The following is a 57403-nucleotide window of genomic DNA, read 5'->3' on the forward strand; positions in this document are numbered from 1 at the left end:
GCGACGAAGTCGGGCGCCCGCCGCGCCAGGCGCGCGTCGGTGATGCTGCGGGACAGGAAGTGGTAGGCGAACTGCCAGGGCGCGAAGGCGTCGTGGTACTCGCCGAAGTGCTCCCACCAGGCCAGGCTGGGCCGCGCCGAGTCCTGGATCCTCCGCACCGACGGCTGCGCGGCCGCCTCGTACGCGGCCAGCGCGGCGGGCAGGTCGCCGGGGTGCGCGACCAGCGCCGCCGAGAGGGCGACCGCGTCCTCCATCGCCATCTTCGTGCCCGAGCCGACGGAGAAGTGCGCGGTGTGCACGGCGTCGCCGAGCAGCGCGACGGGCCGGGGTTCGAGCGCGTGCCAGCGGCGGGTGCGGCGCGTGCGGAAGTTGCCCCAGCGCGAGTTGTTGACCAGCAGCCGCTTCCCGTCGATCTGGTCGGCGAACAGCGTCTCCAGGTAGTCCCTGGTGACCAGGTCACTGTCCCCGGGCGGCCGGGTGACGTCGAACCCGTCGAGCCCGGCCCGGCGCCAGGACGCCTCGTCGGTCTCGACGATGAACGTGGAGACCTCGTCCGAGATCGGGTAGCCGTGCACGGCGAAGACGCCGTCGGGGCTGCGCTCGTGCACGAACGTCAGGCCGTCGAACAGGTAGTCGGTGCCGAACCAGACGAACTTCGCCGTCGCGGTCTGCACCTCGACGCCCAGATCGGCGTCGAGCTGCTCGCGGATCCGGGAACCGGCCCCGTCCGCGGCCACGACGAGGTCGTAGCCGGCCAGGTCGTCGAGTGCCACCTCCGTCGAGAACCGCAGGTCCGCGCCCACGTCGCGGGCCCGGGCCTGCATCAGCGCGAGCAGGGTCCTGCGCACGACCGCGGCCATGCCGTTGCCGCCGCAGCGGATCCGCTCGCCCTTGAGCCGCACCTCGATCTCGTCCCAGTGCCTGCCGTGCTCGGTGAGCGCCCGGCGCAGCACCGGGTCGGCCTCGTGGATGCCCGCGAGCGTGCGGTCGGAGAAGACCACCCCGAAGCCGAAGGTGTCGTCGGCCCGGTTGCGCTCGAGGACGACGACCTCGGCCGACGGGTCGGCGCGTCTGATCAGGGTCGCGAAGAACAGCCCGCCCGGGCCGCCCCCCACGACGGCGATCCGCACGCTCAGCTCCCCGTCACGAGCGTGTTGCGCAGCTCCCCGACGCCCTCGACGCGGGTGACGAGCTCCGAGCCTTCCGCCAGGTAGCGCGGCGGCGTCCGCGCGTGCCCGACCCCGCCCGGCGTGCCGGTGGCGATGAGGTCGCCGGGCACCAGGGTGATGATCTGCGAGATGTAGGCGACCAGGTCGGCCGGTGGGAACACCAGGTCGGAGGTGTCGGCCTGCTGCACCACGTCGCCGTCGACCGCGCAGGAGATCTCCCCCGGCGTCCCCTCGTCGACGACCAGCCACGGCCCCACCGGGGTGCTGCGCTCGAACGTCTTGCCCTGCAGCCACTCGACCGACCGGTACTGGAAGTCGCGCGCGGTGACGTCGTTGACGACGGTGTACCCGGCGATGGCCGCGGCCGCCTGCTCCGGGGTGGCGTGCCGGATCTCGGCACCGATCACGACGCCGAGCTCGGCCTCCCAGTCGACCTGCTCCGACCCCGCCGGCATCTCGACCGGGTCGTGCGCGCCGACCAGCGCACGGGCGAACTTGGCGAACAGCGCCGGGTACTCCGGCAGGTCGCGGCCCATCTCCAGGATGTGGGTGCGGTAGTTCAGCCCGACGCAGAACACCTTCTCCGGACGCGGGACCGGCGGGGCGTAGTCGAGCCCCGCGAGGTCGTGCCGGGGCCCGTCGGCGACCGCCGCGGCGGCCTTCCAGTCCGGGCCCGCCAAGAACTCGCCGAGGTCGACGGCACCCAGCTCGACGGCGCCCCGATCCGCTCCGTCGTCGTCGATCCGGACGGCGGCGGTCCCGGTGGCGGTGCGGACGGTCGCGAGCTTCACGGACGGTCCTCCCGTGCGGTGCGGGCGAGACCGAGGGCCTCGAGGACCGGGGCGTCGGAGAAGACGAAGGCGTCGAGTCCGTCGGGACCGGGGTCGAGCGCGAGCCCGGCCCAGGACGGCACGCAGAACAGGTCACCCGTGCCGACCTCGTAGCGCTCGTCGCCGACGCTGACCACACCGGACCCGGAGAACACCTGCCACACCGACGATCCGGCGGTGCGGGTCAGCGCCGTCGGGGTCCCCGCGCGCAGGCGGTGCATCTCGCAGCGCATCGTCGACAGGCAGTCCCCCGCCGTGGCCGGATTCGTGAACCGGACGACGGCGTGCCCGGGCTCGACGACGCCCGGGAACCCCTCGTCCTCCAGCTCGAGCTGCGCGGTCAGGGCGGCGTCGGTGTGCTCCCAGCGGTAGGCCATCAGCGGGGACGACCTCGGGGCCGGAGCGCCGACGGGTGTGAGCCCCGGGTGGGCCCACAGCCGCTCGTTGCGCGACACGGGCGGGGTCTCGGTCGTGGACAGCACCTCCGGGCCGAACTCGAAGAAGCCGGCGTCGATGGTGCGGACCAGCGGGATGTCGAGCCCGTCGATCCAGGCCATCGGACGGTCGGTGGTGTTGTGGTGCTCGTGGAAGTGCATGCCCGGGGTGAGCAGCAGGTCACCGCGCCGCATTGCGACCGGGTCCCCCTCCACGTTGGTCCACACGCCCTCCCCCTCGACGACGAACCGGAACGCCGTCTGGGTGTGCCGGTGGGCCGGGGCCTGCTCGCGCGGGCCGAGGTACTGGATCGCCGCCCACAGCGTCGGCGTGGCGTAGGCGGTGCCGGGCAGGCCGGGGTTGGCCAGCGCGATCGCGCGGCGCTCCCCGCCCCGGCCGACGGGGACCAGCTCGCCGGCCCTCTCGGCCAGCGGCAGCAGGGTGGACCAGCGCCACAGGAACGGCACCGAGTCCGGCCGCGGGCTGGTGGGCATCAGCCCGCCGATCTGGGTCCACAGCGGCGTCATGTGGGCGGCGGCGAACGCGGCGTACAGCTCGTCGAGCTGCTCCTGCTCCTGCGCGGAGATCGCGTTGTCCTGGGGCACGGTCGAGGTCATTCCGTCGTCTCCTCCTCCGGTCCGGCGCGCGGTGCCCGACGAAGATACAACAGATTTTCATCGTCCGTCTGCTAGATGACACGGATCGACGGACGCTCAGCCCGCTTCCCGGACCGGCGGCGACACCTGCCCGAGGAGCTCGTCCACACACGCCTCGGCCTGCCCCCGGAGCAGGCCGTGCACCTCGACGAACAGCTGGTGGGCCTCACGACCGGGCCAGCCGACCGGGAGCAGCTCGGGAGGGAGGTCCGGGTCCCGGAACGGGAACCGGCGGTAGTCGTGGACCAGCCGCATCCGCTCGACCAGCGCGTCCGCCCCCCGCAGGTCACCGCTGCGGTAGGCGGCCAGGCGCGGGCGGTACACGGCGAGCAGCTCGGCGTAGGCGTCGTGCAGCTGGCCCAGGTCCCACGCCCGGGCGGCGATGCCCTGGTCCGCGTCGAGCCCCTCCGAACGGGAACGGAACAGGTCCAACCGCACCGAGGGCTCCCCGGCGAAGGCGTCCCGCACCTGACGGACCCGGTCGTGCGGGCTCACCCACACCGACGAGGACAGCGGGCCGAACCCCAGCCACGCCAGCTTCTTGCGCAGCTGCTCGCGCAGCGCCCGCTCGGTCTCCGGGACGGTGTAGAGGATCATGTGCCACTGCCCGTCCCACGGGCCGGTGGCGCGCTGGAAGATCCGCTCCCGGCCCTCGTCGAGCAGCGCCCAGGCCGTGTCGGTGAGCGAGTAGATCGTCTCCCGGCCGTCGCGCCTGCTGACCAGCCAGCCCTCCTTGCGCAGGCGCGTCACCACGACCCGGACGGTCGGCTCCGGCACGTCGAAACACCCCATCAACGACACCAGCGCACGCAGCCGCACCTCACCGCCGCGGTAGCGCAGGTGGTCGCCGAAGAGGTCGAAGACGAGCGACCGGGCCTTCATCGATCTCCTCCCGCCACGGGCCGGGACCGGACCGGTGTGCCGGCACCGCGCAGTGTCTCATCCGGCGTCACCAGCACGGCCACCTCGGCGCGGGCCACGAGACGGGCCGCATCGCGCGCTGATGCGGCGCGGATCCGTCCCGACTCCTTTCCGGCATCCGGAAAGGCTCTTCGTGAGGGCCGCCCCGACGCCTCACGCTGAACCGCCTACGACGGACGACGGAGTACCGCCATGGGCCTGCGCGAGACGATCGACGACGCACCGATGACCCGCTTCCAGTGGAGCGTGGTCGTGGTCTGCGTACTGCTGAACATGATCGACGGGTTCGACGTGCTGGTGATGGCGTTCACGGCGGGCTCGGTCGGCGCGGAGTGGGGGCTGACCGGCGCCCAGACCGGGCTGCTGCTCTCGGCGGGCCTGGTCGGCCTGGCACTCGGGTCGCTGCTCGTGGCCCCGTGGGCCGACCGGATCGGCCGCCGCCCGGTCATCCTCGGCTGCCTGGTGGTGGCGGGCGTCGCGATGCTGGCGTCGTCGGTCAGCCGGGACGCCGTGCAGCTCGGGCTGCTGCGGGTGGTCACCGGCGTCGGCATCGGCGGGATCCTGGCCGGCAGCAACGTCATCGCCTCGGAGTACGCGTCGCGTCGCTGGCGCGGGTTCGCCGTCAGCCTGAACTCCACCGGCTACGCGCTGGGCGCCACGCTCGGCGGCGTCGTCGCCGCGGTGCTCATCGGCGGCGCGGGCTGGCGCGCGGTGTTCGTGTTCGGCGGCGTCGTCACGCTGCTGGCGGTCCCGCTGGTGTTCCTGCGGCTGCCCGAGTCGCTGGACTTCCTCGTCACCCGCCGCCCCGCCGGTGCGCTGGAACGGGTCAACGCGCTCGCCGCGCGCCTGGGCCAGGCCGCACAACCGGGACTCCCCGACGTCGCCGGGGCCCCGGACGGGGTCGGCGCCGGGTTCCGCGAGCTGCTCTCGCCGCGCCTGCGCCGCACCACTCTGGTCCTGTGGGTGGCGTTCTTCGGCGTGATGGCCGGTTTCTACTTCGTCACCAGCTGGACCCCGACACTGCTGGTGGAGTCCGGGCTGACCCCGGGCCAGGGCATCGCGGGCGGCACCCTGCTCAACGTCGGCGGCATCTTCGGCGCCGCCCTGCTCGGCCTGCTCGCCGCCCGGTTCGCGCTGCGCGACGTGCTGATCGCCTACCTGCTCGTCACCGCGGCGCTGCTGGCCGGTTTCCTCACCGCGACGTCGTCACTGGCCCTGGCCTTCGCGCTCGGCGGGGCGATCGGGCTGTTCGTCAACGGCTGCGTCGCCGGTCTCTACGCGCTCACCCCCGGCATCTACGACGCGGGCGTGCGCACCACCGGTGTCGGCACCGCACTGGGTATCGGGCGGGCCGGGGCGATCCTGGCGCCCGCGCTGGCCGGTGTCCTGCTCGACGGCGGCGCGACCCCGCAGGCCCTCTACCTCGCGGTCGGCGCGATCTTCGTGGTCGTCGCCGCCGTCCTCGTGCCGCTGCGGGCCGTCGCGCCCGTCCCCACCACCGCGAAGGAGCTCTCATGATCCCGCAGAACCAGTGGTACGTGGCCGCCTACGGCCGCGAGATCACCACGGGCGAGCTGTTCGGCCGCACGGTCTGCGGCGAGTCGATCCTGTTCTGGCGCACCGGGGCCGGGGAGGTGACGGCGATGTCCGACCGGTGCGTGCACCGGCGCTTCCCCCTGTCCCAGGCACCGACGCGGCTGGAGGGCGACCGGGTGATCTGCGGCTACCACGGCTTCACCTACGGCCCCGACGGCGTGTGCGTCGCCGTCCCGGGCCAGACCCGCGTGCCCCGGACCGCCCGGCTGCGTCCCTACCCCGTGGTCGAGCAGGACTCGTTCGTGTGGGTGTTCATCGGCGACCCCGGGCTCGCCGACCCCACCCGCATCCCGCGCGCGCCGTGGCTGGCCTCGCCCGACTACACGACCGTCTCCGGCATGGAGCCGCTCGCCGCGCGCTTCGAGCTGCTGGTGGACAACCTGCTCGACCTCTCCCACGAGACCTACCTGCACGGCGGCTACATCGGCACCCCGGAGGTGGCGGGCACGCCGATCACCACCCAGGTCGACGACGAGGCGGGCGTCGTCCACGTCTCCCGGCGCATGGCCGACGCCGAGTGCCCGCCGTTCTACTCCCGCTCCACCGGCCTCACCGGGCGGATCTCCCGCTGGCAGGACATCGAGTACACCCCGCCGTGCCTATACCTGCTGCACAGCCGCATCGCCCCCGTCGGGTCCGAACCGCGCCCGGACGGCACCGATCCGGACGCCTTCCACGTCGAGGTGGTCTACGCGATCACGCCGGAGACCGAGCACTCCACGCACGACTTCTGGGCGGTGGCCCGCGACTTCGCCCCCGGCGACGAGGAGGTCTCGGCGTTCCTCGCCGAGCAGAACCGCACCGTCGTGCTGCAGGACGTCGCCGCCCTCGACGTGCTGGAGCGGGTGATCGCCGCCGAGCCGGAGGGCTACCAGGAGCTGTCGATCAACATCGACACCGGTGGGCTCGCCGCGCGCCGGATGCTCGCCCGGCTGGGCGCTGCCACCCCGTCGACCGCGGCGGTCTGAGGTGGGCACGACCCGGACGCCGACCGGCCGGAGCGTGCTGCGGGTGGTGTGGTTGCCCGGCAGCGACCTGCTGGAGGGCACCTGCCACTGCGGCGCGGTGCACGTCGCCGAGGGCCCGGTCGAGGTGTGGCAGTGGCTGCTGGCCCACCCGGTCGGCCACGGCCCGGCCGCCGCGCGGGCCGTCGCGCGGACCCCGGTGCCGGTCGGGGCGCACCCGTGAGCGCCGCCCCGGACGCCGGGCTGCGGCTCGTCGTCGCCCACCGGGGCGAGGCCGCCGACGGCGTGGTGGAGCTGCGGCTGCGCGACCCCTCCGGTGCGGACCTGCCCCCGTGGGAGCCGGGTGCGCACATCGACGTGCTGCTCGGCGACGACCTCGTGCGGCAGTACTCACTGTGCGGCGCCCCGGCCGACCGGTCGACGTGGCGGATCGCGGTGCTCCGCGAGCCCGGCGGGCGCGGCGGCTCGGCGTTCGTCCACGACTCGCTGCGCACCGGCGACGTCGTGCGGGTGCGCGGGCCGCGCAACCACTTCGCGCTGGAACCGTCACCGCGGTACGTGTTCATCGCCGGCGGCATCGGCATCACCCCGATCCTGCCGATGCTCACCGCCGCCACCGCCGCCGGAGCCGGGTGGCGGCTGGTCTACGGGGGACGCACGGCCGCGTCCATGGCCTTCGTCGACGAGCTGCGGGCCGAGCACGGCGACCGCGTCCGGGTGCTGCCGCAGGACGAGCACGGCCTGCTCGACCTCGACGTGTTCGACGACGACACGCTCGTCTACTGCTGCGGCCCGCCCGCCCTGCTGGACGCGATCGAGCGGCGCGGCCGCCCCGGCTCGCTGCGCGTGGAACGCTTCGCCCCCGTGGAGCCGGCCGAGCCGGTCCGCACGGGCTGCTTCGAGGTGGAGCTGGCCCACACCGGCACGGTGCTGACGGTGCCGCCGGACCGCTCGGTGCTCGAGGTGCTGGAGGGGGCCGGGGTGCAGATCCTGTCCTCGTGTCGCGAGGGCACCTGCGGCACCTGCGAGACCGGGGTGCTGGAGGGCACGGTCGACCACCGCGACTCCCTGCTCGACGCGGCGGAGCGGGCCGCGCACGACACGATGTTCGTCTGCGTGTCCCGGGCCGGGTCCCGGCGCCTGCGGCTGGACCTGTAGGTCTGGTCGCAGTACCCGACGAGCGGGAGGTCCCCGATGGCGCAGCACGACGGTCCCGGTCCGGTGCTGGCCCGCGCCCTGCAGATCCTCGGCGCGTTCGACGCCGCCCGCCCGGCGATGACGCTCTCGACGCTGGCGCGCCACGCCGGGCTCCCGGTGTCCACCGCGCACCGGCTGGTCGGCGAGCTGACCGCCTGGGGTGCGCTGGAGCGCGGCGAGGGACGGCTGCTACCGCATCGGACTGCGGTTGTGGGAGGTCGCGGCGCTCGCCCCCCGCGGCCTGGCGCTGCGCGAGCACGCGCTGCCGTTCCTGGAGGATCTCAGCCAGATCACCCGGGAGAACGTGCAGCTCGCGGTGCCCGAGGGGGCCGAGCTCGTGTTCGTCGAACGGATCGCCGGCACCGACGCGGTCCCGGTGCTCACCCGGGTCGGGGGCCGGTTCGCCCTCACCGCCACCGGGGTCGGGCTGGTGCTGCTCGCGCACGCCCCCGCCGAGCTGCAGGAGGAGGTGCTCGCCGGGCCGATCGAGCGCTTCACCCCCCACACCATGACCGACCCGCGGACCCTGCGGGCGGTGCTGGCCGACGTCCGGGCCACCGGCTTCGCCGTCAGCGACCGGCAGGTCACCGAGGACGCGCTGTCGGTCGCGGCACCCGTCCGGGACGGCCGCGGCACGGTCGTCGCGGCCGTGTCGCTCGTCGTGCACCACCCGGGGGCGGCACCGCACGCCCTCGCGCCGCTGGTGCGGACGAGCGCCCGGGCGATCTCCCGGGCGCTCGGCGCCACCGGCGGTGAGACCCTCAGCGGCCGGCCGCCTGTTCCCGGTTCCCCGCCACCGGCCGGATGAGGCCACCTGCGCGCGTCACCTCCAGCGGGACGGGCGCCACCGACCAGGCCTGCCCGGTCGTCCCGTTGCCCGGCCGACCCCGAGCGGTCCGCCCGCCCGGTCAGGCCGAGCGGGACCGTTCCACCGCGGCCAGACCGGCCAGGACCGTCACCGCGACGCCCGGCGCCCAGCGCGGCCCCGGACGCGCGGTCGCCACGACGGCGCATCCGACCGCGACGGGCGCCAGCAGGGCGACCGGGTCGCGGCGGCGCTGCCGGACCCGGCCCACGGCCGCCGGGAGACCGGCGACCAGGTGGGTGCCGACCACCAGGGCGTCGATCGGGCCGGGCCCGGCCCGACGGCCCGCGCGGGCCCAGGCCAGCAGGGCCCAGACGGCCAGGCTGGCGTCGTGCACGACGTCCGCGCGGAACGGGCGCACCGGCTCAGGCCCCCATCGCGGCGGTCGGGCCGACCGCGCCGCCCGCCAGGCCGTCGAGCAGCTCCAGCGCACCCCGGGTCGAGGACCACCGTGGCACCCACCCCAGCTCGTCGCGGGCCCGTGAGGTGTCCATGACCGGGGTGTTCATCGCCACGTCGTACCAGCCCGGCGAGACCGGCACCGCGTGCGCGGCGTGCAGCGCGACGACCGCGGCCCGGACCGAGCCCGGGGGCACCGGTACCGCGCGGGCCCCCAGCAGCGCGGCCAGCTCGTCAACGTCCAGGGCGTCCGCGGCGAGGTTGAACGAACCGACGGCGCGGCGGTCCATGATCCGCACCACCGCGTCCCCGACGTCGTCGGCGTGCACGAACTGCAGCTCCAGGCCGGCCGGCAGCGGCAGCACGGGCAGCGCACCGTTCCGGAGCAGGGCCAACGCCGGACGGGGCACCAGCGGGCCGAGGAACAGCGTGCGGATCTCGGTGGCCGCATCGCGCTGCACCACCAGCGTCGGACGGATCCGGGCCACGGCGACGCCCGGGTTCTCGTGCTCGAAGTGGTCGAGCATCCGCTCGATCACGACCTTCTGCCGGCTGTACACCGAGCTCCGCTGCCCCGAGTCCGGCCAGCTCTCGCTCACCGGCTCCGTCGCACCGGGCGCGTAGACCCCCAACGACGAGGCGTAGACGAGCTGCTCCACCCCTCCGCGGCCATCGCCCGCAACAGCGCACGGGTTCCGTCGATGTTGACGCGGTCGAGGTACGCCTCGTCGCGCACCGGCTGGATCGCCCACCCGAGGTGCACCACCACGTCGGCGCCGCGCAGCACCGGTGCGAGATCCGCCGCCGCCGACGCGGCGCCGAGGTCGACGACCCGCCAGTCCACCCCCGGGTACGCGTCGGCTGGCGGGCGGCGGCACACGCCGATCACGTGCGCGTCCGGATGCTGCGCGGCGAGCGCCCGCAGAACCCCGGTACCCACGTTGCCCGACGCGCCGATGACGACGACCCGTGCGGTCACGCCGACGCCCCCGGCGTGAACAGGGTCTTGACCATTCCGTCCCCCTTGCGCTGGAAGGTCGCGTAGGCGTCCGGGGCCGACTCCAGGGGCATGCGGTGCGTGGCGAACCCGTCGACGCCCAGCGGGTCGTCGTCGGACAGCAGCGGCAGGATGTCGGGCACCCAGCGCAGGACGTTCGCCTGGCCCATCCGCAGCTGGATCTGCTTGTCGAACATGGTCAGCAGCGGCATCGGGTCGGCCGCGCCCCCGTACACCCCGGAGATCGAGATCGTGCCGCCCCGCCGCACCACGTCGATCGCGGCGTACAGGGCCCCGAGCCGGTCCAGCCCGGCGGCCTTCATCATCGGCGCGGCCACGACGTCGGGCAGCCAGCCGATCACCTCGTGCGCCGCCCGGCCCACCGGTGAGCCGTGCGCCTCCATGCCGACGGCGTCGATCACCGCGTCCGCACCGCGCCCCCCGGTCAGGCCGCGCACCACGTCGCCGAGCTCGCGGCCGTGCGCCTTCAGGTCGATCGTGGTGACGCCGCGGGCCCGCGCCCGTTCCAGGCGCTCGGGCACCAGGTCGATCCCGATCACGTCCGGTATCCCGAGGTGCCGGGCGATCCGGGTGCACATGTCCCCGACCGGTCCGAGGCCGAGCACGACCAGGCTTCCCCCGTCCGGCACGTCCGCGTACCGCACCGCCTGCCACGCCGTCGGCAGCACGTCGGACAGGTAGACGAACCGGTCGTCCGGTGGTCCGTCGGGCACCGTGATCGGCAGCGTGTTGCCGAACGGCACCCGCAGGTACTCCGCCTGTCCCCCCGGCACCTGCCCGTAGAGCTTGGTGTAGCCGAACAGCGCCGCGCCGCTGCCCTCACTGCGGACCTGGGTGGTCTCGCACTGGGACTGGAGCCCGCGCGAACACATCCAGCACGTCCCGCACGAGACGTTGAACGGCACGACGACGCGGTCGCCGGGACGCAGGGCGGTGACGCCCGGACCCACCTCCTCGACGATGCCCATCGGCTCGTGGCCGAGGATGTCGCCCTCGTCCATCAACGGCCCGAACAGCTCGTAGAGGTGCAGGTCGGACCCGCACAGCCCGGTCGAGGTGACCCGGACGACGACGTCGGTCGGGTCCTCGATCCGGGGGTCGGGGACGGTGTCGACGCGGACGTCGCGCTTGCCGTGCCAGGTCAGTGCTCGCATGCGTTCCTCCGTTCAGGACCTCCCGGCCGGGAAGTCCGTCACGGACGACTACCCGCGACACGGCGGCCCACACCCGCACCGCTCCGGGCGACGCCGGCGCCCGACGTCCACGACGACCCCGGTCAGCGTCCCGAGGGCGTGACCGTCGGGTCGCCGCCTCAGGCCTCGACGGTGCTGCCGCAGATGCCGCAGGCCTCGAACCGGCGGCGCTTCCACCGGGCCACCGGGATGAAGAAGACGGTGAGCTGCCGGGCCTCCTGCATCCTCGACCACTGCGTCGTGTTGTGGCAGCGCGGGCAGGTGCGGGTCTCCCCCGGGCCGAGGAGCGTCTGCCTGGTGCCGAGGCCGAAGAGGAAGAACACCCGGCTCAGTGTAGGGATCGGGTCTCGCCGCAGGCCGGGCGAGCAGCAGGCACTGCCGTGTCGGCGACCCCGGTACGCCACCGTCGGACCCGCCTCGGTCACGCCGCCTCGCGGCGGTGCCTCGTCGCCGCCTCGTTGGCCGGTCGGGCCCGGCGTGCCGCCTCCGGGCGGCGACGCCGTGGTGGTGGTGCCTGCGAGCCTGCCGGGTTCGCCCGCCCGTGTCGCGGGTACTGCCCGGCCATGCCGAACCGATCCATGTCCGACCGGCCGGGAACCCACGACGACGACACCGGGTCGGAGCCACGGGACCCGCTCCACCTCACCGAGGGCGCCGACCCGCACAGCGAGGTACCCGTCGGGCCGCAGGCCGACGTCCCGCTGTCGCCCGGTCCCTCGGACCGCTCCCCCGCCGGCACCGTCGCCGACGGGGACGACGTCGACCGGACCGCCGCCGGGTAGACCGGACCGTGGGTGTCTTCGACCGGGCACGGGGCCGGATGGCGACCCGCGGTGGCCGTGACCGCGAGGCCCTGGTGCAGGCGGGCAAGGCTGCCCTCGCCGCGGTGCTGGCGCTGCTCCTGTTGCGCTGGGCCGGGCGGGAGGACAGCGATCAGGCGTTCCTCGCCCCCTTCGCCGCGGTCCTCACCGTGACCTGCACCGTACGGCGCGCGTGGTGGGGAGCAGCACGACAGGCCGCGATGGTGCCGGTCGGGGTGTTGCTCGCCTACGCGGCAGGCCGGTGGCTGCCCATCGAGGTCGGTCTGGCGGCGGTGGTCGTCGCCGGCCTGTTGGTCGGCCGCTGGCGGATGCTGGGCGACGACGGCTGGTGGATCGCGATCACCGCCCTGCTGCTCCTGCTCAACGGGGCGGCGTGGCATCCGCTGGAACTGGCCACGTGGGTGCTGTTCAGTGTCGGCGGGTCGGTGCTCGGCGCCGTCGTCAACACGGTCGTGCTGCCGCCGCTGCACCTGCAGGACGCCCGGGTGGCCGTCGACGCCCTCGCGACAGAGATCGCGGCCCGGTTCCGGGAGACGGCCGAGGGGGTGCGCGCCGGCTGGAACGCCGAGGACGCGGCGTCGTGGGCCGCGCAGGCCCGTGGGGTGCGCGTCGCGGTGCACCGCGCGAGCGACGCGGTGTGGATGGGCCGAGAGAGCGTGCGCTGGAACCCGCGGCGCCGCCACATCGGCTCCGTGGACACGCCGCTCGCGGAGCCCACCACCGTCCAGCGGCTCGACCGGGCGGCCGAACGGGCGGTGCACGTCACGGCCCAGCTGGGCGACCTGGCCGAGCCGGACGACCGAGCACCCGATCCGGTACTCGCCGATCAGATCGACCGCCTCGCCGACGCCGTCGACGTGCTGCGCGAACGCAGCACCGGTGACCCGCCCGAGCCGGACACGTACCTCCAGGACGTCCGTGCCGGGCCGGCCGACGAGCCCGCCCACGTCCGCAGCGCCTGTCTGGTCGTCATCGCCGACGCGCTCGGCGATCTCGGCCGCCCGTTGTGAGTCCTGGTCCGACGCACCAGCGCCACCGACCCCACACGCCGCCCTACGATGCGCGAACGATTCCGGACACCGGGCGCCCGTGGCCCGTCAGGGCCTGTGCGTGGCGACTCAGGGCCTGCGCGACCGCCGCACGCGCGGCCCGCGACTCGACCAGGTCGAGGTGCGTCCCTCCCACCTCGATGTTGCGCGCACCGTCGTCGACCGAGGCCCGCCACGGGACGAGCCGGTCCTGCCTGCTGTAGATCGAGGTGAACGGCACCGGCAGCGGATCACGGAGGCGGCTGCGGTAGTCGGCGCAGCAGGATCCGGCCACGCAGCTCGCGGTGGCGAGGTTCGGCAGCCCGAGGGTTCCGGCCGTGAGGACGGCGAGCGCCGGGATGACCGCTGCGAGGCCGACCCGGTACGGGTCGAAAGGGGACCCCAGCGTCACCAGCGACCGGATGCCCGAGTCCGGTTCCGTCGCGAGGATGCGGGCGAACTGCCCGCCCCGGCTGTACCCGACCACGTGCACCCCGGCGCCGCTGTCGTCGTGCCGGGCGGCCTCCCGCACGGTCTCCCGCACCTCCTCGACGCTGCGCGCCCCGCAGCCCATCCCCGTGTTCGCCGTGTGCGTGGACACCTCGTACCCGAGGTCCCCCAGCCACCGGCGCATCGGTTCGAGGACGACATCGGTCGTACAGAAGCCGCCGACCAGCACGACCGGCCCGCCGCCACCGGGGAGGACCCGCGGGCCGGGCTCGGAGCGGTCACGGCCGGCCACGGATGCCACGGCCCGCCGAGCTGTGGCGTAGCCGGCGAGCGACGCACCCGGTAGACCGGTCAGGTTCGCGACGAGGGGAAGCACGCGTGACGGATACCCCCGCTCGGCCCGTGCATGTGGTGACGCGCATCGCCCGGGCATCCGGGACCGCCACCCGCTGCCAGGTTGAATGCCCCCGCCGGTCGCCGGCGCTCCGGGACCGGACGGCTGGGCCGCCGCGTGCCCGTCACCGCCTGCCTCGAGGCCACGGGCGTGGCCGACGCGCTGGAGACCTGTGCCTCACCGCCCGGGGTCTCCACCTCGCCGATCCGCAGGCCGGACCGGCGTCTGCTCCCGCCGACGCCCGCGCGGTCGTCCGGGCCAGGCCGTCGCTGTGCTGACCGGGCCCAGCGGCCGGCCCGTCGTCCGCATCTGCGGTACAGCCGAGTCAGCGGCAGCGCGTCCTCGGAATCCAGGTGTGGAGCGGGACGGGACGGGTACCTCCACTGGTGGCCCGCCGACTGGGGCCACTACGGCCCGTTGTTCATCCGGATGTCGTGGCACGCCGCCGGCACCTACCGCCAGCTCGACGGCCGCGGCGGGGCCGGGGACGGCGCCCAACGCTTCGCCCCGCTCAACAGCTGGCCCGACAACGGCAACCTCGACAAGGCCCGCCGCCTGCTGCTGCCGGTCAAGCAGAAGTACGGCCGCAGTCCGTCCTGGGCCGACCTGCTGGTACTCGCCGGCAACGTCGCCCACGAGGACATGGGCTTCGAGACCTTCGGCTTCGCCTTCGGCCGCGAGGACGTCTGGCAGCCCGAGGAGGTCTTCTGGGGTCCCGAGGACACCTGGCTCGGCGACGAGCGCTACAGCGGCGACTCCCCCCTCGAACTCGAGGGGGACCTCGGCGCCGTCACCATGGGCCTCATCTACGTCAACCCGGAGGGCCCGAAGGGGCAGCCGGACCCGCTTGCGTCGGCCCACGACATCCGCGTGACGTTCGGCCGGATGGCGATGAACGACGAGGAGACCGTCGCGCTCATCGCCGGCGGCCACACCTTCGGCAAGGCGCACGGCAACGGCGACCCCGACCTCGTCGGCCCCGAGCCCGAGGGCTGCCCGGTGCACTCCGGCGGGCTGGGCTGGAAGAACCAGAACGGCACCGGCAAGGGCGCCGACACCGTCACCAGCGGTCTCGAGGGCGCCTGGACCCCGAACCCCACCCAGTGGGACAACGGCTACTGGGACATGCTGTTCGGCTTCGAGTGGGAGCTCACCCGGAGCCCCGCGGGCGCCAACCAGTGGAAGCCCGAGCAGGCCGAGGGCCAGGAGCTCGTGCCCGACGCGCACATCGAGGGCAAGAAGAACCCGCCCATGATGGCGACGAGCGACCTGGCGCTGCTGGCCGACCCGGAGTACCGCAAGATCTCCGAGCGGTTCCGCGACGACCCCGAGGCGTTCGCCGACGCCTACCGCCGCGCCTGGTTCAAGCTGCTGCACCGCGACATGGGGCCGGTCTCGCGCTACGTCGGCCCCTGGGTCCCGCAGGAGGTCCAGCTCTGGCAGGACCCGCTCCCGGCGGCCGAGCACCCCCCTCTGTCGGAGTCCGACGTCGCCGAGCTCAAGCGCCAGGTGCTGGCCTCCGGCCTCACCGTCCCGCAGCTGGTGCACACGGCGTGGTCGGCTGCGGCGTCCTACCGCGGCACCGACAAGCGCGGCGGGGCCAACGGCGCCCGGCTGCGCCTGGAGCCGCAGGCGAGCTGGGCGGTCAACGCCGGGACGCAGGAGGTCGTCGCGAGGCTGGACGAGGTCCGGCAGGCGTTCGGCACGCCCGTCTCGCTCGCCGACACGGTCGTGCTGGCCGGAGCGGCGGCGGTGGAGAAGGCCGCCGCCGACGCGGGCGTCGAGGTCACCGTGCCGTTCGGCCACGGTCGCACCGACGCCTCGCAGGACCAGACCGACCCCGACACGTTCGCCTACCTCGAACCCCGCGCCGACGGGTTCCGCAACTGGATCTCCCCCGGCCAGAAGCTGGACCCGGAGACCCTGCTCGTCGACCGCTCCTACCTGCTCGAGCTCACCCCGAAGGAGATGACCGTCCTGGTCGGCGGCATGCGCGTGCTGGGGGCGAACACCGGTGGCACGCCGCACGGCGTCTTCACCGACCGGCCGGGGGTCCTGTCGCAGGACTTCTTCCGCACCCTGCTCGACCTGGGGGTCGAGTGGAGCACGTCGGTCGAGGACGAGGGCGTCTACGAGGCCCGCGACACCCGGGGGAACGTGGTGCGCACCGCCACCGCGGTCGACCTGGTCTTCGGCTCGAACTCGATCCTGCGCGGCATCGCCGAGGTGTACTCCGCCGACGACGCCGGTGAGTTGTTCGTCCGGGACTTCGTCAGGGCCTGGGACAAGGTCATGAACCTGGACCGCTACGACCTGCGGTAGCAGCTCGTCCGGCGATCGGTCGGAGCAGCCGGCGGCCTCCGGAGGTCGCCGGCTGCTCCGACCCCGTGGTTCGTCGTCGCCGGTCGGGGTACGTACCGGGCATGAACCTCGTCGGCAGCGTCACCGTGATCGTCGGACCGTGCGGCCGTACCGGTCGCGCCATAGCCGCCGGCCGGGTGGTCCGGTCATGACCGAGGTCACCCGGTTCGTCGCCGCGCCACCCGCTGCGGTCTTCGCCACACTCGCGGACGGCTGGAACTACGCGCTGTGGGTGGTCGGGGCCGCGCACATGCGCACGGTCGATCCGGACTTCCCCGCGGTCGGTAGTCGCCTGCACCACAGTGTCGGGGTCTGGCCGCTGCTCCTCGAGGACACCACGGAGGTCCTCGAGGTCGAACCGGACCGCAGGCTCGTGCTGCGTGCGCGGGGCTGGCCGACCGGCGAGGCCCGCGTCGCCATCGAACTCGTCGCGGTCGCGGGCGGGACGCGGGTACGGCTGAGCGAGGAGGCGACCTCCGGCCCCGGCGCGCTGGTGCCCGGGGTGGTGCAGTCGCTGGTGCTGGCTCCCCGCAACCGCGAGGCGCTGGCCCGGCTCGACGCCGTCGTCACCGACCGGGGGGCCTGAACGTGCCCACCCCCGTCGTCGACGCCGTCGTCATCGGCGGCGGTCACCACGGCCTCGTCGCCGCTGCCGTCCTCGCCGACGCCGGGTGGGACGTGTGCGTGCTGGAAGCCCAGGACGAGATCGGCGGCGCGGTCCGCTCCGCCGAGATCCACCCCGGGTTCGTGTCCGACCGGTTCAGCGCGTTCTACCCGCTCGCCGCCGTCTCCCCCGCCCTGCGCTCGCTCGAGCTGGAACGGCACGGCCTGCGCTGGGCCCACGCACCGGCCGTCCTCGCGCATCCGCTGCATCCGGACGGGGACGACGCCGCGGTCCTGCACCGCGACGCCGAACGCACCGCCACCGGTCTGGACGCCCACCACCCCGGTGACGGGGAGGCGTGGTTGCGGCTGTGCCGGCAGTGGCAGGCGATCGAGGAGCCGCTGCTGCGGACGCTGTACACCGCGTTCCCACCGGTCCGTGGGCCGGCCCGGCTGCTGCGCGGCATCGGGACCGCCGAGGCGCTGCGGCTGCTGCGGTTCGCGCTGCTGCCCGCCACCCGCATGGGCGAGGAGCTGTTCGGCGGGGAGGCGGCGCGGCTGCTACTGGCCGGCAACACCGCCCACGCCGACGCGCCCCCGGGCGCACCGGGCAGCGGCGTGTTCGGCTGGCTGCTGGCCATGCTCGGCCAGCACCATGGCTTCCCCGCTCCCGTCGGCGGCGCCGGCCGGCTCGCCGCCGCGCTGGCCGGCCGGGCACGGGCAGCGGGCGCCGAGATCCGCACGTCGACACCCGTCACGGGGATCGTCGTGCGGGGCGGACGCGCGGTCGCGGTCGAGACCGCGGGCGGGGACCGGATCCGGGCGCGGCGGGCCGTCGTCGCCGACGTGTCCGCCCCCGCCCTCTACTCCCGGCTGCTGCCCCCCGACGCGGTACCCGCCCGCCTGCTCGCGGACCTCGACCACTTCGCCTGGGACACCCCGGTCGTCAAGATCGACTGGGCGCTCGCCGAACCCGTCCCGTGGCGGGCGCAGGCGCTGCGCGGGGCCGGCACGGTCCATCTCGGCGCCGACAGCACCGGACTGGTGCGCTGGTCGGCCGACATCGAGACCGGCACCCTCCCGCAGTCCCCGTTCCAGCTGTTCGGCCAGATGACCACGACCGACCCCACCCGCTCTCCCGCCGGCACGGAGTCCGCCTGGGCCTACACCCACCTTCCCCGCGGGGTCGACGACGACGCGGCCGACATCGTCGCCGCGCGGACCGAGGACGTGGTCGAGGCGCACGCACCGGGCTTCCGCGACCGCATTCTGCACCGCAGGGTGCAACGGCCGCGCGACCTGCACGACGCCGACGCCAACCTCGTGCACGGAGCCGTGAACGGGGGCACCGCACAGCTGTTCCAACAGCTGATCTTCCGGCCGGTACCCGGCCTCGGCCGGCCCGAGACGCCCATCGGGAACCTCTACCTCGGCAGTGCCGCGGCGCACCCGGGGGGCGGCGTGCACGGCGTCTGCGGCTTCCTGGCCGCCCGCGCCGCCCTGGGCGAGCACGGCTGGGGCGGGGGTGTGCGCCGGCGCATCACGTCCGCGGCGCTCGACCTCGTACACGGCCGCACTCCGATGTGACGCCCTACGCCGCCGCCGTCCGGATCGCGGCCGCGACGCCCGGTCCCGCCTGAGGGTCGGCGTGGTTCGCGGTGCGCCGACAGGCGCCGGGCCGGCGAGGTCCGACCGCTCGGCCGACGTGCGCCGGGCGCGACTCAGACGTGTCGCCCCAGATTCGACGATGCGGCGACCCTGGCCGGTTCGGTCAGGTCGCGGGCGGCCGGCCGGTGACGGGTTCACCGCGGTCGAGCGCGGTGACGATCTGCGCGGCCTGGTCCGCGGTGAGCGTCTCCCCGAACGGCGCCTCCAGCGTATCCACGACGATCTCCACCCACGCGGGGCCCCGCTCCGGCGTCACCCCGGCTCGCCCCGATGTTTGCGGTACAGGATCCAGACCAGGTCGACCAGCGCGACAGCCCCGACGACCCCCAGGGCCACCGCGAACCAGCCGAGCCCGGCGCGCACGGCGAGCACCGCACCGACCGCGCATACCACCAGCCCGAACACGGCGAGCACGGCTCGCAGCGTCAGCGCGCTGAGCCCGGGGGTGGATCCACCGATGCCCGCGGTGGGATCGTGGTAACCGGGCAGTCCGCGCTCGTACTCGGCGCGGGTGCGGCGGCGGGCGGACATGACGGACCTCCTCCGGCTACGGGCTCGACCTGTGTGGTCTACCCGTCCACCTCTGTCGAAAACGTCGAGTGGATCGGGATCGGCGCTGACCGGAACCGGCGATCCGCGACCGCCGCCGGGGCGCCCGAGCACCGCGGCGTCGGCGGCGCCGGAGAACACCCGCGCCGCGCCGGCGACCCGCAGCGCCCGAGGTCCGGCCACCCGCCGCGCGCGGCGCCGACCCACGGACGAGCCGACACCTGGTCAGCCCGTGCCGACGAACGGGTAGCGCAACAGCGCCGCCACCCCGTCGGAGACCTCGTGCCCCACGAGCCCGGTCCGGCCGCCGCCGAGGGGGTGGAAGGCGGCGTCGCCGCCGACCGCCGCGCGCACCAGCACCGCGTCGGCCGGGGCGGACCCGACCGGCTCGCTGCCGAGCATGCGAAGCTCGTCGACGGTCAGCGCCACGGCAGTGGCCGGGCCGCCGAACCAGACCTCCGTGTCCCGGGCCACGGAGCCGTCGACCAGCAGGGTGTCGACCTGCTCGGCGCGCAGCGCGGCCAGCACCGGCGCCAAACCCGCCACCGCGAAGCCCTCGCCTCGGCCCGCAGCCTCGGCGTACCGGTCGATCACGGCGTGCCGCCGGGCGTCGACGGCGTCGAGTGCCGCCTCCCGCACAGCCGCCGCCAGCGTGTCGACGTCGGTGGGCCCACCGCTGTGCTCGAGGTCGACGGCGATCGCCGCGGCGCGTGCGGAGAGCGCGTCGCGCAGCCGCGAGCGGGACCGCGCATCCCCGGCCAGCACCAACACGGCCGCCCCGGAGGCCGACACGTGGGCGTCGACCCGGGCCGCGACCTCCGCCGTGTTGCGGCGCCAGGTCTCCTCCACCCGTTCCTGCATGTTCAGGTGCGCGGGGCCCCCGGCGGGCACCTTGTGCACCGGATGACCCCGCCCGGGCACCTGCTCGACCGCGGCGGGCGTCTCCTCCGGTCCGGCCAGCAGGATCTCGCCGCCGGTCTCGTCGACCCGGACGACGACCGCACGGGTGGGCTCGGGCAGGGCCAGCAGCAGCGGGAGCAGGTCGGGCAGCGGGCTCCACTGCGCCGACGGCCGCTCCGGCGGGGCACCGGTGACCCGGTCGAGCAGCACCTCGCCGCCCGCCGCAACCAGTACCCGGCCCGCACGGCCCGCCGGCGGCGGGGCGTCCTCGACGGCCCGGTCGAGCGCGGCCAGGGTGGCGACGTCGGCGCCGCGGCCGGCGAGCTCCTCGCGAGCACCCGCCCAGCGCAACGTGTCCTGCCGGGCGGCGTCGGCGGTGTCGCGCGAGGCATCCAGGTAGACCGTGGCGAACGGGCCGGGGTGGTCGGTCAGGTCGGTGAGGAAACGCAGGTCCATACCCTTGGGCCTACCCGCGCCCCCGGGCGGCTACGCACGGACCGCAGCAGCCGGACGGCGACGGAAGGATCCGTGCCCGATGGATACCTGCGGACACGCCGGGTATCCGCGCGACATGACCTCCACCCGGACCCGTCCTCTCGCCCTCGTCACCGGCGCGTCCAGCGGCATCGGCCTGGAGCTGGCCGAGCAGCTGGTCGCCCACGGCTACGACCTCCTGGTCAACGCCGAGGACAACCGGCTGCACCGGGCCGCCGCCGCGCTCGACGCGGGCAGCGACGCCCGGATCACGCCGGTGCGGGCCGACCTGCGCTCCGCCACCGGGGTCAGCGACCTCTACGACGCCGTCCGCGCCGACGGCCGCCCGCTGCAGGCCGCCGCGTTGAACGCCGGCGTCGGCCGGGGCGGGGCGTTCCTGGACATCGACATCGACCACGAGATCGAGATCATCGAGGTGAACATCAGCTCGACCGTCCGCCTGGCCAAGCTCGTGCTCACCGACATGGTGGCGCGCGACGAGGGACGCCTGCTCGTCACCTCCTCGATCGCCTCGACCATGCCGGGCACCTACCAGGCGGTCTACAACGCTTCCAAGTCGTTCCTGCAGTCCTTCACCGAGGCCGTCGCCGAGGAACTCCGTGACTCGGCCGTCACCGTCACCTCGCTGATGCCCGGACCGACCGAGACCGACTTCTTCCACCGCGCCGACATGGACGACACCGCCGTCGGCGCCTCGGACAAGGACGACCCGGCCCAGGTGGCCGCGCAGGGCGTGCGGGCCATGGAGTCCGGGGACGGCAAGGTGGTCGCGGGCTCGGTGTCGACGAAGGCGACGGGAGCCGCGAACGCGGTGCTGCCCGACACGGTGAAGGCGGTGATCCACAAGTTCATGGCCCGGCCCGGCTCGGCGAAGAGCTGAGTATCCGGCGGAGCGGAGGTCATGAGCGAGCTCACGACCCTCGTCGCCGGGATCTCCCGCCGGCGGCGGTGGCCGAATCGGTGACGGGCAGGAGCATCTGCGTGGCCCTGCGCCTACTCGAGCGAGATGACCCGCGCCGTGCCGCACGCCCGGAGGGCCCGGTGGGCACCGGCGTCCGCGTCGTGCTCGACGGCGTCCGGCTGCTGCCGCACCATCAGCGGATCTGGGTCGGCCACCGCCCGGGGACCTCGGGCGAGCTGCTCTCCAGCGGCACGGCGTGGTGCGGGACGAGGCCGAGTTGCACGGTCTGCCGCTGCTGGACGGCGTCGATCGCCCAGTCGGCGGCCGTGCGGACGCGGTTGCCCGGCATCGACAGCAGGTGGTAGCCGCGGGTCACCGCCTTCGCGGGCAGGCCCGACAGCGGCACGCGCAGCGGGTTCGCCGCCGCCTCGCGCCCGCCGAGTTCGACGACGAACCCCAGGTCGTGATGGCGGTAGCGGCGCGACGGGCCACGCCCGAGCGACGCGGACACGTTGCGCCCGGCGAGGCGGCCCTGCCGCACCGCGTGCTGGGCGGTCATCGCCGTCAGCTCGCCCGGCCGGGTGGAGTCGGGCACCGCGGCGGCGTCACCGCAGGCGAACACGTCCGGGTGACCGGGCACCCTCAGATACTCGTCGACGACCAGCCGGCCCTGCCGGGTGGCCAGGCCGAGCCCCTCCACCAGCGGGTCGGGCCGCACGCCGACGCACCACACGATCGTGCGTGTGGGTACCTCCTCCCCGGTGCTCAGGCGCACCCCGTCGGCGTGCGCCTCCTGCACCGACTCCCCGGTGCGCACCTCGACGCCGCGCTCCCGCAGGACCCGGTCGGCGGTGCGCGCGAGGCGCTCGTCGAGGCCGGGCAGCACCCGGTCGGCGACGTCGAGCAGCAGCCAGCGCACGCGCTGCCCCCGCAGCCCCGGCAGCCGGCGGGCGAGCGAGTCGGTGAGCAGCGGACCCAGCGCGGCGACCTCGGTACCGGTGTAGCCGGCGCCGACCACCACGATCGTGCAGCGGGCCGTGCGCTCGTCCGGGTCGTCGCTCGTGGCGGCCATCTCCAGCTGACGGATCACCTGGTCGCGCAGGTGCAGGGCCTCGGGAATGCCACGGAAGCCGTGGGCGTGCTCGGTGACGCCCGGGATCGGCAGCAGCTTGTTCACACTTCCGGCGGCGAGCACGAGCCGGTCGTACCCGATCCCGCCCCGCCCGCCTTCCGGGTCGGCCCACTCGACGCGGCGCCGCTCGAGGTCGACGCCGTCGACCTCGCCGAGCGCCAGTCGCACGCCCGGCAGCGCCGCCGGCAACGACACGGTGATCCTGCGGGGCTCCAGCACCCCCGTCGCCACCTCCGGCAGCAGCGGCAGGTAGAGGAAGTAGTCGGTCGGGTTGACCAGCACCACCTCCGCCGCGTCACCCCACCGCCGCCGCACCGATCCGGCCGCCTGGAACCCCGCGAAGCCCCCGCCGACGACCACTACCCGCGGACGTCGGTTCCCGCTGTCAGATCCGTACTGGGAGAGCGCCATATCGGCCGGGTACCCGACTCCCGCAGCGCTATCCGCCACCGGCGCGACCAGGCCGCGCGAGATGCCCCGGCGTCCGGGCACGCTCCCCTGGTGGTCGGCTCCGCGCGTCCGACTCGACAGTCACCGCTGCGCCCAGGCACGGAGCTGGACGGCGACCAGCACGCCGTAGCCGAGGACACCGAGCATCGTCAGGAGCGCGGCACGGCGCACGGCGCGGCTCACGACGACCCCGCCCGGGTGCCGCCGACCGCGACGGGCCCGGTCCGGACCGCCGACGTACCCCGGCGCCACCCGGCGGCCAGGCGCACGACCACCCCCGGCCGCAGCAACGCGGTCGGCGGTTCGACGAGCCCGGTGACGCGGACGAAGGCCGCAGCGACCGCCGGGTCCCCCGCCGCTCCGGCCTGCACGCGCGCGACGAAGCGCCCGGCCACCCGCATCGCGGCGGTGCGCCGCCCGCCGACCTCGGGGAACGCGAGGTCGGCGCCGGTGGCGAGGTTCCACGCGGGGTGCGCTGCGGCCGAGATCCCTCGCTGCAGGCGACGGGTTCGTCCGGACCACCCGGAGCACACGGCGCGCCGGACCACGAGTGCCTGCAGGGCGGCGACCGTGATGCCCTGACCGTAGACCGGGTTGAACGAGCACGACGCGTCACCGACGACGACCAGCCCGTCGGGCAGCCCGGCGCGCTCGTAGCGGCGGCGGACCGCATACGGGAAGTGGTGGGCGACGGGGTCGGAGAGCGGCTCGGCATCCCGGACCGCCCTCGCGATCTCCGGGGAGCCGAGCGTCCCGGCGAAGGCGATGAACCCGTCCGGGTCGAGGGGCGGGGCGTCGTCGAGCATCCCGAACAGGGTCAACACGTGCCGGTCCCCCTCGACGGCCGCCAGCGCTCCGCCCCGCGGCCGGGCAGGCGTCGGCCCGTGCAGGACCGCCAGATCTCCCTCCAGCCGGCCGCGGGCGAGCCGGAAGGACCGCGTCGCGTAGCGGACGCCGATCCGCACCTGCTCGGCCTCGGGCGGTTCGACCCCGAGATCCGCCAACCAGCGCGGCATCCGGGAGCCGCGTCCCGTCGCATCGACGACCAGGTCGGCGTCGAGCACCTGCCCGGCGCTGCCGTCCGTCGCGCGCAGGATCCTGGCCCCGCACACGCGGCGGCCATCGGGGGTGACGGCGAGCCCGAGTGCGTCGCACCGGGCGACGAGTCGCACACCGGGCCGCTCCCGCACGCGCTTCCTGATCTCCGCCTCCAGCAGGGGCCGGCTCGCCGACACGGCGGTGAGACCCGAGGTGCGCCGGGCGAACAGATGCCCGCCGATGCAGGTGCGGACGTCGGCGAGCAGGTCACCGGTCGGCGCCCCGGCGGCGACGAGTCCGGCGGTGAACCCGGGGAACAGCTCCTCGAGAACCTGCTGACCCCGGGCGAGCAGGGCGTGGATGTGGCGGTCCTGGGGCACTCCGCGGCGCGGGACGGCCGCGTCCGGGAGCTCGTCGCGGTCGACGACCACGACCTCGTCGAAGGCGTCGGCGAGCACGTGCGCGACGAGAAGCCCGGCGATGCTGCCGCCGAGGACGACGGCGCGTCCTCCGGCATGTGCTGTGGTGTTCATGGTCGCGACGGTGCACCGGCCCGGTGTTCGGTTCCCAGACCGTCGGCTGCTCGATCCTGCTCACCCGATTCCGGCAGGCCCCCCGTGGATCTCCCGGTCCCACAGGCGGTCCACCACCCTCCGGGTGCCGCTGACCAGGTGACGCCGGTAGGTGCTGAAGGGCAGACCGAGCATCCTGGCGGCCGCCTCCTGGGTGCTGCAGCGACGCAGGAAGGTCCGGTCGAGCGCCCGGAACAGCTTGTCGTCACCGGCATCGGTCGACAGGGACGCGACCGCTTCGCGCAGCAGCGTGGCCAGCGCCGCGGCGTCCGGCCCCGTCTCGTCCGACGACTCCGCGAGCAGGCGGGTACGCAGCAGCGGGTTGCGGGCCAGCAGATCCGGACGATCGAGGTCGCGCAGGCCTTGCCGGACCGCCGCGGCGAACTCGTCCTCGGCCAGCGGGAGCAGCAGCGGCTCGGCCGGCGGCGGGAACGCGAAGTCCCGCGCCAGCGCCCGTTCGGTGACCAGCTCCAGCCAGGAGTCGACGGGCACCCGGCGGAAGTCGTGGGCGAACAGTCCGAAGCGGAGCCCCTCCAGGGTGAAGTCCGCCCCGACGGCGCGCGGGAGGTCGGCGATGGCGAAGTACTCGTCCCAGCGATCGGGTTCGGCGAGGGTCAGGTAGTCCCACGCCAGTCGCGGTGTCGCGAGGTAGTGCGCGATGGTCAGGACGGGCGCGGCGTTCATCGTCGGTGACGGGCCCTGGTGGACCTCGGCGTCGACCACGAACCTGGTCTGGGTCACCGACTCCCCCGCGCGGACAGGTGCGTGCGCCCGGCAGTGCCGCCATGCGGCGCTCGCGCCGGGATCGGCCGCGAGGTCATCCGGTGACGCCCGCGTGAGGTCGATCCGCACGAGGACCCCCCGCACGGTCGCGTCGGCGCGGCGCACGACGTGGAAGCCGTCCGGCTGTGCCGCCAACCAGCGCCGCGCGACCGCGGCGGCCTCGACACCCTCCGCTGCGCCGATCAACCCGATGGCGCGGGAGTGCTCCTCCGGTCGGATCGGCTGCGGATGGTGCCTGCCCCAGTCCGGCCAGTCGACCGGGGACAGGATTCCGGGCAGGTTGCGGAACAGGAACTTCTCGTCGAACAGCGCGTCCTGCTGCACCCGTCCGCGTTCGGCCCTGGCCTGCGCGTGGACGTGTGCACGGGTGGCCCGGAACGTGCGGCGGTAGCCCTCGCCGTCGCGCCGGCGCAGCTCGACGTCGAGCACCTCGCGGGCGAGCTCGTGGGGTATCAGGCCGTCGGGGTGTCCGTCGACGACGGCCAGGCCGGCCAGCCACCCGAACGCCCGGGCGCCGTCCGACGCACCCAGCACTGCCTGCAGCAGGGGTTCGGTCGTCACGCGTGCCAGGGCACACACCGCGAGGGCGGCACGCTGGGTGGCGTCGGGGACCGTGTCGACCATGCGCCGGACGAGCTCGGCGATCAGGTCAGGGGCGAGCGCCTCCAGCCGGGGCTCGCCACCGCGGGCCACCACGTCGGCCAGCAGTGCCAGCGTGAGGGGGTGGCCGTGAGCGGTGTCCGCGAGCCGTTCGGCCACCGCCCCGCCGATCCCCCGGCCACGCAGGAAGGACCGGCTCTCCTCGCCGGCCCACCCGCGCAGCGACACCACTCGGAGCAGGTCGGTCCAGGCCAGATCGGACCGCCACTCCGGCGCGGGTGCGGCCCGGCCCGCGAGGACGGTGACCGTGTCGCCCGGCAGCCTGGGCAGCAGAGCGTCGCGGAACCACCGGTCCAGCGTCGCGAACCCCTCGTAGGAGTCGACCAGCAGCGTGAACCGGCCCGGACCGGCGATCGGCCCGCCGCGCCGCGGGACGTCGAGATAGGCCGACAACACCTCCAGGACGGCACCGGGCGAGGGGTGCACCTGCCGCGCGTCGATACGGACCGGATGCACACCCGCTGCCCGGGCGAGATCCGCGAACGCGTCCAGCAGCGTGGTCTTGCCGACGCCGCCCGGGCCGTGCACGAACAACGCCGCGAACGGCGGCTCCGCCGCGTCGAGCGCGGACCCGAACAGCTCCCGCTCCGCGGTCCGGCCGACGAACCGGGCCCGGCGCCGCGCGGCCAGCGCATCGTCGATCGTCACGACCGGCCGCCCGGCCGTGGCGGGTCACCGTCCGCAACCCGCGCGCCACCCGGTCGATCGCCGTCGGTGCCCTGGCGCGCACCGGTGAAGACCCGCCGGCCCGACGCCGTCGGCGAGGGACGGGACCGGGTGCGGTCGCCTCCGGTCACCATGTGACCCACCGCCAAGACCAGCACGACCGCGCCGAGGCGCAGGATCCGGCCCGCCCGTTCGCTCGGGCTCTGGGCGAGCAGGCGACGCTCACGTCTCACGGGCTCGGTGCCTTTCGGACAGGTCGGTTCGTCGCGTCGATCGTGGGCCTCCCGGACACCGTCGCACCTGCCGAGTTCCTTGCGCTTCGGTGGTGCCCCCCGCAGCGTGGCCCGCTGGTGCCGAGGCACGGGCAGCTGACGATCTCCCGACGACCGGTACCCGTCCGGTGGCGGCGCGGTCACGACTCCGCGACGTCCTCGACGTCGCGGCGCACCGGCGTTCCGGGACGGTGGTCGTCGACCTCACCGCCGCGGGCTTCGTCGGCTGCCGCGCCGCGGCCCTGATGGTCGAGGCGGGCTCGGCCCTCGGTGATCAGGACCGCGGGCTGGAGCACACGTGGCGCGTATCCGGGGATGCACCGCCTCGTGCGGATCTGCGGACCGGACCTCATCTCCCTCCGGTCCGCGTCTGAGCGGCGCCTGACCGATGTCGGTCCGTGCACCCACTACGGCAGGGCGACCAGCGCGAGCACCGGCCCCGAGGTGATTCCCAGCAGCACGGACGCGACGGCCGCCACATGAGCGCTCACCGTGCTCCAGGTTCCGGCGCCTGCCACAACGGTCCCGCTGTCGCCGGCCTCCCCGCCGGCCGGCCGTCGGCGGAACACCGGCGCGATCCAGCGCAGGTAGTAGAAGACACTCGCCACGGTGTTGACCACGGCGAGCACCGCGAGCCAGGCCAGGCCGGCGTCGACCGCGGCGCCGAACACGACGAGCTTGCCGAAGAACACCGCGGTGGGCGGGGTCCCGACCAGGCCGAACAGGCACACCGCGAGGCTGAGCGCGAGCCACGGGTGCCGGGTGGCGGCGCCGCGGTAGTCGGCCGGGGTGCGCGCATGTGGCAGGGCCGCGGCGACGGCGAACGCACCCAGGTTGGTCACCGCGTAGGCGGCGAGGTAGAGACCCAGCGCCGGCAGCGCGAGCGCCGACCGGCCCGCCGCGGCCACCGCCATCAGCAGGTACCCGACCTGGCTGATCGTGGAGTAGCCGAGCAGCCTGCGGACGTCGTCCTGGAAGAAGGCGCCGAGGTTGCCCAGCGTCATCGTCACGGCCGCGACGACGGCGACGAGCGCCGACCAGTCGACGTCGGAGCCCGGCAGTGCGGTGGTCAGCAGCCGGTGCAGCGCCAGCAGCCCGCCGATCTTGGGGACGGTGGAGACGAACGCCGCGACCGCGGTGGTGGCGCCCTGCACGACGTCGGGCACCCAGAAGTGCAGCGGTACCGCGCCGATCTTGAACAGCAGCCCGGCCAGCAGCGCGACCAGTCCTACGGCGACGGCCGCGCGGGGGGCGCCGGGCAGCGCCGGGGCGAGGTCGGCGTACTGCGTCGAGCCGCCGACGCCGAACAGCACCGTCGCCCCCACCAGCATGGTCACCCCGGACAGCGCGCCCATCAGGTAGTACTTCATCGCCGCCTCGGTGCCGGACCCGGTGCGGGCGATGCCGGTCAGCGCGTAGAGCGGGATGCTGGCCAGCAGGTAGGCGGCGACGAGCAACAGCAGGTCGTTCGCCCCGGCCATGGTGATCGCGCCGAGCCCGCCGAGCAACAGCAGCACGTACAGCTCGGTCTCGCGGGGGCTCCCGGCGAACCCGTCGACCGACAGCCCGATGACGAGCAGGACCGACGCCAGCACCACGATCCGCACGGCACCGAGCCCCGCGTCGACGACGTAGGTGCCGTCGAACACCTCCTGCGCGGGCCGGGTGAGATCGACGGCCGCGGCCACCAGACCGGCGAGACAGGCGGCCACGGCGACCAGCCGCACCACCCACTGCCGGGTGCGGGGCAGCCACGACCCGGCGAGCAGCCCGATGACGGCGCCGAGGACGAGCAGCAGCTCGGGCAGCATCGCCGCCGGGTTCTCGTTCATCTCCACTACCGCGCCACCAGCTCCACCACGGCCCGGGCGGCGGGCTCGACCACCTCGAGCAGGAAGGCCGGGAACACGCCGACGACCAGCGCGAGGAGCAGCAGCGGCACGATCGCCGTCGCCTCCACCGCCGTCACGTCACCGATGTGGCGCCCGGCGGGGACTTCCGTCGCACCGAGGAACACGCGCTGCAGCGCGAGCAGGAACAGCGCCGCGGTGAGCAGGATGCCCAGCAGCGCGATCGCGGTGGCCACCGGCGCCTGGCCGAGCGAGCCGGTGAAGATCTGGAACTCGGCGATGAACCCGGAGAATCCCGGCAGCCCGAGCGAGGCGAACGCGGCCACCGCGAACAGCAGCGCGAACCGCGGGGCGGGGCGGGCCAGCCCGGAGTAGGCGGCCATGTCGTAGGTGCCGCCGCGGGCGTGCAGCACACCGGTGAGCAGGAACAGCGCGCCGGTGATCAGCCCGTGGCTGACCATCTGCGTCACCGCGCCCGTGACGGCGAGCGTCCGCGCCTGCTCCGCTCCACCCGCGACGAGCCCGGCCGCGCCGACCCCGAGGATCACGTAGCCCATGTGGTTCACCGAGGTGTAGGCGATCATCCGCTTGAGGTCGGTCTGCGCCAGCGCGACCAGCGCGCCGTAGACCACCGACACCACCCCGACGATCACGATCACCGACGCGTACTGGCGCCAGCTCTCCGGCAGGATCGGCATGACGATGCGGACGAAACCGTAGGTGCCCATCTTCAGCAGCACCGCGGCCAGCACCGCCGATCCCGCGGCCGGGGCGTCGCCGTGCGCGGGCGGGAGCCAGGTGTGGAACGGCACCGTCGGGGTCTTGATCGCCAGCCCGACGACCAGCGCGAGCAGCACGAGCCCGCCGAGCACACCCTGCCCGGCCAGCGGGTTCGATGCCGCGAGCTCGACGATGTCGAAGGTGCCGCCGGCGAGGTAGAGCCCGATGAAGCCCAGCAGCATCACCAGCGAGCCGAGGAAGGTGTAGAGGAAGAACTGCAGCGCCGAGGCCCGCGCCCGCTCCCCGTGGCCCCACCCGGCGATGACGAAGTACATCGCCACGATCGACACGTCGAAGAAGACGAAGAACAGGATCAGGTCCAGCGCGACGAACAGGCCCAGCGACGCGGTCTGCAGCAGCAGGAACAGCACCACGTAGGGGCGCACCGCCCGGCGCTCGCGCAGCGAGTACACCGCACAGGCGGCGAAGACGACCGCGGTCATCGCCACCAACGGCAGCGACAGCCCGTCGACGCCCACGTGGTACCCCGCCGACACGGTGGGGATCCAGCGCAGGTTCGTCTCGTGGCCGATGCCCGAGACGGGGTCGTAGCCGATCCACAGCGCCACGACCAGGGCGAGGTCGGCGACGCTGACCGCCACCCAGCTCCACAGGACCACCCGGTCGGGCACCCGCGGGACGGCCAGCAGCACCAGCCCCAGTGCCAGCGGCGCGAACACGACGACGGAGAGCAACTCTCACCTCACCAGCAGCAGGAACAGGGCCAGCACGGCCAGGGCGCCCACGGCCTGGGCGTAGTAGTGGTGCAGCTGCCCGGTCTGCGGGCGCCGCGCGAGGCGGCCGAGGGCGCGCGCCGCGGCGCCGACCCACCGGACGCCGCCGACGATCACGGTCTCGACGCGGAACCCGGCGACCCCTGTCGCCAGCCGCCCGGTGGTGGTCGAGATCCGCACCGCACCGGACACGACGCGGTCGTCCACGACGGCGGCCCCCCTCGCCGAGGCCCGGACCCCCGCGCCCAGCCGGGCGACCCCCGCGGCGGCCCGGTCGTCGGCCGTCGCGAGCAGCTGCGCCAGCGCCATGGTCGGCGCCGCGACACCGCGCCGGGCGAGCCGTTCGAGCCCGAGCCGGTTGCGCAGCGGCGCGACCCGGACGCCGCTACGCAGGAGCGCGGGCAGCTCGGGGAGCACCGCGTCGCCCCGCAACCCGGCGCGGGCCGGCACCAGCACGGCCAGCACCACGGCGACCGACAGCGCCCCGGACAGCAGCGCCTCGGCGAGCGACGGCGACGGCTCGCCGGACGCGCCCAGCGCGGCCCGTACGGGCTCGGCGGCGGCGCCGAGGGCCGCGGACGCGACGGCGAGCGGCACCAGCGGGAGCCGGGCCGCCCACGGCACCTCGCCCGTGCCCGGCCGCTCGACGGCCCGGGCCGCGTCGTCGGGGGCTGGGTCGTCGGGGGCTGGGTCGTCGGGGGCTGGGTCGTCGGGGGCCCGGCCGAGCACCGCCGCCAGCGCGGCCGCGGCGTAGGCCGCGCTGACGAGCACCCCGGCGAGCCCGGCGGCGTACAGCGCGGACGACGCCTCCGCGGCGGCGGCGAGCACGGCGTCCTTGCCGAAGAAGACCGACAGCGGCGGCACCCCGGCCAGGCTCAGCGTGCCCACCGCGAAGAGGACCCCGACCAGCGGCCACCGCCAGGCCGCACCCCGCAGCGCGGGGAGCTGCCGGGTGCCCAGGGCCGTCAGCCACGCGCCCGCGACGAGGAACAGCAGCGCCTTGGTCGCCGCGTGCGCCAGCAGTTGCAGCGTGCCGCCCGCGGTGCCGCCGACCCCGGCGGCGAGCACGACGAACCCGATCTGCGAGCAGGTCGACGCCGCGAGGAGCTGCTTGAGGTCGGTCTGGGCGAGTGCGACCAGCCCCAGCAGCACCACCGTCGCCGCCCCCGTCCAGGCCACCACCGGCCCGGCCCACGACGAGGCGGCCAGCAGCGGCTGGACCCGCAGCAGCAGGTATCCGCCCGCGGCGACCATCGTGGCGGAGTGCAGCAGCGCCGAGACCGCGCTCGGGCCGTCCATCGCCCGGGCGAGCCAGAAGCTGAACGGGAGCTGGGCGGACTTGCCCAGCGCGGCCACCACGAGCCCGGCGGTGAGCAGGTCGCGCCAGCCGGCGGCCGCCCCCGGCAGGTCGGCCAGGGCGAGCGTGCCCGCACCACCTGCCAGCGCCGCTCCGGCGGCGAGGTAGAGGCCGACGTCCGCGGTGCGGGTGACCAGGAACGCCGTCGTGCCCGACACGGGGGGCCGCGGAGCCGTCCAGTGGTGCGCGATGAGCGCGAACGACGTCGCACCCATGACCTCCCACGCCGCGAGCAGCGTGACCAGGTTCGTCGCGGTGACGGTCGCCAGCATCGCCCCGACGAACACCAGCAGCAGTCCGAAGAACCGGTGCCGCGCGTCCACCTCCGCGGCGGCGAACACCCCGACCGCCGGCGCCACCGCGGCTACCAGCAGCACCAACACCGCCGAGAGCCCGTCGACGGCCAGCCCTGCGTCGATTCCCGCCGGCAACGGCAGCTCCACCGCCGGTCGCGCCACCGCCACGAGCACCGCGAGACCCAGCACGACGGCGAGCACCGCGATCGCCACCGCCGCGGCGACCCGGGCGACCGGGCGCCCGGCGACCAGCAGCGCGAGGCCGGCCGCCACCGGCAGCCCCACCAGCGCGACGAGCGCGAGATCCACCGGCTCAGTCCCTCAGCTCGGCGGCCATGTCGGTCATGTCGATCTCGCCGGACCGGAAGATCGCGATGGCGACCGCGAACCCCATCGCCATCTCCACCGCCATCAGCGTGACCGCGACCAGCACGACCACCTGGCCGTCGGGCTGCGCCGGGGACACGAAGAACCAGAACGCCGCACCCGCGACGATGACGGCGTTCACCATCAGCTCCAGCCCCATCATGATCATCACGATGGACTGCTGGGACAGCGCGCCGTAGAGGCCCACGGCCAGCAGCGCGACCGCGAGCAGGAGGAAGGCCTGCAACGTCATCGGCCCACACCGCCCCGGATCGGGTCGTCGGCCGGGCGGCCGCGCAGGTCGTCGCCGAAGCGGTCGTAGCGCCCGCGCGGGTGCGCGAGCACCACCGCGGAGACGATCGTGGCGAACAGGCCCAGCCCGATCACCAGCATCACCAGCATGTGCGAGCCCATCAACGCCTCGCCGAGCGCGAACGTCACGTCCTCGGGTGGCGTGCCCGCCCGCTGCGGCCAGTCGACGAGCAGCACCCCCGCGCCGAGCACGACGAACGTGCCGACCGCGATCGCCAGCGAGCCGCGCCGGTTGTGCACCATCGACATCGGCATCAACCCGGCCGGATTCATCATCAGCATGATCATGAAGATCGCCATGACGACCATCTCCATGATCATCATGAGGATGACCAGGACCCCGAGGTAGGACAGGCCGAGCAGCAGCAGCGGCGTGGCGGCGAACACGAAGGACGCGAGCAGGGCGAACGTCGCCCGCGCCATCGAGTCCACGCGGAACACCGCGACGCCGGTGGCCACGGCACCGGCGGCGCACACCCAGAAGATCACGGCCTCGGCCATACCCCACACCTCCTCACCGGAGCACCACGACGGCGACGACCAGGGCCTGCAGGAGCGTCAGCGGGATGAGCACCATCCAGCCCACTTCGACGAAGCGGTCCATCCGCAGCGTCGCGGTGCGACTGCGTAGCCACACCAGCAGCCCCAGTACCGCGGCGCTCTTGAGCACCGTCCACAGCCATGTCGGCAGAAGCGGCCCGGAACCGCCGCCGAGGAACAGCGCCACCGCCATCGCCGCGGCGGCGGCCAGCAGCAGCCAGCGCCCGGCCAGCAGCAGCAACCGGTCCACCCCGGAGTGCTCGGCGAGCACACCCCCGGCGACGTCGCGCCCGGTCGCGGTGTCGAACGGGCCGGCGAACGACAGCGCGAGCGCCGAGATCAGGAACGCCGCGAACGCCACCGGCATCCACACCACGAACCACAACCCGTCCTGCGCCGCCACCACATCGGACACCCGCAGCGACCCTGCCCCGGTCGCCACCGTGATCAGCGCGAACATGTGCGGCAGCTCGTAGGACAGGCCCTGCACGACGAACCGGTACCCGCCGACCAGCCCCCATACGGAGTTGGTGCCCCAGCCGGCCATCCACAGCGCGGCCCACGTCACGACCTCCATCGCGTTGAACCACACGATGCCCACCGACAGATCGCTCGCGGCCACGTTCCCCCACGGCACCACCAGCGCCGCGAGCACCGCCGCCACCGGCACCAGCACGACGCCGGTACGCGCCAGGAGCCGGTCCGAGGCGACCACCGCCCGCCGCTGCTGCACCAGCAGCCGGCCGGTCGCGGACAGCGGCGCCGCCAGCACCGCCCCGGTCACGCGCCGCCCGTCGGCCCGGGCGTCGAGCACCCGCGCGAACGACGCCCCGCCCAGCGCGAGCCCGCCGAGCAGGATCGGCACCAGCAGCACCGTCCACACCGCCCCCTGCCCGACGGGGGTCACGACGTCGCCCCCGTCCCGCTCGACTCCAGGTCCGGATCGAGCGAGGCCACCACGACCCGCACGGTCGCTAGCTCCTGCCCCTCCAGCAGCCCCGGCAACGCGGTGAGGACCGCCGCGGTCCGGTCCTCACCCGGGACCGGCGGCGAGCCCGCGACGACGTCCAGCCAGCGCCGACAGCGCTGGGTGGCGTCGCCGGTGAGGTCGCCGTGGCGCCCGTCGAGCCGGCCGACGCCGTCGGTCGCCCAGCGCAGCGTCCACGACCGACGCAGCCGCCGGGCGAATCGGTTCAGCGCGGCCGGGTCGGCCGACCCGGCGAGCACCTCGTCGCGCAGCCGTCGCGCCCGGCGTGTCGCCGTCGCGGCCCCGCACACCGAGAGCAGGCGCGCCAGGCTGTCCAGCGCGGCGGCCGCGGGCGGGCCGTCCCAGCGACCGCCCGGCTCTCCCCACACCTCGACCGCGGCGGTCTGCACGACGTCGCCCTGCACCGCGAGCCGCACGACCAGGCCCGCCGGCCAGTCCGGCAGGACCGGACCGAGGGTGAGGTGCAGCCGGTCGAGGGTGAGGCCGTCCCGGTCGGGCGCCCGCTCGGCCATCGGCAACCCGGCCACATCGCCGTCGTGGTCCGTACGCGTGTCGTCGTCGCTGTCGTCGGGGCGGTCACCGGGTGCGGGCCGTCGTCGCCCGGAAGTTCGGCCCGACGGACGGCCGGGTCGGTCGCCGAGTTCGGCACGCGCACGGTCGAGCCGCTCGGCGACCCCGTGCCGCACCGGTATGTCGGCCCGCGCCCGGGGCGACCCGAGGAGGTTCCAGACCCGGTCGACGGCTGCGCCGGTGTCCGCGTCCGGTGTGCCGCACACGACCAGCAGGTCCGCGTCCGCCGGGGACGCCGCCGACTCCCAGCCCCGCTCCCTCATCAGCCGCTCGACGTCGAGGCGAACGGCCCGCCCGGCCCGCACCGGCACGACCAGCACCCGGGGCGTGGACCACCGCATCAGGTCCATCGGAACGTGCCCTCACGCCAGGCGTAGACCACGCCCACCATCAGGACGGCGAGGAACCCGAACATCTCGACGACGGCCTTCGGCCCGACCTGCGCCACGACGACGGCCCACGGGTACATGAAGACCATCTCCATGTCGAATGCCAGGAAGACCATCGTGACCGTGTACCACCGCACGTGGTGCCGCGACACGGCGTGCTCCTCCGGCGCCATACCGGAGGAGAACGGATCGACGACCAGCACGCCCGGCGCCCACCGCACGAGCGCCGCCACGCCGTATGTCGCCGCCACTGCGGCGACGGTGGCCACCAGGAGCAGCAGAACCGGCGCGAACTCGGATTGCATCAGGTCCCGTCCTCCACGGCGGCGGACAGGCCCACGGCGTCGGCCGACCGCTCACGTGGGCCGGCGGGCGGGTCGTCGATCGTGACCACCGCCGTCATCTCCACCACGGATGACGCAGGCCGAGCACCCGGTTGAGTGCGACCGAGACGACGGTGAGCAGGAGGACCCCGCTCGCGATCGCGAGAAGCTCGGGCCATGAGGTCAGCAGCCCCAGCGACACGATCAGCGTCGTCGCCCCGGCGGGTGGATGCGGCGCGTCGAGGAGCTTCAGGACCAGCGCGGTCAGCGCGACGGAGACCGAGGCCGCGCCGATCCGGGCCAGGGTGATGCCCTGCTGCAGGACCGGTGGCGCGGCGAGGAGCCCGAACAGCAGCAGGCTCAGCCAGCCGGCTCCGATCGCGACGGCGTGGCCGGACAGCGTGTTGCGCGGGGCGGCCGCGGCCTGCAGCGGCCGCTCGAAGAACAGCATCGCGGTCGGACCGAGACTGGGGAACAGCAGCGGCTGGCGGACCAGCAGACCCACCAGCCCGATGAGGGCCAGTGACAGCAGGCACAGGAGGAAGGCGTAAGCCCCGCCGCCCGCCCGTCCCGCACGTTCCTCCGCCGCGGCGAGCACGCCCCGATCACCGTCGCGCGCGCTCATCGGGCCGCGATCAGCGCCTGCGGCGCCGCCTGCTTGATCCGCGTGCGCAGCCAGCGCAGCTGGACCGCCGTCTCCCGCTCACAGGTACCGACGACGTCGAGGAGCTCGCGGTCGGCCAGTCCCTGCCCGGCCTGCCCCACGACGGTCCAGGTGATGTCGACGAACGAGGCGAGGGTGTAGAGGTCCTGCAGATCACGGAGCAGGCCCACCCCGCCACTGCGGGTCTCGCCGAGCCCGGCCGTGAGCAGCCGCTCGGGCTCGGTCTCGCGCCGCTCGTCGTGGCGCTCGACGACCGGGACGAGCGCGTCGGTGTGCCGGTCGCACTGCCGAGCGAGGACTTCGCAGAGGTGGAACACGTCGGGCTCGGCCGCGTGCCCGTCCCCGACCCGGCGGAACGCCTCGGCGAGTGTGTGCTCGGCGTGGTGCAGCAGGCCGAGGTAGGTGGCGAGATGCATGTCAGCTCCGGTCCGTGGCCTCGTGGCGGGGGACGCCCGGGGTGTGCTCCGGGGTGGGCGGTGCGGGCGGCGGCGCGGACTCGCCGACCCGCTCCTGCGTGGCCGCCCCCGGGCCACCGACGGTGCCGGCGACGGCGCCGGGCCGCGCGGGTGCGGACGCGGTCGTCGTCGGCGCGGCCGCGGGCCCCGTCCCGTCCGCGACCCGCACGACCCGGGCCGCGGCGACCTTGAACAGGGGCTGCTTGGACACCGGGTCCCATTCGGTCAGCGTCAGCTCGTTGGCCGCGTGCGGGTCGTCACCGGGGGCCCGCCCGGCCGGAGTGTCCCAGTAGCCGTAATGGAACGGCACGAACACCACCCCGTCGCGTCCGCGGCCGATCCGGGCCGGGGCCTGGACCGACCCGCGCGGGGACTCCACGCACAGCACGTCGCCCTCGGCGACCCCGAGTCGGGCCGCGTCGGCGACCGACAGCTCGACCCAGGGTTCCGGCGCCGCCCGCCGCAACTGCCGGGACCGCCCGGTCTTGGTGCGGGTGTGGAACTGGTAGGCGGTGCGCCCACTGATCACCGCGAAGGGGTACTCGTCGTCGGGCGCCTCGGGCGCGGCGGTGTACGGCGACCCCTTCAGCAGTGCCCGGCCCCGCACGTCCAGGGCCCGGTAGGTCCGCTCGTCGAGCGAACCGCCGGTGAGCAGGTCGTGGCCGTAGCTCTCGCACACCCCGGGGTCGGTGGGGAACACCCCGTCGGCGTAGAGCCGGTCGGTGCCCTCGGGGTGCTCGTCGTTGCACGGCCACGGGATGCCGCTGCCGCCGCGCAGCTTCTCGTAGGACAGCCCGGTGTAGTCGCACAGCCGCCCCCGCGTGCACTCCCGCCACGCCGCGAACGCACCCTCCGGGTCGGTCCAGGCGATCAGGGGTGCGCCGTCCCGGTCGCGCAGGTCCATCCGCCGGGCGTAGTCCAGGAAGATGTCGAGATCGCTGCGCGCCTCGCCGGGCGGGTCGACGGCCCGGTCCGACAAGTGCACCGTGCGGTTGACGTTGGTGAAGGTGCCCTGCTTCTCCCCCCACATCGCCGCGGGCAGCACCACGTCGGCGTACTGGGCGGTCTCGGTGAGGAACCCGTCCTGGACGACGACGAACAGGTCCTCGCGGGCGAGGATCGCCCGGATCCGGGCCAGCTCGGGCATCGACACGGCCGGGTTGGTCGCCGAGATCCACAGCAGCCGGATCGAGCCCTGCTCGGCGTAGCGCCACAGCTGCATCGCGTGCGTCGGCGGGGCCCAGTGCGGGATGGTCAAGGGGTCGACGTTCCACAGCCGCGCGAGCTGGTCGATGTGCTCGGCGTCGTCCCAGTTGCGGAACCCGGGCAGGTCGCCGTCGGCGCCGCACTCGCGGGTGTTCTGCGCGGTGGGCTGGCCGTTCATCTGCAGGATCCCGCAGCCGGGCCGGCCGATCATGCCGCGCAGCAGGTGCAGGTTGTTCACCTGACAGGCGGCCGCAGTGGCCTGGTGGGACTGGTAGAACCCCTGCAGCACCGTCGACAGCACCCGGGGCGAGGTCCCGAAGATCTCCGCGGCGCGGCGCACGTCGGAGGCCGGCACCCGGCAGATCTTCGCCGCCACCTCCGGGGTGTAGGGCTCCACCGTCGCGGCCAGCTCGTCGAACCCGAGGGTATGGGCGTACACGTAGTCCCGGTCGGCCCAGCCCCGGTGGATCACCTCGCGCACCAGCGCGTTCATCAGCGCCATGTTCGTGCCCGGCATCGGCGCGAGGTGCACCCCGCCGGTCGCGACCGCCGCCTCCGCGACCGGGGTCGTCCGCGGGTCCACCGCGACCACCCGCGGCGGATCGGCACCGTGCACCCGGTCCAGCACCCGGGCCCACAGCACGGTCTGGGTCTCGGCCATGTTGTGGCCGAACAGGAAGATCGCGTCGCAGGACTCGATGTCGGTGTAGCTGCCCGGCTGGCCGTCGGAGCCGAAGCTCTCCTTCATCGCCGCGGCCGCGGTCGCGGTGCACAGCCGGGTGTTGCCGTCCATGTGCGGGGTGCCGATACCGGCCTTCCCGATCACCGCCAGGGTGTAGTACTCCTCGAGGAACAGCTGCCCGCTCGTGTAGAAGCCGTGCGAGAGCGGGCCCACATCGTCCAGCAGCGCGCGGGAACGCTCCACGATCCGCCCCATCGCGGTGTCCCAGTCGGACTTCACCAGCTCGCCGTTCTCGCGCACGAGCGGACGGGTCAACCGGTCGCTGCGGCTCCACTGCCACGACCCGTACAGGCCCTTCGGACCCAGCCGACCGTGGTTGACCGTGTCCTGCGCCCGCCCGCGCACGCCGACCATGCGGCCGTCCTTGACCGCGATGTCGCACGCGCAGCCGTTGCTGCACAGCACGCACGCCGACTGCACCCAGCGGTCCACGTCGGCCTCGCCCACATCGCCGTCCAGATGCATGTCCACCCGCACCGGCCACGACTCGTCCCTGGCGTGCGGGGTTCGAGCGCCCCAGATGTCGCTGATGCGGTCTGCCTCGTCCATACCGCTCGCGTACCCCGGCCACCGGCGCCCAACCACGCACGTCCCACAGACGTGGACCACGATTCCCGTCGCAGCCAGCCCAGCGCTCCGTGCTGCCCCTCGTCGCAGGCCGACGGGCCCGCACCGGCCGTCGCGGTGCTCATACCGATCGTCGTCGTGCACAGGTCCCACCCGCTCGCCACGGCACCCCGGTGGGGCCGAGCCGACCGTCTTGCCGGACGGCCGCCACCGACGGATGATCGACGCCTTCGGGCCGGCCGGCGGCGAACAGCCGGCCCGCTGTCGCCATACACGTCGGGATCGGCTCCGGGGACGAGGCGGTCGCCGCCCCGGACCGCATCCGGCCGCGGAGCCGCGTACTGGCCGCAGGACAGCAAGAGGCCGGAACTCGTCATGCTCCCCGCCCACCCGCCTCGCCGCCGAACCAGTCACCGCAGACACCGGTTTCGCGGGCCACCCGCCGGGTAGGCCGCCGGTATGGAGGACAACCACATCACCGACGAGCGGGCCCGTTCGTTCGTGGCCCCGCTGCGCCGGTTCGAGCAGGACGCCGACCCCGCGCCGCTCGCCGCCCTGTCCGCGGACCGGGCGTCCCTGTCCCGGCTCGACGCGCGGGGCGAGCGCACCGACGCCGCGGCGTTCTGGCCCGGGTACCGCGACCAGTTCCACCGGCTGACCACCGGGTTCGTGAACACGGTGGACGGCGGCGGCCTGGTGGCCCCGGAACGGACCACCGCGACACTCACCGACGACCGCCCCCTGCCCCACCGCGGAGTCCTAGACCTCGGCGACGACGCCGTCGTGGCCCTGCACACCTCCGACGACTCGGCTGCGTCCACCCCGATCCCGGCCCGGGTGGTGTGGGCACGGTGACGACGCGCGGTCCCGACCCGGCACATCCCGACCCGCCGTGGAGCGAGCACGACATCGACGAGACGATCCGGCGCCAACGCGAACTGGACGTCGCCAACGACTGCCCGCCTGGGCCCCGGGCCGAGCCGCCCGGCGAACCCGCGCGGGCGGCGGACGACCCCGACGGCCCGTAGCCGTCCCGTCGACGGCCCGGCGCCGTGCGGTGCCGGGTCCAGGACGGGGACCGCGGCCCGGAACCGGTCAGACCGGTGAGCTCGGTGAGACCGCCAGGCTCAGCGTGAACGGGTCCAGCCCGCGCGGCAGCGGCCGGGACCCGTGCAGCACCGACGGATCCACGCGGTGCGCGCGGCCATCCAGCACCGCAGCCAGGAACGTGCTGGTGGTGAACAGCACGAGCTCGCGGGCGGGGCAGGTCCCCGGGCCACCGCTGAACGGCATGGACGACCAGTCCTCGACAGCCCGGTCCTCCCGACCCCCGGCGTCGAGCCACTGGTCCGGGGCGAACCGGTCGGCGTCGGGCCGCGAGCGGTCGTCGCGATGGAAGTACCAGGTGGGGATGAGTAGAGCGCTGCCCGCCGGCAGCGGGGCGCCGGCCCACCGGGTCTCGACGGTGGAGTCGCGCAGCAGCAGCGGGGTGGTGGGCCACAGCCGCAGCGCCTCCAGCACCGCGGCCCGCAGCCGCGGCAGCTCGCGGGGGCCCGACGGGTCGCCGGCGCCGGACTCGGCCCGTACCCGGCCCGCCTCCTCCGGATGCGCGGCCAGCAGGGCGAGTGCGCGCATGTTCGCCGCGCCGGCCGCGTCGTAGGCGAACAGCCAGTGCGGGACCTGACCGGCGGGGTCGGTGACCGCCGAGCCGGGGGCGGCCGCGAACATGGCCGCCAGGCTGCCCGGCTCCGCCCGGTCCACGTGGGCGCGCAGGCGGGTGTCGAACCGCTCACGCAGAGCCCGGGTCCCGCCGTGCGGGCGCAGGTAGGCCCAGTTGCCCGCGGACCGCAGCGTCTCCAGCATGTCGGTCAGTTCCGCGTCATCGCGGGCGCCGTCGCCCAGCACGGTCCGGCGCACCACCCGCCACCACCCGACGAACAGCGTGTCCCAGTCGAGCCGGCCGGACCCGTCGGCCGCTGCCCGCACCAATGCCGCCTCCTCCCGGGCCGCCCGCACCATCGCCGTGGCCTGGCTGTGCACCGGGGTGCCGCTGTCGAGCACCGACTCGTTGAACCGACGCCGGTCGGCGCGCGCCTCCCCGCTGGAGATCAGCACGGCGTGCGGCTGGAAGTGGCCCAGCGCGCCCCGCTTCTCCCGGTTGGCAGGGGCGAAGGGCTCCGGCGTCTCCGACAGCACCCGCGCCACGTCCGGGCGGTCGAGGACGACCGCCATCGACCGGCCGGGGACGCGCAGCCGCAGCGGGCCGGGCCCGTAGCGCTCGCGCATCCGCTGCAGGATGCGCACCCCGCGGTCGTCGGTCCGCAGCCGCCCCGCGAGGGCGACCACCCGGCGCCGGCGCAGGATCGCGCCCTGGGCCACGATCGGCAGCACCGCCCCGGCCAGCACCCGCCCGGTGTCGGCCCAACTCGCCACGGGCAGCGGGCCGGCCGCGGGGTCGGGAGGCCGGTGGGCGGGCACGGTCTGCGACATCAGGAGGACACGTCCTTGTGGTTCGGGTGCGGTGACGTCGACGGAGTAACCGGCCCGGACCGCGGCAAACCCGGCGGCCGGGCGCCGAGCAGCGCCCGGACCTGTCCGGCGACGACCAACGGGCGGCCTCACCGTGACCGGGGCCCGACCCCGGCGTCCGATCCCACCCGGGTCAGCCGCGGGGCAGGATCGCGGAGACGGCGAGCGAGTTGCTCACCACCGCGGCCATGGTGCGCGCGACCGCCGACGCGGCGGCCGAGGCGCCCCAGTCGCCCTTCTCGAGGGCCGTCGCGCGGGCGATGACGGGGCCGTTCCACGGGATCTCCCGGTGCAGCGTCACCAGCCATCCGCTCGCCGACAGCAGCGCCGCGAGTGCCGCCGTGCGCGGGTCGGGCTCCACGCCGTCCACCAGCACGGCCCGCACCCGCCCGACGAGCTCCGCCCGGCGGCCCGTGGCCCCTTCGCGCAGCGTCGTCGAGGTGAACAGGCCCAGCACCTTCCTGGACGACCGCAACAGGTCCCCGCGCCCGACGAGCCGGTCGAGCACCGGCCCGCGCAGGGGTGGCCCGACGGCCGCCAGCACGGTCTGCACGTTCCGCGGCTTCCCGGCGACGTAGTCCCAGGCGGACCGCAGCAGCACGTCCCCGGGAGGGGCGTCCCCGGCGGCGTGGACGACGGTCCCGCGCAGCCCGGCGTCCTCGACCCCGGCCAGCCCGAGCTGGGCGAGCTCGGCGAGCAACGCACCGCCCAGCAGGTAGTACAGCGTGCCCTCACCCGCGATCGTCCCCGACGACGGGTCGAACAGCAGCAGCATGAGGTCCTCGGCCAGCAGCGGCCCGGCGGCCTTTTCAGGAGTCACGATGCCCCCGCCCGTCCGCCGAGGTGGGCGGCGAGGTGCCGCTCGATCGCGCGGAAGAGCATGACCTGGTTCTCCGGGTTCTCGAAGCCGTGGCCCTCGTCGTCGGCGACGAGGTACTCGACGGGCACGCCGCGCTCGCGCAGCGGGGCGACGATGTTGTCGGACTCGGCCTGCACCACGCGCACGTCGTTGGCGCCCTGGGCGACCAGCAGCGGGGTGCGGATCCTCTCGACCATGGTGATCGGCGAGCGGCGGCGCATGTCGGCCAGTGCCGCGGGATCGTCGGGGTCACCGACGTAGGCGATCCAGTTGTTGGTCATGTTCGCCCGCACGAACGGCGGCAGCGTGGCCAGGAAGTTGGCCAGATCGGAGATGCCGACGTAGTCGACGGCGGCGGCGAACTTCTCCGGTGTCACGGTGACCCCGACGAGCGCGGCGTAGCCGCCGTAGGACCCGCCGACGATGCCCAGGCGCTGCGGGTCGGCGTAGCCCTGCGCGACCGCCCAGTCGACGGCGTCGATCAGGTCGTCGTGCATCGCTCCCGCGAACTCGCCGATCGCCGCGGTCAGGTGCCGGCGCCCGTAGCCGGTCGACCCCCGGAAGTTGACCCGCAGCACGGCATAGCCGCGGTTGGCCAGGAACTGCACGGCCGCGCCGTACCCCCACGTGTCGTGCATCCACGGTCCGCCGTGCACCAGCAGCACCAGCGGCAGGTCCCGCGGCTGCACCCCGACGGGCAGCGTGAGGAACCCGTGCAGCGGCAGACCGTCGCGGGCCGGGAACCGGACCGCGGTCGTCGGCGCGAGGTCCGCGGGGTCCACGCGCCCGTCGCGGAACAGCAGGCGCGCCTCGCCGGTGGAGTGGTCGTAGAACCACGTCGTCGGGGGCTCGCGGTCGTGCAGGAACGTGGCGACCCAGCGCTGCTCGGCCACATCCGAGCTCACCCAGCCCAGCACGCCGTCGGTGAGCCCCCCCAGCGCGGCCTGGACCTCCGCGAAGTGCGGGTCGATCGCCACGACCTGCGGCCGGTCGCCGGTGAAGCGGGCGGCGATCACCTCCCCGGTGCGCCTGCTCGCGAACACCGTCGGCGGCAGCGTGTCGGAGGCGGCGCTGAGGGTGTCGAGGCTGTGCCCGTCCACGGCGGCGACGACGGTCCGCTCGCCGGTGTCGCGGTCCAGGCGGAGCAGGCGCAGGTCGTCGGAGTCGTGGTGGTCGCCGAGCAGGGCGCCGCTGCCGTCGGGCAGCGGGAGCACGAACACCCCCATCGGGTGCGCAGGCCCGTCGAGGCGGTGCAGCAGGCGCCGCTCCCCGGTCCCGCGGTCGACCGCGTGGATCTCGTGGGTGCCGTCGCCGTCCTTCGAGACGAACCAGGCCGGGCGGCCGTCGCGGTCGAGGAGGAAGAACTCGGTCGGGTCGTCGCGCTCGACGACCGGGGTGGTCGCACCGGTGGCGACGTCGAGGCGGTACACGTCGACGTAGAGCGGCCGGGGGTTCATCCAGACCAGGGCGGCGCCGGGCACCGTGGTCTCGGCGTCGACGGCGAACACCCGCGACCCCGGGTCCATCGGCGTCAGGTCGACCGCCGGCCCGTCCGGGGCGTCCAGATCCACCCGGAACAGGTGCCAGTCCTCGTTCCCGTCGGTGTCCTGCAGGTACAGCAGGAAGCGCGGGTCGTCGGTCCAGTGGTAGGTGGAGATGCCGCGCCGGGAGTCGTGGGTGACCGCGACGGCGTCGTCGTGGGACTCCTCGACGCCGCGCACCCAGACGTTGCGCCGTCCGCGGTGCGGGGCCAGATAGGCGATCCGGGTGCCGTCGGGGGAGATCGACGGGCTCGAGAACCGCGGGTCGGCGAACAGGGTCTCCACGTCGATCAGCGCGGGCCGCCGATCGGTCGGACGCCCGCTCGTGGTCGTCTCGCTGCGTCGTTCGGGATTCACGGCGTCATCGCACACCGTGCCGTTCCGGCACAGTCAAGCCCGGTCCGCCGATCGTGGCTCCTCAGGTCTTCCTGCCGCGCCTGCCGCGCGCCCGGTCGGCCCCCGACGTCGATGCTCGTGCGGTGCCCGGCAGCGGCCCGCCGTCGGGGGCGGGTGCGGACGAGCCCCAGGCGGATCCCGTCACGTCCTCCGCCATGAACGCCGCCGTGAACTGCAACAGGGCCTCCGGGTCGGATAGCCGCACACCGATCAGTTCCTCGATGCGCCGCAGGCGCAACCCGACGGTGTTCGGGTGCAGGTACAACGCCGCCGCGGTGCGGCTGGTGCTCGTGCCCTGCTCCAGGTAGGTGCGCAGGGTGGCGACCAGTGCCATGTCCCGGTGGTCGTCGTGGCGGCGCAGGGGCGCGAGCACCCCGTCGGCGAAGCGGACGAGCTCGTGCGGGTCCTCCAGCTGCAGCAGCAGCCCGTACACACCGAGGTCGGGCACCGTGAACGTCCGGTCGAGTCCACCGCGCAGCTGCGCGAGCTCGAGCGCGCCCCGGGCGATCCGGAACGCGGAGGCGTAGTCGGACAGCGCGGTGCAGCGTCGGCCCACGACGGCGGACGCGGTGGCGCCGCCGAACGCGCGCTGGGCGGCCTGCCGGATGGCCTCGGCCGCGTCCACGGGGTCGGCCCGCGGCCCGGGTCTGCCCTCCGGCCACAGCACGACCACGTGGTCGCCCCAGCTCGTGACGAGCGGCCGGGGTCCCGGACCGTCCGCGGTGACCTGGGCGACGCCCAGCAGGCGCCGGACACCGCCCGGCCCGCCCATCCGGTGCATCGGCCCGTCGGGGCGGTCGGCCTTCACCACCACTACCGAGTGCGGGCGGGTGAGGTCGTGCCCGAGCGACTCGGCCCGCGCGGCGAGCGCCGCCGAGGCGCCGCCGGCCAGCAGGTCGCTCAGCACGTCGCCGCGCAGCCTCCACTCCACCTCCAGCGCGGTGCGCTTGCGCAGCAGCTCCAGCGCGCAGACGACGGCGGCGTGCTCCACCGCGCGCCGGTCGAGCGGGCCCAGGTCCGCCACCGGGCCGGACAGCCAGAGCCGGGCGACGAGCTCGTCCCCGAGCACGACCGGCGCCGTCATCAGGTCCCCGGTGGGCGAGTCCAGCAGCGTCGCGGCCGCGTCGCCCGCCGCCACCGCGATCGGCGCCGGGTCGAGCAGCACGCCACGGTGCTGGGCGTTGGCCAGCGGCTGACCGGCGGGGTCGGCGACGAGGACGGGTCGGGCGAGCAGCCGGGCCAGTGCGTCGGCGACGGCCTGCACGCCGCCGGCCCGCAGCGCGACGGCGGTGAGCTCGTGGTGGATCTGCTCGGCCTGCTCCAGGAGCCCGTGCTGCGCGGTCAGCGACCGGTTGAGCAGTTCGAGATCGTCGATCGTGCGGCGTTCGTGGTCGCGCAGCCGGGCCGTCTCCAGGGCGATGCCGGCCTGGTTGGCGAGGGTCTTGAGCAGGTCGATCTCGTCGGTGCCGAAGGGGTGCACGCCGGTGCGATAGCAGTTCAGCGTGCCCGCGGGCCTGCCGCCGACCAGCAGCGGCACGGCGACGATCGCGCGGTAGCCGTACTCGAGGGCGGCCGCCACCCACGGGGCGAACGACGGGTCCTCGGACAGGTCGGAGATCGCGACCGGCTCGGCCGTGCGGAACGCCCGGCTCGAGGGCCCCGCGCTCAGCGGCCCGGAGCCGAGCTTGATGGTGTGCTCGGCGTTGACCCGCGCGACGTACTCGGCCGAGAGCCCGTGCGCACCGGAGATGTAGAGCGCGTGCTCGCCGTCGTCGGCCAGGAGCACGCCGCCGGCCTCGTACCCGGTGAGCTCGCACGCGGTGGCCGCGATCAGGTCCAGCAGCGCGGGCAGCTCCACCGGGGCGTTCACCGCCGCGGCGATGGTGCCGACCCCGGCCAGCCAGCGGCGGACCTCGTCGTGGCGGGTCTCCGTCGTCATGCCGGGCAGCATGCCACTGTGTCGAGCCACAGCAGAGTTCGCATCGGCTGGCCGTTGACACAGTGCTCCGGACCCTCGACGTGGGGAACGCTCGCCAGAACAGGACCGAGAGGACGTGCCATGACCGACGACCAGCCACGGGTGATCGTGGTCGGCGGCTCGATGGGCGGGCTCACCGCCGCGCTCGTGCTGCGCGAGCTCGGTATGCGGGTGGACGTGTTCGAGCGGTCCCCCGAGCTGCTCGACGGCCGCGGCGCGGGGATCGTGCTGCAACCCGACACCGTGCGCTGGTTCCGCGAGCACGGCGGCACCGGCGCCGTCGACAAGGTGAGCACCGGGTCGTCGCACCTGCGCTACATCGGCGCCGGGGACGAGATCGTCTTCGACGAGCCGAGCACCTGGCGGTTCACGTCGTGGACGACGACCTACAAGGCGCTGCTGGCCGACTTCGGCACCGACCACTACCACCTCGGCGAGCACTGCGCGGGCCTGGACCAGGACGCGGACGGGGTGGACCTGCGGTTCGTCAGCGGCCGCGAGGAGCGCGCCGACCTGGTGGTCTTCGCCGACGGGATCTCCTCCACGGGCCGGCGCCGGCTGCTGCCCGAGGTGGTGCCGCAGTACTCCGGCTACGTGGGCTGGCGCGGCACGGTGCCCGAGAACGAGGTGAGCGCGGCCACGCACGCGCTGCTCAGCGACTCGCTGGCCTACGCGATCGCCCCGAACACGCACATCTGCATGTACCCGATCCCGGGCAAGGGCGGCGCGCTGGCCGTCGGGGAGCGCGAGCTCAACTACGTCTGGTACCGCAACGTGCCCGAGGGCCCCCGGCTCGACGAACTGCTCACCGACAAACGCGGCTTCCCCTCGCCCGTGTCGGTGCACCCGGGCCAGGTCCAGGACCGCTACGTCACCGAGCTGCGCGCCGCCGCGCAGGAGCAGCTGCCCCCGGCCGCGGCCGAGCTCGTGACGCGGACCGCCGAGCCGTTCATCCAGCCGGTGCTCGACGTCGAGGTGCCGCGGATGGCCTTCGGCCGGGTCGCGATCATGGGCGACGCCGCGTTCGCCGCACGGCCGCACGCCGCGGCCGGCACGGCGAAGGCGGCGGCCGACGCGTGGGCCCTGGCCGATGCGCTGCGCTCCGCCGACGGCGACGTCACGACGGCGCTGGCGAAGTGGGAGCCCGGCCGCCTGGAGCTGGGGCGCAGCCTGCTGGAGCGGGTGCGTGAGATGGGCCGCAAGTACCAGGTGGACAGCACGGCGGACCCCGCGGACCGCTCGCTGCGGTTCGGCCTCTACGGGCCGGACCAGTGACCGCAACTCGATGGGTGGATCCACACCCGGATGTACGGCAACTGTTTCTCCACACAGCAGTAGGGCCGGTACGCCGGCGTAGGGTCGGCCTCGATCTGCGGCCGCCGGCTCCCGCGACCGGCAGGAACACCAGGATCTCCCCCACGGACAGGCAGGACGGGCGATGAAGCCTCCGAAGTTCATGTATTGCGACCCCGACTCGGTCGAGGAGGCGGTGGCGCTCAAGAGCCGCTACGGCCACGACTCGCTGGTCCTGGCCGGTGGGCAGAGCCTGATGCCGATGCTCAACATGCGGCTGGCCAACCCCGAGGTCCTCATCGACATCAACCGGGTCACCGATCTGCAGCAGATCACCCGGGACGGCGACGTCCTCGAGATCGGCGCCGGCGTCCGGCAGTCGGTGCTGGAGACCGACCCGGCCGTGGCCGCGGCCGTCCCCCTGCTCGGCCTGGTCGTGCCCTACATCGGCCACATCGAGAACCGCCACCGCGGCACGGTCGGCGGCAGCCTCGCGCACGCCGACGCGGCCGCCGAGCTGCCGTGCGCGGCGGTCACCCTCGACGCCACCATCGTCGTGCAGGGCACCGAAGGTCGTCGCGAGGTCCCCGCCCGCGAGTTCTTCGAGGGCTTCATGACCAACTGCTGCGCGCCCGACGAGCTCGTCGTCGCGGTGCGCTTCCCGGTCACACCCGCCGCGGCCGGTTCCGCGTTCGTGGAGCACGCGCGCCGGCAGGGCGACTTCGCCCTCGCCGCCGCCGCAGCCGTCGTCACGCTCGACGCGCAGGGGCACATCGCCTCGGCCGCCGTCGGCGTCGCCGGCATCTCCGGCACCCCGGTCCGCGCCACCGCCGTGCAGGACGCGCTGGTCGGCGGGCCGACCACCACCGAGGCGATCGCGGCGGCCGCAGCGGCCGTCGGCGACTCCGTCAACGCCGCCGACGACATGCACGCCACCGGCACCTACCGCAGGCACCTGGCCGTCACCGTGGTGAAGCGGGCCATCACCGCCGCGGTCGGCAACGCCGCCGCCGTCGAGAGGAACGGGTCGTGACGACCACCGAGAACCACAGCAAGTACGACTCCGATACCCGTGCGGTCACCCTGCGCGTCAACGGCCGCGAGGTCACCCGCGAGGTCCCCACCCGCCAGACGCTCGCCGACTTCCTCCGCGACGACCTCGACCTGGTCAGCGTGCACCTGGGGTGCGAGCACGGCGTGTGCGGCTGCTGCACGGTGCTGCTCGACGGCGGCTCCGTGCGGTCCTGCCTGATGCTCGCCGTGCAGGCTGTCGGCCACGAGGTCGAGACCGTGGAGAGCCTGTCCGCGGACCAGAACGCCCTGCACCCGATCCAGGAGGCGTTCGCCGAGGAGCAGGGCCTGCAGTGCGGGTTCTGCACGCCGGCGATGGTGCTGCGCACCAAGGAGATCCTCGCCGACGGCGTGGAGCGCTCCGACGACGAGGTGCGCAACGAGATCTCCGGGATCCTGTGCCGCTGCACGGGCTACCAGAACATCATCAACGCGGTCCAGAACGCCGGCCGGAAGCTCCGCTGCGGCAACTCCGGCACGTGCGCGAAGGAGGCCTGACCATGACCGCTGTCGCGGACGGCGAGGCGAACGAGAAGCCCGCCTACACGTACATCGGCTCGGACCGCAAGCGGGTCGAGGACCCGCGCCTGCTGGTCGGGCGCGGCGGCTACATCGCCGACCTGAAGATGCAGGGGCTGACGCACGCCGCGATCCTGCGCAGCCCGGTGCCGCACGGGAGGATCGTCTCGATCGACGCGACCGAGGCGCTGAAGATCCCCGGCGTGATCGCCGTCCTCACCGGTGAGGACGTCAAGAAGCACATGAACCCGTGCATGAACTTCGGGCCGCCGACGATCCCGCAGTTCCCGATCGCGGTCGACAAGGTGCGCTACGTCGGCGAGGCCGTCGCGGCCGTCGTCGCGGAGGACCGCTACATCGCCGAGGACGGCGTCGAGGCGCTCGTCGTCGAGTTCGAGGACCTGCCCGCGGTCACCGACCCGATGAAGGCGCTGGAGCCGGGGTCGGCCGTGCTGCACGACGAGCACGGCACCAACCTGGGCTACGAGCGGACCTTCGAGTTCGGCGACATCTCCGAGGCGCTGGGTCGCGCGGACCTGGTCGTCGAGGACACCCTGCACTGGGGCCGCTCGGCCGGCATGCCGATGGAGACCAGCGGCGCGGTCGCGCGGATCGGTCTCAACGGCGTCCTGGAGATCCACTGCAACTCGCTGAACTTCAGCTACCTGCAGTTCCTCGTGGCCACCGCGCTGAAGATCCCGTCGAACAAGCTGACCATGCGGCCCGTCCCCGCCGGCGGCAGCTTCGGCAGCAAGTTCACCGCGCACAAGGTGCCCACGCTCGCGGGCTTCCTGGCGCTGCGCACCGGCCGCCCGGTGTCCTACGTCGAGGACCGCCTCGACCACCTGATGAACTCCGACCACCACGCGTCGGACCGCTACTACGACGCGAAGATGGGCTTCACGTCCGAGGGCATCATCACCGGCCTCGACATCGACGTGGTCGACGACTACGGCGCCTACCTGCAGTTCGGTGTCGGCACGCACGGCAACGCCTTCTCCCAGGCCGTGGGCCCGTACACGTTCCGGGACCTGAAGTACCGGCTGCGCGCGGCGCTGACCAACAAGTGCCAGCAGGGCGCCTACCGCGGGTTCGGCTCCGAGGTGCACAACTGGGTGCTGGAGCGGCTGATCGACAAGGCGGCGCAGGAGCTGGGGCTGCTCCCGGAGGAGATCCGGCGGCGCAACTTCATCCAGCCCGACCAGTTCCCGTACAAGATCCCCGGCGGGAACCTGTACGACAGCGGCGACTACCCGAAGGTGCTGGACACGGCCCTCGGGATGATCGACCTCGCGTACTGGCGCAAGGAGAAGGCGCGCCTGCGCGAGGAGGAGGGGCGCTACATCGGGATCGGTCTGGCCACCACCCAGGAGCGCTCGGTCTTCTCCTCCACCGAGTTCTGGTTCTGGTTCGACGAGCCGGCCTTCCCGATCACGTCGAGCCCCGAGAGCGCGACGATCACGATCGACCCCACGGGTGCGTTCCAGCTGCTGCTGCACTGCCAGGCCATGTGGGGCAACAGCCCCGAGACGGTCAGCACGACGATCGTGGCCGAGGAGTTCGGCATCGAGCCGAACACGGTCAACGTCAGCTACGCCGACACCGCCCGCGCCCTGCCGGGCACCGGCCCCGGCGGCAGCCGCTACACCGTGATGGTCGCGGGCGCGGTCCGCGGTGCGGCGCGCAAGCTCAAGAAGAAGCTCATCGACATCGCCGCGCACACGCTCGAGGTGTCGGCGGAGGACCTGGAGCTCGTCGACGCGCGGGTGCAGGTCGTGGGAGCGCCGGAGCGGTCGCTCGGCCTGCCGGAACTGGCCGCGTCGGCCTACTTCTTCGCGCTCAGCCTGCCTCCGGGCATGCAGAGCGGGCTCGAGGAGGCCTACACCTACGACCACCCGTACACGACGCTGCCCTCGGCGGACCGCACGGACCTCGGCGTCTTCTACCCGATCATGGGCCACGCGTGCCACATCGCGGTCATGGAGGTCGACCCGGACACCGGGCAGACCTCGTTCCTCGACTACGTCGCGGTACACGACGCCGGCACCGTGGTGAACCCGAAGAGCCTGGGCGGGCACGTCACGGGCGGTGCGGCGCAGGGGCTGGGCTCCACGCTGTACGAGGAGCTGGCCTACGACGAGGAGGGGCAGTTCAAGTCCTCCACGTTCCTGGACTACCTCGTCCCGACCGCCAACGAGGTCCCGCCGTTCCGGATCGGGCACGTCGAGACCCCGTCGCCGTTCACCGAGTACGGCATCAAGGGCGGCGGCGAGGGCGGCCGCATGGTCACCCCGTCGGTGGTGTCCGCGGCCATCGACGACGCCCTGCGGGAGTACGGCATGCGCGTCCGCGAGCTCCCGGTGAAGCCGTCGGAGATCGTGGCCACCGTGCAGGACTCCCTCGCGCGCGGCTGAGAAGCGCCCCCGGGCGCACCGATCGCGACCCGGCCCCGGACGGACCCCTTCCCGTCCGGGGCCGGGTCGGACCAAGTGAGGACCATTCATGGCGCACCCGTTCACCTCGCCCGCCGAGCTCCGCACGCGGCTCGGTGAGGTCGGCTACCTCGCCGACGACGCCCTGGCGATGGCGACCCACCTCGCGCTGGGGCTGAACCGCCCGCTGCTGCTCGAGGGCGAGAACGGCGTCGGCAAGACCGAGATCGCGAAGGCGCTGGCCGAGCTGCTGGGCCGCGACCTGATCCGGCTGCAGTGCTACGAGGGCATCGACACCAGTCAGGCGCTCTACGACTGGCACTACGGCCGTCAGCTGCTCGCCGTCCGCGGGTCGGAGGACGCCAGGGCCGCCGACGTCTTCACCCGCGACTACCTGCTCTCCCGGCCACTGCTCGAGGCGCTCGAGGCGGGCGACCGGGCCGTGCTGCTCATCGACGAGCTCGACCGCGCCGACGACGAGTTCGAGGCGTTCCTGCTCGAGCTGCTCTCGGACTTCGCCGTGACCATCCCCGAGGTCGGGCGCATCGTGGCACCGTCGCCGCCGCTGGTGGTGCTCACGTCCAACCGCACCCGCGACCTGCACAACGCGTTGCGCCGCCGCTGCCTCTACCACTGGGTGTCGCACCCCGACGCCGAGCGCGAGTTCGAGATCCTGCGGGTGCGCGCGCCGGAGGTCCCCGAGGCGCTGGCCCGGCAGGTGGCCGGGGCCGTGCACCGGATCCGCGGCCTGGGGCTGGGCAACTCCCCCGGTGTCGGGGAGTCGATCGACTGGGCCGGCGCGCTGCACATGGTCGGGGTCGCCACGCTGTCCCGGGAGATCGCCGCCGCCACCCTCAGCGCGTTGATCAAGGACGTCGACGACCAGCAGCTGGTGACCGAGAAGATCGATCTCGTGGTCCCGTCGTCCTCGTGAGCGCCGAGCCCATCGAGGTCACCGGGCGGACCTGCGTGGAGTTCGCCGCGCTGCTGCGCCGCCGCGGCCTGGCGATCGGCCCCGAGCAGACGACCGCGTTCTACGCGGCGCTGCACCTGCTCGGGCAGGTCGGCCTGCGCGAGCTGTACTGGGCCGGTCGCGTGGTGCTGGCCAACCAGCGCGAGCAGTACCCGGTCTACACGGCGGCGTTCGCCGAGTTCTTCGGCCCGCCGGCCGAGGACGACCACGGCCTGCCGGCACCGCCGCGCGACCGGCCGCTGGTCGCGGTGGACCGGGAGGCCGGAGCCCCCGGCACCCCGACCGCGCGGCCCGGCGAGCCGGAGGAGGAGGCCGACGAGGCCAGGGTGGTGCCGAGCGACGTCCGGCTGCTCAAGGTGAAGTCCTTCGCGCTCATGGACGCCGACGAGCGCCGCCGCGCCGCCGCACTGATCCGTGACCTGCGACCCGAGCTCCCGCGCCGCCGCGGCCGGCGCCGCCGCCCGGCCCCGAGCGGGCCGCACCTGCACGTCCGGGGGCTGCTGCGCGCGTCGCTGCGCACCGACGGCGAGCCGATGCAGCTGCCGCGGCGCCGGGTGCCCTTCCGCGAGCGCCCGCTCACGCTGGTGATCGACGTGTCCGGCTCGATGGGTCCCTACGCGCTGGCGTTGCTGCGCTTCGGCCACGCGATGCTGCACACCGGGCACCGCGTCGAGGTGTTCACCGTCGGTGTCCACCTCACCCGGATCACCGAGTCGCTGCGGCGCACCTCGGTCGACGCCGCGCTCCGCCGCATCGGCCGGGAGGTCGACGACTGGGACGGCGGCACGCTGCTCGGCACCGCGGTGCGCGACCTCGTCGACCGCTTCGGCGGGCACTCCGCGGTCCGCGGCGCGGTGGTCGTCATGTGCTCCGACGGGCTCGACCGCGACGACCCCGAGACGCTCGGCTCGGCGATGCGGGACCTCGCCCGCCGCGCGCACCGGGTGGTCTGGCTCAACCCGCTCAAGGGCGATCCGCGCTACCGCCCGCTGCAGCGGGGGATGGCGGCCGCGCTGCCGCACGTCGACGTCTTCCTCGCCGGGCACAACCTCGTGAGCTTCGAGGCGATGTGCACGGCCCTGACCCGTCGCAGGGTGGCCTAGTGCTCGAACGTCCGGCGCGCACCCTGCCACGCAGCGCCGCGGGCTTCTGGATCGTCGCCGCCGCCTTCACGGCGGTGATGTCACTGGGCACCGCGCCGTCCCCGCTCTACCCGCTCTACCAGCAGGCCTACGGGTTCTCCTCCGTCACCGTCACGATCGTGTTCGCCGCCTACGCGGTGGGTGTGCTCGGCAGCCTGTTCCTGGTCGGGCACCTGTCCGACCAGCTGGGCCGGCGCCGGATGCTGCTCGCCGCGCTGGTCACCGCGGCGGCGTCGGCGGTGGTGTTCATCGTCTCGCCGGAGCTGCCGGGGCTGATCCTGGCGCGGCTGCTCTCCGGCGTCGCGGTCGGGATGGTCACCTCCACCGGTGTGGCCGCCCTCGCCGAGCTCGACGCCGTCGCCCGGCCGGGCCGCGGTGGGCGGCGGGCGGCGGTGGTCGGCACCGCCGCCAACCTGGGCGGGCTCGGCCTCGGGCCGCTCGTCGCGGGGGTGCTGGCCGACCTCGCGCCGTGGCCGCTGCACCTGCCCTACCTCGTGCACCTGGTGGCGCTGCTGGTCGCGGCGGCCCTGCTGGCGCTGGTGCCCGAGACGGTCCGACGACCCGACCCGCGGCCCCCGTACCGGCCCCAGCGTGCCGCTGTACCCCCCGGGCTGCGGCGGCAGTTCGCCGCGGCCGCGGTGGCGGCGTTCGTGGCCTTCGCCCTCTTCGGGCTGTTCGCCGCCCTCGGTTCCGCGTTCGTCGGGGCGACGCTCGGCTCCCCGTCGCACACCCTCGGCGGTCTCTCGACGACGGCCACGTTCGGCACCGCCGCGCTCGTCCAGGCGCTGGTGCGGGACCCGTCGGGACGGTGGGCGGGCCCGCTCGGTGCCGCGGCCGTCCCCGTCGGGCTGGCGGTCGTGGTGGCCGCCGCGTGGTGGCCGTCGCTGCCGCTGTTCCTGGCCGGTGAGGTCGCCGTCGGGGCCGGGGTCGGGCTGATGTTCTCCGGCGCGGTGCGCGTCGTCGCCTCCGGCGCCGCGCCGGAGAACCGGGCCGAGGCCGTGGCCGGGCTGTTCCTGACCGCCTACCTCGGGCTCACCCTGCCGGTGCTGGGGCTGGGCGTGGCCACTCAGTACGCGTCACCGCCGGTGGTCCTCACGGTCTACGCGGGGCTGGCCGCGCTGCTGGCCGTGGCGGCCGGGCGCTCGGTGCGGCACGCCCGGCCCTGATCACCCAGCTGTGGTGCTGCGGCCGCCCGCGTCCGGTGGGCTCGTAGGGATCCACGGTCGCGTAGGTGCCCCGGGGACGGGCCGGTGGCGCTCGTCCACGACCACATGGCAGACGACACCTCCGGCGCGCCGACCCGAGCACTGTGACCGCGCAACGTCCCCGCCCGGGCGACTGGCCCGCGACCCATCGACGGCCCGGTGTTCTCTCCGTAGGGTCGTGCGAATGGCCCAGGCAGTCACCGATGACACCGCGCGGGACGCCGCGGATCGCATGGCCGCGGCGGCGAATGCCTGGCTGGAGACCCTGTCGCCCGAACAGCGCGGGATCGCGGCCGGTGTCGCCCCCTCGCCCGAGTCGGACGCGGACGCGGAGCGACGGCGGTGGTTCTACACCCCGACCGACCACGGCGGGCTGACGTTGCACGAGCAACGTCCCGCGCAACAGCGGCGAGCGATGCAGCTCGTCGCGTCGGGTCTGTCACCGGCCGGGTACGTCAGCGTCGCCACGGTCATGGGCCTGGAGAACGTGCTCGACCACACCGAGGGCTTCACGGTGTCGTTCGGCCGCGAGCGCGGCCGTGACCCCGGGATGTACTTCCTGCGCGTGTTCGGCGAGCCCGGTGGAGCGGCGCCGTGGGGGTGGCGCTTCGGCGGGCACCACGTCTCGCTCAACAACCTCGTGGTCGACGGCACCGTGGTCGCCACGACGCCGTGTTTCCTCGGAGCCGACCCCGCGGTGTCCCCGCTGCTCGGCTCGGTGCTGCGCCCGCTCGCCGGTCCCGAGGACCTGGCCCGCGAGCTCGTCCGCTCGCTCGACCCGGAGCTCGCGGCGCAGGCGGTGCTGCTGCCCCGTGCGCCCTCCGACATCGTCGGCGGCAACCGCACCCGCGTCGGTGAGGGAGACGAGGTCATCCCGCTCTCGGGTATCTGGCGCGGACGGTTCGCCGATCCCGGCGAGCAGCAGCGGCTGCAGTCGATGAGCGACAGGATCGATGCCACCACCGGTCTGGACGCGGACGACCACCGGCGGATCGCCCTGACCGCCGCGCCCAAGGGCGTGCCCGGTGCTGCGTTCGACGCCGCGCAACGCGAGCTGCTTCACCAGTTGCTGGCCACCTACCTCGGCCGTGTCCCCGGTGCACTGAGCCCGATGGGAACCTACGACCGGAGCACCCCTGCCGGCCGCGCCGCACTCGACGGCGTGCACTTGGCCTGGGCCGGCTCGACGGCCCCCGGGGAACCGCACTACTACCGGCTGCAGGGACCACGCCTGCTCGTCGAGTACGACAACACCCAGCGGCAGGCCAACCACGCCCACGCGGCGTGGCGCGACCCGGAGTCCGACTTCGGGCTCGACGCACTTGCCGTGCACCACGGGACGTACCACCGCTGAAGCCGGGACAGCTCGTGGGGGAGGCGAGGACGCCGGCTGCGCGCCACGACGGCGCCACTACCCTTCACCCGTGAGCAACCCGCATCCGGGCACCACCTCAGCCGCGCTGCTGTCGCAGCGCGGGTCGGCGCGGCTCAGCTCCGTCGTCTACGACCAGATCAAGGAACGGCTGCTCGAAGGCCGGTACGCCGCCAACGAGCGACTGTCCGTCGAGGCGCTACGCAACGAGTGGGGCGTCAGCAAGCAACCGGTCATGGAGGCGCTACGACGCCTCTCGGGCGACGGTCTCGTGGAGATCATCCCGCAGGTCGGCTGCCAGGTGTCGGCCTACACCCCGCGCGAGGTCGAGGACTTCTTCCTCATGTTCGGCGGGTTCGAGGGCACCATCGCCGGCATCGCGGCGCTGCGCCGCACCGACGTCCAGCTCGCCGAGCTGGACCGGCTCTCCGCCGAGATCGGGCGGTTGCGCGACGGAACCGATCCCGGCGCCCGCTCGCACGGTTATCGGGTGCTGAACCGCCGCTTCCACGCCACGATCCACGCCATGGCGCACTCGCGGGTGATGGCCGAGACCAGCGCGCGGATGTGGGACCTCAGCGACTTCCTGATCAACACCACGGGAGGGCCGCAGCCGCTGAGCGGTGCGCTCGACGGGCGGCACGACGACCACGAGCGCATCCGGGCCGCGCTGCAGACCGGTGACCGGCTTGCTGCACGCCAGGAGATGGAGCTGCACATCGTCGGCATCGTCGGCAGCGTGATCCAGCCCGACCGGCAGCCTGCCCACGGCACCTGACGGCGGCCCTTCACTCGCGGATCTGCCGGTCGACCACGACGCCCGCCTTCCTGTACGGGTCGGCCTCCGGCAGCGCCGTGAGCTCGGCATCGTCCGCGACCTCGAACACCAGCGGCCCGCCGGCGCCGTCGGCCCACGGGCCCGCCTGCCGGACCTGGCCGCGCTCGACCATCCCCCTCAGGTGCTCGC

51 protein-coding genes and 3 pseudogenes (1 of these 54 cut by a window edge) are annotated in these 57403 nt (G+C 74.3%); 22 read left to right on the forward strand and 32 right to left on the reverse strand.

Annotation, left to right across the window (positions count from 1 at the left end):
- The 4 genes from PHY01_RS17970 to PHY01_RS17985 form a co-directional block, all read right to left on the reverse strand.
- On the reverse strand, positions 1 to 1130 hold a 1130-nt coding region (locus PHY01_RS17970; protein ID WP_141280179.1), incomplete at its 3' end, for an FAD-dependent monooxygenase.
- A 2-nt stretch (positions 1131 to 1132) separates the two neighbouring features.
- The gene (locus PHY01_RS17975; protein ID WP_141280180.1) at positions 1133 to 1960 is read right to left on the reverse strand and encodes a fumarylacetoacetate hydrolase family protein; all 828 of its coding nucleotides are present in this window, start codon (positions 1958 to 1960) and stop codon (positions 1133 to 1135) included.
- Entirely contained in the window at positions 1957 to 3051 is a 1095-nt protein-coding gene (locus PHY01_RS17980; RefSeq protein ID WP_141280181.1) for a cupin domain-containing protein, read from the reverse strand. The genes PHY01_RS17975 and PHY01_RS17980 overlap by 4 nt, the downstream gene beginning before the upstream one ends.
- A 96-nt stretch (positions 3052 to 3147) precedes the next feature.
- Positions 3148 to 3972, reverse strand: coding sequence for a PaaX family transcriptional regulator (locus tag PHY01_RS17985; protein WP_141280182.1), 825 nt, complete (start codon positions 3970 to 3972; stop codon positions 3148 to 3150).
- Positions 3973 to 4203: 231 nt separating this feature from the next.
- Between PHY01_RS17985 and PHY01_RS17990 the strand changes: the two genes are divergently transcribed.
- From PHY01_RS17990 to PHY01_RS18010, 5 genes and pseudogenes are all read left to right on the forward strand, one after another.
- Positions 4204 to 5529: an MFS transporter gene (locus PHY01_RS17990; protein ID WP_141280183.1), complete on the forward strand. Its 1326-nt coding sequence runs from the start codon at positions 4204 to 4206 to the stop codon at positions 5527 to 5529.
- Positions 5526 to 6575 carry a Rieske 2Fe-2S domain-containing protein gene (locus PHY01_RS17995; RefSeq protein ID WP_141280184.1) on the forward strand — a complete coding sequence of 350 codons (1050 nt, stop codon included), beginning with the start codon at positions 5526 to 5528 and terminating at the stop codon, positions 6573 to 6575. Before PHY01_RS17990 ends, PHY01_RS17995 begins: the two co-directional genes overlap by 4 nt.
- A gap of 1 nt (position 6576) precedes the next feature.
- A complete protein-coding gene (locus PHY01_RS18000; RefSeq protein ID WP_141280185.1) occupies positions 6577 to 6795 on the forward strand; it encodes a hypothetical protein in 219 nt (72 codons plus the stop codon).
- Positions 6792 to 7730 carry a PDR/VanB family oxidoreductase gene (locus tag PHY01_RS18005; protein WP_141280186.1) on the forward strand — a complete coding sequence of 313 codons (939 nt, stop codon included), beginning with the start codon at positions 6792 to 6794 and terminating at the stop codon, positions 7728 to 7730. The genes PHY01_RS18000 and PHY01_RS18005 overlap by 4 nt, the downstream gene beginning before the upstream one ends.
- Positions 7731 to 7766: 36 nt before the next feature.
- A pseudogene (locus PHY01_RS18010) lies at positions 7767 to 8577 on the forward strand (IclR family transcriptional regulator).
- A 100-nt stretch (positions 8578 to 8677) separates the two neighbouring features.
- Here the strand turns inward: PHY01_RS18010 and PHY01_RS27150 are convergent.
- From PHY01_RS27150 to PHY01_RS18025, 4 genes and pseudogenes are all read right to left on the reverse strand, one after another.
- Positions 8678 to 8995, reverse strand: coding sequence for a hypothetical protein (locus tag PHY01_RS27150; protein ID WP_218030207.1), 318 nt, complete (start codon positions 8993 to 8995; stop codon positions 8678 to 8680).
- 4 nt (positions 8996 to 8999) lie between these two features.
- Positions 9000 to 10012 (reverse strand): annotated as a pseudogene (locus PHY01_RS27155) (NAD-dependent epimerase/dehydratase family protein).
- Positions 10009 to 11205, reverse strand: coding sequence for an alcohol dehydrogenase catalytic domain-containing protein (locus PHY01_RS18020; RefSeq protein WP_141280187.1), 1197 nt, complete (start codon positions 11203 to 11205; stop codon positions 10009 to 10011). Before PHY01_RS18020 ends, PHY01_RS27155 begins: the two are co-directional and overlap by 4 nt.
- 158 nt (positions 11206 to 11363) lie before the next feature.
- Positions 11364 to 11567 carry a zinc-ribbon domain-containing protein gene (locus PHY01_RS18025; protein ID WP_141280188.1) on the reverse strand — a complete coding sequence of 68 codons (204 nt, stop codon included), beginning with the start codon at positions 11565 to 11567 and terminating at the stop codon, positions 11364 to 11366.
- A 240-nt stretch (positions 11568 to 11807) separates the two neighbouring features.
- Between PHY01_RS18025 and PHY01_RS18030 the strand changes: the two genes are divergently transcribed.
- On the forward strand, positions 11808 to 12026 hold the full coding sequence (locus tag PHY01_RS18030) for a hypothetical protein (RefSeq protein ID WP_141280189.1): 219 nt from the start codon (positions 11808 to 11810) through the stop codon (positions 12024 to 12026).
- A gap of 8 nt (positions 12027 to 12034) precedes the next feature.
- On the forward strand, positions 12035 to 13075 hold the full coding sequence (locus PHY01_RS18035; protein ID WP_141280190.1) for an aromatic acid exporter family protein: 1041 nt from the start codon (positions 12035 to 12037) through the stop codon (positions 13073 to 13075).
- A gap of 43 nt (positions 13076 to 13118) precedes the next feature.
- On the opposite strand, the gene PHY01_RS18040 is transcribed toward PHY01_RS18035, so the two are convergent.
- The gene (locus PHY01_RS18040; protein WP_141280191.1) at positions 13119 to 13835 is read right to left on the reverse strand and encodes an alpha/beta fold hydrolase; all 717 of its coding nucleotides are present in this window, start codon (positions 13833 to 13835) and stop codon (positions 13119 to 13121) included.
- A gap of 486 nt (positions 13836 to 14321) precedes the next feature.
- On the opposite strand from PHY01_RS18040, the pseudogene katG reads away from it, so the two are divergent.
- From katG to PHY01_RS18055, 3 genes and pseudogenes are all read left to right on the forward strand, one after another.
- Positions 14322 to 16259 (forward strand): annotated as a pseudogene (gene katG, locus PHY01_RS18045) (catalase/peroxidase HPI); the annotation flags it as partial.
- 187 nt (positions 16260 to 16446) lie between these two features.
- Positions 16447 to 16884: an SRPBCC family protein gene (locus tag PHY01_RS18050; protein ID WP_141280192.1), complete on the forward strand. Its 438-nt coding sequence runs from the start codon at positions 16447 to 16449 to the stop codon at positions 16882 to 16884.
- A gap of 2 nt (positions 16885 to 16886) precedes the next feature.
- Entirely contained in the window at positions 16887 to 18488 is a 1602-nt protein-coding gene (locus PHY01_RS18055; protein ID WP_141280193.1) for a phytoene desaturase family protein, read from the forward strand.
- A 333-nt stretch (positions 18489 to 18821) separates the two neighbouring features.
- Here PHY01_RS18055 and PHY01_RS18060 read toward each other — a convergent pair whose 3' ends face one another.
- Positions 18822 to 19100 (reverse strand): DUF6343 family protein, encoded by a 279-nt coding sequence (locus PHY01_RS18060; protein ID WP_141280194.1) that lies wholly within the window; start codon positions 19098 to 19100, stop codon positions 18822 to 18824.
- Positions 19101 to 19343: 243 nt separating this feature from the next.
- The gene (locus tag PHY01_RS18065; RefSeq protein WP_141280195.1) at positions 19344 to 20474 is read right to left on the reverse strand and encodes a baeRF2 domain-containing protein; all 1131 of its coding nucleotides are present in this window, start codon (positions 20472 to 20474) and stop codon (positions 19344 to 19346) included.
- A 115-nt stretch (positions 20475 to 20589) separates the two neighbouring features.
- Between PHY01_RS18065 and PHY01_RS18070 the strand changes: the two genes are divergently transcribed.
- Positions 20590 to 21393, forward strand: coding sequence for an SDR family NAD(P)-dependent oxidoreductase (locus tag PHY01_RS18070; RefSeq protein WP_141280196.1), 804 nt, complete (start codon positions 20590 to 20592; stop codon positions 21391 to 21393).
- Between the two features lie 113 nt (positions 21394 to 21506).
- Here PHY01_RS18070 and PHY01_RS28010 read toward each other — a convergent pair whose 3' ends face one another.
- From PHY01_RS28010 to PHY01_RS18140, 16 genes are all read right to left on the reverse strand, one after another.
- On the reverse strand, positions 21507 to 21629 hold the full coding sequence (locus PHY01_RS28010) for a hypothetical protein (RefSeq protein WP_281283664.1): 123 nt from the start codon (positions 21627 to 21629) through the stop codon (positions 21507 to 21509).
- Positions 21608 to 22957, reverse strand: a complete 1350-nt coding sequence (locus PHY01_RS18075; protein ID WP_141280197.1) for an NAD(P)/FAD-dependent oxidoreductase — start codon at positions 22955 to 22957, stop codon at positions 21608 to 21610. The genes PHY01_RS28010 and PHY01_RS18075 overlap by 22 nt, the downstream gene beginning before the upstream one ends.
- Before the next feature lie 218 nt (positions 22958 to 23175).
- Positions 23176 to 24567: an FAD-dependent oxidoreductase gene (locus PHY01_RS18080; RefSeq protein ID WP_174824133.1), complete on the reverse strand. Its 1392-nt coding sequence runs from the start codon at positions 24565 to 24567 to the stop codon at positions 23176 to 23178.
- A gap of 60 nt (positions 24568 to 24627) precedes the next feature.
- Positions 24628 to 26697, reverse strand: coding sequence for an AAA family ATPase (locus tag PHY01_RS18085; protein WP_141280198.1), 2070 nt, complete (start codon positions 26695 to 26697; stop codon positions 24628 to 24630).
- 430 nt (positions 26698 to 27127) lie between these two features.
- A complete protein-coding gene (locus PHY01_RS26620; RefSeq protein ID WP_170183873.1) occupies positions 27128 to 27283 on the reverse strand; it encodes a hypothetical protein in 156 nt (51 codons plus the stop codon).
- A 111-nt stretch (positions 27284 to 27394) separates the two neighbouring features.
- Positions 27395 to 28819, reverse strand: a complete 1425-nt coding sequence (locus PHY01_RS18090) for an NADH-quinone oxidoreductase subunit N (protein ID WP_141280199.1) — start codon at positions 28817 to 28819, stop codon at positions 27395 to 27397.
- Between the two features lie 5 nt (positions 28820 to 28824).
- Positions 28825 to 30312, reverse strand: coding sequence for a complex I subunit 4 family protein (locus tag PHY01_RS18095; protein WP_141280200.1), 1488 nt, complete (start codon positions 30310 to 30312; stop codon positions 28825 to 28827).
- A 3-nt stretch (positions 30313 to 30315) separates the two neighbouring features.
- Entirely contained in the window at positions 30316 to 32313 is a 1998-nt protein-coding gene (locus tag PHY01_RS18100; RefSeq protein WP_141280201.1) for a proton-conducting transporter transmembrane domain-containing protein, read from the reverse strand.
- A gap of 4 nt (positions 32314 to 32317) precedes the next feature.
- The gene (locus tag PHY01_RS18105) at positions 32318 to 32623 is read right to left on the reverse strand and encodes an NADH-quinone oxidoreductase subunit NuoK (protein WP_141280202.1); all 306 of its coding nucleotides are present in this window, start codon (positions 32621 to 32623) and stop codon (positions 32318 to 32320) included.
- Positions 32620 to 33183: an NADH-quinone oxidoreductase subunit J gene (locus tag PHY01_RS18110; protein ID WP_141280203.1), complete on the reverse strand. Its 564-nt coding sequence runs from the start codon at positions 33181 to 33183 to the stop codon at positions 32620 to 32622. Before PHY01_RS18110 ends, PHY01_RS18105 begins: the two co-directional genes overlap by 4 nt.
- A gap of 13 nt (positions 33184 to 33196) precedes the next feature.
- A complete protein-coding gene (locus PHY01_RS18115; protein ID WP_246085987.1) occupies positions 33197 to 34129 on the reverse strand; it encodes an NADH-quinone oxidoreductase subunit H in 933 nt (310 codons plus the stop codon).
- Positions 34126 to 35130 (reverse strand): hypothetical protein, encoded by a 1005-nt coding sequence (locus tag PHY01_RS18120; RefSeq protein ID WP_141280204.1) that lies wholly within the window; start codon positions 35128 to 35130, stop codon positions 34126 to 34128. Before PHY01_RS18120 ends, PHY01_RS18115 begins: the two co-directional genes overlap by 4 nt.
- Positions 35121 to 35474, reverse strand: a complete 354-nt coding sequence (locus PHY01_RS18125) for an NADH-quinone oxidoreductase subunit A (RefSeq protein ID WP_141280205.1) — start codon at positions 35472 to 35474, stop codon at positions 35121 to 35123. Before PHY01_RS18125 ends, PHY01_RS18120 begins: the two co-directional genes overlap by 10 nt.
- Positions 35475 to 35568: 94 nt before the next feature.
- Positions 35569 to 36117 (reverse strand): HPP family protein, encoded by a 549-nt coding sequence (locus PHY01_RS18130; protein ID WP_141280206.1) that lies wholly within the window; start codon positions 36115 to 36117, stop codon positions 35569 to 35571.
- Complete coding sequence (locus PHY01_RS18135; protein WP_141280207.1) at positions 36114 to 36572, reverse strand: hypothetical protein; 459 nt, start codon at positions 36570 to 36572, stop codon at positions 36114 to 36116. The genes PHY01_RS18130 and PHY01_RS18135 overlap by 4 nt, the downstream gene beginning before the upstream one ends.
- Before the next feature lies 1 nt (position 36573).
- The gene (locus PHY01_RS18140; protein ID WP_141280208.1) at positions 36574 to 39108 is read right to left on the reverse strand and encodes a molybdopterin oxidoreductase family protein; all 2535 of its coding nucleotides are present in this window, start codon (positions 39106 to 39108) and stop codon (positions 36574 to 36576) included.
- A gap of 477 nt (positions 39109 to 39585) precedes the next feature.
- Here PHY01_RS18140 and PHY01_RS18145 point away from each other — a divergent pair, with 477 nt between their 5' ends.
- Positions 39586 to 39981, forward strand: coding sequence for a hypothetical protein (locus tag PHY01_RS18145; RefSeq protein ID WP_141280209.1), 396 nt, complete (start codon positions 39586 to 39588; stop codon positions 39979 to 39981).
- Positions 39978 to 40154 carry a hypothetical protein gene (locus PHY01_RS26625; protein WP_170183874.1) on the forward strand — a complete coding sequence of 59 codons (177 nt, stop codon included), beginning with the start codon at positions 39978 to 39980 and terminating at the stop codon, positions 40152 to 40154. The genes PHY01_RS18145 and PHY01_RS26625 overlap by 4 nt, the downstream gene beginning before the upstream one ends.
- Positions 40155 to 40221: 67 nt before the next feature.
- Here PHY01_RS26625 and PHY01_RS18150 read toward each other — a convergent pair whose 3' ends face one another.
- From PHY01_RS18150 to PHY01_RS18165, 4 genes are all read right to left on the reverse strand, one after another.
- Positions 40222 to 41616 (reverse strand): cytochrome P450, encoded by a 1395-nt coding sequence (locus PHY01_RS18150; protein WP_141280210.1) that lies wholly within the window; start codon positions 41614 to 41616, stop codon positions 40222 to 40224.
- Between the two features lie 172 nt (positions 41617 to 41788).
- Positions 41789 to 42475, reverse strand: coding sequence for a GOLPH3/VPS74 family protein (locus PHY01_RS18155; RefSeq protein ID WP_218030211.1), 687 nt, complete (start codon positions 42473 to 42475; stop codon positions 41789 to 41791).
- A complete protein-coding gene (locus PHY01_RS18160; RefSeq protein ID WP_246085988.1) occupies positions 42472 to 44412 on the reverse strand; it encodes a S9 family peptidase in 1941 nt (646 codons plus the stop codon). The genes PHY01_RS18155 and PHY01_RS18160 overlap by 4 nt, the downstream gene beginning before the upstream one ends.
- Positions 44413 to 44473: 61 nt before the next feature.
- Complete coding sequence (locus PHY01_RS18165) at positions 44474 to 46390, reverse strand: helix-turn-helix domain-containing protein (RefSeq protein WP_141280211.1); 1917 nt, start codon at positions 46388 to 46390, stop codon at positions 44474 to 44476.
- A 120-nt stretch (positions 46391 to 46510) separates the two neighbouring features.
- Between PHY01_RS18165 and PHY01_RS18170 the strand changes: the two genes are divergently transcribed.
- From PHY01_RS18170 to PHY01_RS18210, 9 genes are all read left to right on the forward strand, one after another.
- Complete coding sequence (locus tag PHY01_RS18170) at positions 46511 to 47704, forward strand: FAD binding domain-containing protein (RefSeq protein ID WP_141280212.1); 1194 nt, start codon at positions 46511 to 46513, stop codon at positions 47702 to 47704.
- Between the two features lie 163 nt (positions 47705 to 47867).
- Positions 47868 to 48755: an FAD binding domain-containing protein gene (locus tag PHY01_RS18175; RefSeq protein ID WP_141280213.1), complete on the forward strand. Its 888-nt coding sequence runs from the start codon at positions 47868 to 47870 to the stop codon at positions 48753 to 48755.
- Positions 48752 to 49291 (forward strand): (2Fe-2S)-binding protein, encoded by a 540-nt coding sequence (locus tag PHY01_RS18180; RefSeq protein ID WP_141280214.1) that lies wholly within the window; start codon positions 48752 to 48754, stop codon positions 49289 to 49291. Before PHY01_RS18175 ends, PHY01_RS18180 begins: the two co-directional genes overlap by 4 nt.
- 2 nt (positions 49292 to 49293) lie before the next feature.
- Positions 49294 to 51726 (forward strand): xanthine dehydrogenase family protein molybdopterin-binding subunit, encoded by a 2433-nt coding sequence (locus tag PHY01_RS18185; protein ID WP_141280215.1) that lies wholly within the window; start codon positions 49294 to 49296, stop codon positions 51724 to 51726.
- 88 nt (positions 51727 to 51814) lie between these two features.
- On the forward strand, positions 51815 to 52678 hold the full coding sequence (locus tag PHY01_RS18190) for an AAA family ATPase (RefSeq protein WP_141280216.1): 864 nt from the start codon (positions 51815 to 51817) through the stop codon (positions 52676 to 52678).
- Positions 52675 to 53820 carry a vWA domain-containing protein gene (locus PHY01_RS18195; protein ID WP_218030212.1) on the forward strand — a complete coding sequence of 382 codons (1146 nt, stop codon included), beginning with the start codon at positions 52675 to 52677 and terminating at the stop codon, positions 53818 to 53820. Before PHY01_RS18190 ends, PHY01_RS18195 begins: the two co-directional genes overlap by 4 nt.
- On the forward strand, positions 53820 to 55025 hold the full coding sequence (locus tag PHY01_RS18200; protein WP_141280217.1) for an MFS transporter: 1206 nt from the start codon (positions 53820 to 53822) through the stop codon (positions 55023 to 55025). Before PHY01_RS18195 ends, PHY01_RS18200 begins: the two co-directional genes overlap by 1 nt.
- Before the next feature lie 223 nt (positions 55026 to 55248).
- Positions 55249 to 56418: a DUF3500 domain-containing protein gene (locus PHY01_RS18205; protein WP_218030213.1), complete on the forward strand. Its 1170-nt coding sequence runs from the start codon at positions 55249 to 55251 to the stop codon at positions 56416 to 56418.
- Between the two features lie 70 nt (positions 56419 to 56488).
- A complete protein-coding gene (locus tag PHY01_RS18210; RefSeq protein ID WP_141280218.1) occupies positions 56489 to 57214 on the forward strand; it encodes a GntR family transcriptional regulator in 726 nt (241 codons plus the stop codon).
- 10 nt (positions 57215 to 57224) lie between these two features.
- Here the strand turns inward: PHY01_RS18210 and PHY01_RS18215 are convergent, their stop codons facing one another.
- Positions 57225 to 57403, reverse strand: partial view of a YciI family protein gene (locus PHY01_RS18215; RefSeq protein ID WP_141280219.1) — the 3' portion only. The gene runs 73 nt beyond the window's last position; only the last 179 of its 252 coding nucleotides appear in the window; its start codon lies beyond the right edge, outside the window; the stop codon is at positions 57225 to 57227.

The sequence above is a fragment of the Pseudonocardia hydrocarbonoxydans genome (assembly GCF_006539565.1).
In the GTDB taxonomy this organism is placed as follows: domain Bacteria; phylum Actinomycetota; class Actinomycetes; order Mycobacteriales; family Pseudonocardiaceae; genus Pseudonocardia; species Pseudonocardia hydrocarbonoxydans.

Bases quoted from the DNA above. Each gene is read 5' to 3' on its own strand.
- PHY01_RS17980 (WP_141280181.1), bottom strand. From the start codon at position 3,051: ATGACCTCGACCGTGCCCCAGGACAACGCGATCTCCGCGCAGGAGCAG.
- PHY01_RS17985 (WP_141280182.1), bottom strand. From the start codon at position 3,972: ATGAAGGCCCGGTCGCTCGTCTTCGACCTCTTCGGCGACCACCTGCGC.
- PHY01_RS17990 (WP_141280183.1), top strand. From the start codon at position 4,204: ATGGGCCTGCGCGAGACGATCGACGACGCACCGATGACCCGCTTCCAG.
- PHY01_RS17995 (WP_141280184.1), top strand. From the start codon at position 5,526: ATGATCCCGCAGAACCAGTGGTACGTGGCCGCCTACGGCCGCGAGATC.
- PHY01_RS18020 (WP_141280187.1), bottom strand. From the start codon at position 11,205: ATGCGAGCACTGACCTGGCACGGCAAGCGCGACGTCCGCGTCGACACC.
- PHY01_RS18030 (WP_141280189.1), top strand. From the start codon at position 11,808: ATGCCGAACCGATCCATGTCCGACCGGCCGGGAACCCACGACGACGAC.
- PHY01_RS18050 (WP_141280192.1), top strand. From the start codon at position 16,447: ATGACCGAGGTCACCCGGTTCGTCGCCGCGCCACCCGCTGCGGTCTTC.
- PHY01_RS18060 (WP_141280194.1), bottom strand. From the start codon at position 19,100: ATGTCCGCCCGCCGCCGCACCCGCGCCGAGTACGAGCGCGGACTGCCC.
- PHY01_RS18065 (WP_141280195.1), bottom strand. From the start codon at position 20,474: ATGGACCTGCGTTTCCTCACCGACCTGACCGACCACCCCGGCCCGTTC.
- PHY01_RS18070 (WP_141280196.1), top strand. From the start codon at position 20,590: ATGACCTCCACCCGGACCCGTCCTCTCGCCCTCGTCACCGGCGCGTCC.
- PHY01_RS18075 (WP_141280197.1), bottom strand. From the start codon at position 22,957: ATGGCGCTCTCCCAGTACGGATCTGACAGCGGGAACCGACGTCCGCGG.
- PHY01_RS18080 (WP_174824133.1), bottom strand. From the start codon at position 24,567: ATGAACACCACAGCACATGCCGGAGGACGCGCCGTCGTCCTCGGCGGC.
- PHY01_RS18090 (WP_141280199.1), bottom strand. From the start codon at position 28,819: ATGAACGAGAACCCGGCGGCGATGCTGCCCGAGCTGCTGCTCGTCCTC.
- PHY01_RS18105 (WP_141280202.1), bottom strand. From the start codon at position 32,623: ATGACGTTGCAGGCCTTCCTCCTGCTCGCGGTCGCGCTGCTGGCCGTG.
- PHY01_RS18110 (WP_141280203.1), bottom strand. From the start codon at position 33,183: ATGGCCGAGGCCGTGATCTTCTGGGTGTGCGCCGCCGGTGCCGTGGCC.
- PHY01_RS18120 (WP_141280204.1), bottom strand. From the start codon at position 35,130: ATGGACCTGATGCGGTGGTCCACGCCCCGGGTGCTGGTCGTGCCGGTG.
- PHY01_RS18125 (WP_141280205.1), bottom strand. From the start codon at position 35,474: ATGCAATCCGAGTTCGCGCCGGTTCTGCTGCTCCTGGTGGCCACCGTC.
- PHY01_RS18130 (WP_141280206.1), bottom strand. From the start codon at position 36,117: ATGAGCGCGCGCGACGGTGATCGGGGCGTGCTCGCCGCGGCGGAGGAA.
- PHY01_RS18135 (WP_141280207.1), bottom strand. From the start codon at position 36,572: ATGCATCTCGCCACCTACCTCGGCCTGCTGCACCACGCCGAGCACACA.
- PHY01_RS18140 (WP_141280208.1), bottom strand. From the start codon at position 39,108: ATGGACGAGGCAGACCGCATCAGCGACATCTGGGGCGCTCGAACCCCG.
- PHY01_RS18145 (WP_141280209.1), top strand. From the start codon at position 39,586: ATGGAGGACAACCACATCACCGACGAGCGGGCCCGTTCGTTCGTGGCC.
- PHY01_RS18150 (WP_141280210.1), bottom strand. From the start codon at position 41,616: ATGTCGCAGACCGTGCCCGCCCACCGGCCTCCCGACCCCGCGGCCGGC.
- PHY01_RS18165 (WP_141280211.1), bottom strand. From the start codon at position 46,390: ATGACGACGGAGACCCGCCACGACGAGGTCCGCCGCTGGCTGGCCGGG.
- PHY01_RS18170 (WP_141280212.1), top strand. From the start codon at position 46,511: ATGACCGACGACCAGCCACGGGTGATCGTGGTCGGCGGCTCGATGGGC.
- PHY01_RS18175 (WP_141280213.1), top strand. From the start codon at position 47,868: ATGAAGCCTCCGAAGTTCATGTATTGCGACCCCGACTCGGTCGAGGAG.
- PHY01_RS18185 (WP_141280215.1), top strand. From the start codon at position 49,294: ATGACCGCTGTCGCGGACGGCGAGGCGAACGAGAAGCCCGCCTACACG.
- PHY01_RS18190 (WP_141280216.1), top strand. From the start codon at position 51,815: ATGGCGCACCCGTTCACCTCGCCCGCCGAGCTCCGCACGCGGCTCGGT.
- PHY01_RS18205 (WP_218030213.1), top strand. From the start codon at position 55,249: ATGGCCCAGGCAGTCACCGATGACACCGCGCGGGACGCCGCGGATCGC.